This window comes from Pelagicoccus sp. SDUM812002 (assembly GCF_031127835.1).
Classification (GTDB): domain Bacteria; phylum Verrucomicrobiota; class Verrucomicrobiia; order Opitutales; family Opitutaceae; genus Pelagicoccus.
The window spans coordinates 1-57671 of the sequence record NZ_JARXHX010000005.1 but is presented as its reverse complement, the minus strand read 5'-3'; the positions used below and the strand labels follow the sequence as shown (position 1 = coordinate 57671).

The 57671-nt window shown below is 53.6% G+C and carries 50 protein-coding genes and 1 pseudogene (1 of these 51 running past the window's edge); 26 read left to right on the top strand and 25 right to left on the bottom strand.

Going from position 1 to position 57671, the window contains the following annotated elements; translation table 11 throughout:
* Positions 1-464, top strand: the final stretch of a protein-coding gene (locus QEH53_RS09345) for a hypothetical protein (protein ID WP_309022911.1). Its footprint begins 1699 nt before the window's first position; only the last 464 of its 2163 coding nucleotides appear in the window; its start codon lies off the left edge, out of view; the stop codon is at positions 462-464.
* A gap of 106 nt (positions 465-570) precedes the next feature.
* Here QEH53_RS09345 and QEH53_RS09340 read toward each other — a convergent pair whose 3' ends face one another.
* Together QEH53_RS09340 and QEH53_RS09335 are read right to left on the bottom strand one after the other, a co-directional pair.
* Complete coding sequence (locus QEH53_RS09340) at positions 571-921, bottom strand: hypothetical protein (RefSeq protein ID WP_309022910.1); 351 nt, start codon at positions 919-921, stop codon at positions 571-573.
* A gap of 410 nt (positions 922-1331) precedes the next feature.
* Positions 1332-2012: a DUF4336 domain-containing protein gene (locus tag QEH53_RS09335; protein ID WP_309022909.1), complete on the bottom strand. Its 681-nt coding sequence runs from the start codon at positions 2010-2012 to the stop codon at positions 1332-1334.
* A 346-nt stretch (positions 2013-2358) separates the two neighbouring features.
* Between QEH53_RS09335 and QEH53_RS09330 the strand changes: the two genes are divergently transcribed.
* The 12 genes from QEH53_RS09330 to QEH53_RS09275 all read left to right on the top strand — a co-directional run bounded on the left by QEH53_RS09330 (position 2359) and on the right by QEH53_RS09275 (position 12238).
* Complete coding sequence (locus tag QEH53_RS09330; RefSeq protein WP_309022908.1) at positions 2359-4158, top strand: SLC13 family permease; 1800 nt, start codon at positions 2359-2361, stop codon at positions 4156-4158.
* Between the two features lie 92 nt (positions 4159-4250).
* A complete protein-coding gene (locus QEH53_RS09325) occupies positions 4251-4910 on the top strand; it encodes a hypothetical protein (RefSeq protein WP_309022907.1) in 660 nt (219 codons plus the stop codon).
* 261 nt (positions 4911-5171) lie between these two features.
* On the top strand, positions 5172-5993 hold the full coding sequence (locus QEH53_RS09320; RefSeq protein ID WP_309022906.1) for a CIA30 family protein: 822 nt from the start codon (positions 5172-5174) through the stop codon (positions 5991-5993).
* 295 nt (positions 5994-6288) lie between these two features.
* Entirely contained in the window at positions 6289-6540 is a 252-nt protein-coding gene (locus tag QEH53_RS09315; RefSeq protein WP_309022905.1) for a hypothetical protein, read from the top strand.
* A gap of 22 nt (positions 6541-6562) precedes the next feature.
* Complete coding sequence (locus QEH53_RS09310; protein ID WP_309022904.1) at positions 6563-6694, top strand: hypothetical protein; 132 nt, start codon at positions 6563-6565, stop codon at positions 6692-6694.
* Between the two features lie 126 nt (positions 6695-6820).
* Positions 6821-8104 carry an Nramp family divalent metal transporter gene (locus QEH53_RS09305; protein WP_309022903.1) on the top strand — a complete coding sequence of 428 codons (1284 nt, stop codon included), beginning with the start codon at positions 6821-6823 and terminating at the stop codon, positions 8102-8104.
* Positions 8105-8337: 233 nt separating this feature from the next.
* Positions 8338-8676 carry a hypothetical protein gene (locus tag QEH53_RS09300; protein WP_309022902.1) on the top strand — a complete coding sequence of 113 codons (339 nt, stop codon included), beginning with the start codon at positions 8338-8340 and terminating at the stop codon, positions 8674-8676.
* Positions 8677-8794: 118 nt separating this feature from the next.
* The gene (locus QEH53_RS09295; RefSeq protein ID WP_309022901.1) at positions 8795-9055 is read left to right on the top strand and encodes a hypothetical protein; all 261 of its coding nucleotides are present in this window, start codon (positions 8795-8797) and stop codon (positions 9053-9055) included.
* Positions 9056-9391: 336 nt separating this feature from the next.
* Complete coding sequence (locus QEH53_RS09290; RefSeq protein ID WP_309022900.1) at positions 9392-10204, top strand: hypothetical protein; 813 nt, start codon at positions 9392-9394, stop codon at positions 10202-10204.
* A gap of 63 nt (positions 10205-10267) precedes the next feature.
* Positions 10268-10951 carry a spermine synthase gene (locus QEH53_RS09285; protein ID WP_309022899.1) on the top strand — a complete coding sequence of 228 codons (684 nt, stop codon included), beginning with the start codon at positions 10268-10270 and terminating at the stop codon, positions 10949-10951.
* A gap of 112 nt (positions 10952-11063) precedes the next feature.
* Positions 11064-11612: a hypothetical protein gene (locus QEH53_RS09280; protein WP_309022898.1), complete on the top strand. Its 549-nt coding sequence runs from the start codon at positions 11064-11066 to the stop codon at positions 11610-11612.
* 182 nt (positions 11613-11794) lie between these two features.
* Complete coding sequence (locus QEH53_RS09275; RefSeq protein ID WP_309022897.1) at positions 11795-12238, top strand: hypothetical protein; 444 nt, start codon at positions 11795-11797, stop codon at positions 12236-12238.
* Positions 12239-12320: 82 nt separating this feature from the next.
* Here the strand turns inward: QEH53_RS09275 and QEH53_RS09270 are convergent, their stop codons facing one another.
* Complete coding sequence (locus QEH53_RS09270; RefSeq protein WP_309022896.1) at positions 12321-13175, bottom strand: mechanosensitive ion channel family protein; 855 nt, start codon at positions 13173-13175, stop codon at positions 12321-12323.
* Between the two features lie 238 nt (positions 13176-13413).
* Here QEH53_RS09270 and QEH53_RS09265 point away from each other — a divergent pair, with 238 nt between their 5' ends.
* Positions 13414-15042 carry a glycoside hydrolase family 43 protein gene (locus QEH53_RS09265; RefSeq protein ID WP_309022895.1) on the top strand — a complete coding sequence of 543 codons (1629 nt, stop codon included), beginning with the start codon at positions 13414-13416 and terminating at the stop codon, positions 15040-15042.
* A 38-nt stretch (positions 15043-15080) separates the two neighbouring features.
* Here the strand turns inward: QEH53_RS09265 and QEH53_RS09260 are convergent, their stop codons facing one another.
* On the bottom strand, positions 15081-16481 hold the full coding sequence (locus tag QEH53_RS09260) for an MFS transporter (RefSeq protein WP_309022894.1): 1401 nt from the start codon (positions 16479-16481) through the stop codon (positions 15081-15083).
* Positions 16482-16681: 200 nt separating this feature from the next.
* Here QEH53_RS09260 and QEH53_RS09255 point away from each other — a divergent pair, with 200 nt between their 5' ends.
* Complete coding sequence (locus QEH53_RS09255; RefSeq protein WP_309022893.1) at positions 16682-17224, top strand: hypothetical protein; 543 nt, start codon at positions 16682-16684, stop codon at positions 17222-17224.
* Here the strand turns inward: QEH53_RS09255 and QEH53_RS09250 are convergent.
* The 5 genes from QEH53_RS09250 to QEH53_RS09230 form a co-directional block, all read right to left on the bottom strand.
* The gene (locus tag QEH53_RS09250) at positions 17202-17933 is read right to left on the bottom strand and encodes a matrixin family metalloprotease (protein WP_309022892.1); all 732 of its coding nucleotides are present in this window, start codon (positions 17931-17933) and stop codon (positions 17202-17204) included. The two genes, QEH53_RS09255 and QEH53_RS09250, sit on opposite strands and share 23 nt — an antisense overlap.
* Positions 17934-18095: 162 nt before the next feature.
* The gene (locus QEH53_RS09245) at positions 18096-18446 is read right to left on the bottom strand and encodes a hypothetical protein (RefSeq protein WP_309022891.1); all 351 of its coding nucleotides are present in this window, start codon (positions 18444-18446) and stop codon (positions 18096-18098) included.
* 101 nt (positions 18447-18547) lie between these two features.
* A complete protein-coding gene (locus QEH53_RS09240) occupies positions 18548-19837 on the bottom strand; it encodes an aminotransferase class V-fold PLP-dependent enzyme (protein ID WP_309022890.1) in 1290 nt (429 codons plus the stop codon).
* A gap of 89 nt (positions 19838-19926) precedes the next feature.
* Complete coding sequence (locus QEH53_RS09235; protein WP_309022889.1) at positions 19927-20886, bottom strand: ADP-ribosylglycohydrolase family protein; 960 nt, start codon at positions 20884-20886, stop codon at positions 19927-19929.
* A 9-nt stretch (positions 20887-20895) separates the two neighbouring features.
* Positions 20896-21645 carry a hypothetical protein gene (locus QEH53_RS09230; RefSeq protein WP_309022888.1) on the bottom strand — a complete coding sequence of 250 codons (750 nt, stop codon included), beginning with the start codon at positions 21643-21645 and terminating at the stop codon, positions 20896-20898.
* Positions 21646-22395: 750 nt separating this feature from the next.
* On the opposite strand from QEH53_RS09230, the gene katG reads away from it, so the two are divergent.
* The 4 genes from katG to QEH53_RS09210 all read left to right on the top strand — a co-directional run bounded on the left by katG (position 22396) and on the right by QEH53_RS09210 (position 26856).
* On the top strand, positions 22396-24630 hold the full coding sequence (gene katG, locus QEH53_RS09225; protein WP_309022887.1) for a catalase/peroxidase HPI: 2235 nt from the start codon (positions 22396-22398) through the stop codon (positions 24628-24630).
* Between the two features lie 223 nt (positions 24631-24853).
* Positions 24854-25282 (top strand): hypothetical protein, encoded by a 429-nt coding sequence (locus tag QEH53_RS09220; protein WP_309022886.1) that lies wholly within the window; start codon positions 24854-24856, stop codon positions 25280-25282.
* Between the two features lie 245 nt (positions 25283-25527).
* A complete protein-coding gene (locus QEH53_RS09215) occupies positions 25528-25836 on the top strand; it encodes a cupin domain-containing protein (RefSeq protein ID WP_309022885.1) in 309 nt (102 codons plus the stop codon).
* Positions 25837-25881: 45 nt separating this feature from the next.
* The gene (locus QEH53_RS09210; RefSeq protein ID WP_309022884.1) at positions 25882-26856 is read left to right on the top strand and encodes an NAD(P)-dependent alcohol dehydrogenase; all 975 of its coding nucleotides are present in this window, start codon (positions 25882-25884) and stop codon (positions 26854-26856) included.
* Positions 26857-26913: 57 nt separating this feature from the next.
* On the opposite strand, the gene QEH53_RS09205 is transcribed toward QEH53_RS09210, so the two are convergent.
* Together QEH53_RS09205 and QEH53_RS09200 are read right to left on the bottom strand one after the other, a co-directional pair.
* Entirely contained in the window at positions 26914-28629 is a 1716-nt protein-coding gene (locus QEH53_RS09205) for a M56 family metallopeptidase (protein WP_309022883.1), read from the bottom strand.
* Positions 28583-28987 (bottom strand): BlaI/MecI/CopY family transcriptional regulator, encoded by a 405-nt coding sequence (locus tag QEH53_RS09200; protein ID WP_309022882.1) that lies wholly within the window; start codon positions 28985-28987, stop codon positions 28583-28585. The genes QEH53_RS09205 and QEH53_RS09200 overlap by 47 nt, the downstream gene beginning before the upstream one ends.
* 195 nt (positions 28988-29182) lie before the next feature.
* On the opposite strand from QEH53_RS09200, the gene dcm reads away from it, so the two are divergent.
* Both dcm and QEH53_RS09190 read left to right on the top strand, forming a co-directional pair.
* Positions 29183-30202, top strand: coding sequence for a DNA (cytosine-5-)-methyltransferase (gene dcm, locus QEH53_RS09195; protein ID WP_309022881.1), 1020 nt, complete (start codon positions 29183-29185; stop codon positions 30200-30202).
* A gap of 111 nt (positions 30203-30313) precedes the next feature.
* On the top strand, positions 30314-30982 hold the full coding sequence (locus QEH53_RS09190) for an RluA family pseudouridine synthase (protein ID WP_309022880.1): 669 nt from the start codon (positions 30314-30316) through the stop codon (positions 30980-30982).
* A 35-nt stretch (positions 30983-31017) separates the two neighbouring features.
* Here the strand turns inward: QEH53_RS09190 and QEH53_RS09185 are convergent, their stop codons facing one another.
* The 3 genes from QEH53_RS09185 to QEH53_RS09175 form a co-directional block, all read right to left on the bottom strand.
* A complete protein-coding gene (locus tag QEH53_RS09185) occupies positions 31018-31488 on the bottom strand; it encodes an FKBP-type peptidyl-prolyl cis-trans isomerase (protein ID WP_309022879.1) in 471 nt (156 codons plus the stop codon).
* Positions 31489-31539: 51 nt separating this feature from the next.
* The gene (locus QEH53_RS09180) at positions 31540-32088 is read right to left on the bottom strand and encodes an NUDIX hydrolase (protein ID WP_309022878.1); all 549 of its coding nucleotides are present in this window, start codon (positions 32086-32088) and stop codon (positions 31540-31542) included.
* Between the two features lie 65 nt (positions 32089-32153).
* On the bottom strand, positions 32154-34883 hold the full coding sequence (locus QEH53_RS09175) for a glycoside hydrolase family 43 protein (protein ID WP_309022877.1): 2730 nt from the start codon (positions 34881-34883) through the stop codon (positions 32154-32156).
* Positions 34884-35171: 288 nt separating this feature from the next.
* On the opposite strand from QEH53_RS09175, the gene QEH53_RS09170 reads away from it, so the two are divergent.
* Entirely contained in the window at positions 35172-35954 is a 783-nt protein-coding gene (locus QEH53_RS09170) for a DUF1080 domain-containing protein (protein WP_309022876.1), read from the top strand.
* 322 nt (positions 35955-36276) lie between these two features.
* Here QEH53_RS09170 and QEH53_RS24165 read toward each other — a convergent pair.
* The 5 genes and pseudogenes from QEH53_RS24165 to QEH53_RS09155 form a co-directional block, all read right to left on the bottom strand.
* A pseudogene (locus QEH53_RS24165) lies at positions 36277-36393 on the bottom strand (GTP-binding protein); the annotation flags it as partial.
* A 24-nt stretch (positions 36394-36417) separates the two neighbouring features.
* Entirely contained in the window at positions 36418-38601 is a 2184-nt protein-coding gene (locus QEH53_RS09165; RefSeq protein ID WP_309022875.1) for a TonB-dependent receptor, read from the bottom strand.
* 93 nt (positions 38602-38694) lie between these two features.
* On the bottom strand, positions 38695-38892 hold the full coding sequence (locus tag QEH53_RS24430) for a hypothetical protein (protein ID WP_369426432.1): 198 nt from the start codon (positions 38890-38892) through the stop codon (positions 38695-38697).
* Positions 38893-39263: 371 nt separating this feature from the next.
* The gene (locus QEH53_RS09160; RefSeq protein ID WP_309022874.1) at positions 39264-39959 is read right to left on the bottom strand and encodes a DUF1853 family protein; all 696 of its coding nucleotides are present in this window, start codon (positions 39957-39959) and stop codon (positions 39264-39266) included.
* Between the two features lie 128 nt (positions 39960-40087).
* The gene (locus QEH53_RS09155; RefSeq protein ID WP_309022873.1) at positions 40088-41557 is read right to left on the bottom strand and encodes an MBL fold metallo-hydrolase; all 1470 of its coding nucleotides are present in this window, start codon (positions 41555-41557) and stop codon (positions 40088-40090) included.
* Positions 41558-41714: 157 nt separating this feature from the next.
* Here QEH53_RS09155 and QEH53_RS09150 point away from each other — a divergent pair, with 157 nt between their 5' ends.
* A complete protein-coding gene (locus QEH53_RS09150) occupies positions 41715-41879 on the top strand; it encodes a DUF4250 domain-containing protein (RefSeq protein WP_309022872.1) in 165 nt (54 codons plus the stop codon).
* A gap of 13 nt (positions 41880-41892) precedes the next feature.
* On the top strand, positions 41893-42615 hold the full coding sequence (locus tag QEH53_RS09145; RefSeq protein WP_309022871.1) for an SDR family oxidoreductase: 723 nt from the start codon (positions 41893-41895) through the stop codon (positions 42613-42615).
* A gap of 28 nt (positions 42616-42643) precedes the next feature.
* On the opposite strand, the gene QEH53_RS09140 is transcribed toward QEH53_RS09145, so the two are convergent.
* Entirely contained in the window at positions 42644-43642 is a 999-nt protein-coding gene (locus tag QEH53_RS09140) for an aldo/keto reductase (protein ID WP_309022870.1), read from the bottom strand.
* 81 nt (positions 43643-43723) lie between these two features.
* Positions 43724-47527, bottom strand: coding sequence for a two-component regulator propeller domain-containing protein (locus QEH53_RS09135; protein WP_309022869.1), 3804 nt, complete (start codon positions 47525-47527; stop codon positions 43724-43726).
* A 280-nt stretch (positions 47528-47807) separates the two neighbouring features.
* Between QEH53_RS09135 and QEH53_RS09130 the strand changes: the two genes are divergently transcribed.
* Both QEH53_RS09130 and QEH53_RS09125 read left to right on the top strand, forming a co-directional pair.
* Positions 47808-49592, top strand: a complete 1785-nt coding sequence (locus QEH53_RS09130; protein ID WP_309022868.1) for an HDOD domain-containing protein — start codon at positions 47808-47810, stop codon at positions 49590-49592.
* Between the two features lie 65 nt (positions 49593-49657).
* On the top strand, positions 49658-51973 hold the full coding sequence (locus QEH53_RS09125) for a glycoside hydrolase family 95 protein (RefSeq protein ID WP_309022867.1): 2316 nt from the start codon (positions 49658-49660) through the stop codon (positions 51971-51973).
* Between the two features lie 20 nt (positions 51974-51993).
* Here the strand turns inward: QEH53_RS09125 and QEH53_RS09120 are convergent, their stop codons facing one another.
* From QEH53_RS09120 to QEH53_RS09105, 4 genes are all read right to left on the bottom strand, one after another.
* A complete protein-coding gene (locus tag QEH53_RS09120; RefSeq protein ID WP_309022866.1) occupies positions 51994-53316 on the bottom strand; it encodes an ankyrin repeat domain-containing protein in 1323 nt (440 codons plus the stop codon).
* Positions 53317-53447: 131 nt separating this feature from the next.
* Positions 53448-55154: an HDOD domain-containing protein gene (locus QEH53_RS09115; RefSeq protein ID WP_309022865.1), complete on the bottom strand. Its 1707-nt coding sequence runs from the start codon at positions 55152-55154 to the stop codon at positions 53448-53450.
* Between the two features lie 379 nt (positions 55155-55533).
* Positions 55534-57234, bottom strand: a complete 1701-nt coding sequence (locus QEH53_RS09110; RefSeq protein WP_309022864.1) for an alpha/beta hydrolase — start codon at positions 57232-57234, stop codon at positions 55534-55536.
* 173 nt (positions 57235-57407) lie between these two features.
* Positions 57408-57671: hypothetical protein (locus QEH53_RS09105; protein WP_309022863.1), on the bottom strand; the 264-nt coding region annotated here is incomplete at its 5' end.

Below are 57671 nucleotides of genomic sequence, written 5' to 3'. Positions count from 1 at the left end.
CCGAATACGTCGCCACCCGCATAAACGGAGGATCCTTCGCCGTTGATCGCGTCACCCCCCTCGCTCTCGCTAGCACTCTCGAACGCGACAACTTAGAAGCGCTCTCGCTCGTCTCTCAAATCAACACATCCGATAGCGCTTCGCTCATGTACGAAGTCGCCGACATCAAGGCGTGGGCCTACATCGGCCTGCACCTCGCCGAGAAGCTTCGCGGAGGTGTTGCGTTACAAACCTATCGTTTGAATGGCGACCTCGGCCACAGACAAGCTGCTATCGAACACCTCACGAAAGCTTTAGCCCATTGGGACAGCCTGGTCGAAATCACCCGCCCTATCTACAAGGATATGCGTCTGACGCACTACAATCACAACTCCTTCGACGCGAATCCAGACAACCTCTTCCATTGGGCACTCATCCGCGACGAAGTCGCCCAAGATGTCGAGGTCGCCAAGGGCGAGGAATAGATTACCCGAGCGCTGCTCCCAAAATGAAGTCGGCACCGCCACAGGACCGCTCACGCAGCCGCTTAATACCAATGCGGCGCCAACAACGGCGGCCACACGAAGAACGCTAATTTTCTTCATCTAAAATGATCTCGATTTGATCCACAAACGCCTGCGGCAAAGGCTTGCCGCGCCTGAAATTGCCCGATCCTCCAGTTTGCATCATGCCAGCACCGTAAATGTAGAGAGGTGACGCTTGAGCATCTTGCAAATAAAGATAAGCGGTCAGAGGATCCTCCTTTGTCAGGTACACACCACCGCGGCTTGCACCATTGAATACAGACCCACTACGCTTGGTCGACGGAGCATCGAAATAGTAACCAGCATCATCCGAATAGGTGCAGCGATAGGTTCCACGGTGCAGCACCGTCACCCGATCTCCAGAACGGTTTCGGCTGTATTCAAAATCTTCGAGCAAATCAAAAGAGAGTCGCTCACTGCTTAGTTGATATTTGCCAGTGCTCGTGCAAGCAGACAGCAAAAGCCCAAAACATGTACAGCACCCTAAGGCGAAAGATCGCTTTAATCGTAGGCCTCCAACATGGGTCGGAGATGTGCTCGGGGATGACACATCTTTTTGGTGGGGTAAGAAAACGAGGCTGCTCCTCATTGGGTAGATTTGAGTAGGTGTTCATATCGATGCAATGAAACAAAAAACAGCACGCTATTTTCAGAGGACACAAAGAAAACGAGACGCCGTGGCACGCAAAAGAGAGAACCGATCAGGGACCGGCAAGAATCCTCGTTACCTGCCGATTACGAGCGACCAATACGACAAAATGTCTGAATCAAAATTCGCACTGTTTTAGAGCAAAAGTAAACTGGCGACTACCCTTTAACCCACCCGGCAGCTACCCAAGCGGCCTTGCTTCTCTCGTACGCATTATCGCAAAGCGGTTCTCCATGCCCCACCACCACTCTCTCAAACGGCCAATCCATCACTTGCTGCATCGACTCCTGAAAACGCTTCATATCTTTGACCGCCAATTTCAAACGTCGTGACGTTCCAGGGGCACGCCTTGGCCCCAGGCCAACGCGCAGCAGCGCTCTTTCCCACAGTGAGTTCACCTCAGGAAAGTGCATGAGCAGATCACAGACGATAAGGGTACGGCTTGGTACATGAAAGAAAACGTGTTCGTTAAATCCCTGGGCACCTTCGAGTTTTACCACCTCCACTTCCTGTCCCCAACCTACGGGTACAGGTAATAAAGGCTGAGTCTTCAGTCCGCCGTCGGATGGAAACCCTTCTGGAGCCAGAAAGCTCGCTTCGGAAAACGCCTCCTGGCCTTGCCGAGAAAAGGTGTCGTGGTCTACCATCGGATCAGTGATCCAACGCACCTCGCCTAAGGATCGTATTTGCTCTACATGCTCCGCTTCGAAAGGAGCCGTCGAGTGCACGATAAGCCCGCCGGATTCCAACCGGATCACTGTAACATTTCTGCCAATGTTCGCCCCGAGCGCTTTCAGCTCGAAAGGCAAAACCCATATGTTTTCTGCCAAATTCTTCATACTCCTTTTCCTCAATTGTTGGTTCTCTACTAGCGACAACGAACCAGCCCCGCTATACAAAGCGCCTAAAAACGATCAGCCGGAAGCGCCGAGCACATCGGAGACTCAATCTTCGATTTGCCACCAAAAGGATCTCGGGAAGGTGCTTTTAGCCGTCCTCACATTACGGAAAGCAGGACCGCGGTTTACCGAAGAACCAAATCGGAGTTACCGAATGCTATTTTGATTGGCGAAAGCGAAATGGCATGACAAACGCATTGGCTGCGTTTCAGCGACTCCAACACTCCGCTGCCTATGGTAGGTATCGATGCCGTTGGATGTCTCTACTTCATTCGAGGATACACACATGACCTGGCAAATCGCCTGCGTTTTTCTACTGCTCATCGTGATGCTCGCGAGCTTCGCTTGGGAAAAGATCCCAAACGAACTCACAGCCATGATCGCCCTTTCTTTGCTATTAGTGTTGGGGATTCTACCGACCCACGAAGCGCTCGCGGTTTTCGCAAATCCGGCTCCTATTACCGTTGGAGCCATGTTTATAATAAGCGCTGCTCTTGAACGATGCGGTGCCATGCAATACATTGGAGCCTGGCTTCAGTCGATTCCCAACCTGACACCAGGCAAGGCACTGCTGCTCCTAATCCTCATCGTTGCCGCGGCGTCCGCGTTCATCAATAACACGCCTGTCGTCATCGTCTTTCTTCCGATTGCCCTGAGCTTAGCAAAACAAGCGAGTATTTCTGCATCCAAACTTTTAATACCACTTTCTTACGCCTCAATTTTTGGGGGCTCCTGCACCCTGATCGGAACCAGTACCAATATCGTCGTGAGCTCAATCGCGGTGCAGCGGGGACTATCTCCCATATCTATGTTCGAGCTCGCCTGGGTAGGACTTCCTCTGCTAATTGCGGGTACTCTCTACCTACTCACGGTGGGATACCGAATCATTCCCACTCGAGAAACTACCTCCGACATCCTCTCGCAAACGGACTCCCGCGAATATATACTCGAAGCTTTCGTGGAAACAGGGTCTCCATTGGAAGGCAGACAGCTTTTCGAGCTCGAATCCTATCGCTCCAGCCACGTGCGGGCTCTGGAAATATTCCGAGAGGGAGTGACGCCGTTAGCGGAAGCGGAACGCGTCACCCTCCAGCTCGGCGACCGTGTCCTCCTAGCCGCCTCTGTCCCCACATTAGACAAAGCCAAGGAGGGTGCTCTTGCAGAGACACAGCTCCTCTCAGATCTTGGCCTTGCCTACATAACGACCCGCCATGGAAAATTCGTCGAAGTTGCCCTCAGGGAAAATACCCCGTTTTCTGGATACACCTTAGCGGAACTCAACTTCCAGAACCGCTTCGCTCTTACCCCAGTGGCCCTACACCGGCGCGGGCACATTGTACGGTCTAGCCTTCGGACGACGCCGATTCGCGAGGGAGATATACTCCTACTTCGCGGCAGCCAAGAAGCCATAGAAAACCTCGGAAAACAACCCGAATTTGTGGTTCTCGACGAACCCCTCAACCTACCCGATAAAAACCGTATCAACCTATTCATTACGCTCGCTACCATAGCAGGCGTCATCGGAGCCTCATCTTTAAACCTCATGCCGATCGCGGGTGCAGCCATCATCGGCTCTACGTTTCTTATGGCCACCGGCTGCCTACAAATTAGAGACGCCTATCGCTCCATAAATTGGCCCATCCTTTTTCTTATTTTCGCGATGCTTGGCGTCGGTCGCGCAGTGGAAGTCAGCGGTGCTTCCGATCTCATCGCCGGCACCTTAGTGAGAGGAATCGCCACACTTTCTAACGAGGCCTGGCAGCCGATACTCCTACTAGCAGGGGTCTACCTTCTGACTACGGTGCTCACGGAAATTCTCTCGAACAACGCAGTAGCGGTCCTTTTGACAACGCTTGCTATCGGAGCGGCCGAGACGCTCGGTGTCGACGCTCGTCCTTACATCATTGCCGTGGCCATGGGAGCTTCGGCCAGCTTCGCTACACCGATCGGATACCAAACAAACACTTACGTGCACGGCGTTGGCGGCTACCGCTTCGCCGACTTCCTCAAGGTCGGCATTCCTCTCAACCTGATTGCGTTCGTCGTCACCATCGTAATCGTGCCCTTCATTTGGCCCCTTCGTTGAAAGTGCGCGGCACTCCAGCTTCACCCCCCCACAGCATCCACTCCTGCCTTTTATTTCTTGGCCAGAAGCCGATAGCGCCTAGTCATATACCCATGACAGGCCGAATCCCAATCAAGCAACGGACCTACTACGTCCTCAGCCTCGGCACTCTCATCGCCTCAGTAGCAATCGCCAGCAATCTGTATCCAACTTTCTACGACTGGCAGTACACCGTTGTTTCCGCTCTCGCCTCCTCCAAGCACAACCCACAAGGTTATGCTTACCTTTCGGCCGGCATTTCCATTTCCATGGCGTTCCTCTTTCCCTACGCAGCGGGTCTAACCGTTTTGAAACCCGGAGAAAAGAGGAGTGTACGCGCCTTGAAGACCGGAATCATCTTCGGAATTCTGACTGGCGTCGAATCCCTAGCGACACCCGGTTGGCCCGCTTCTCTCGACAAGGTCCACGAAGCTTTAGCCCTCTTCTGTTTTCTTTTTACTTACGGAGGGATACTCGGCTACGCGATCTCGCGGGCGAAATCGAATCGGAGCTTAATCTGGCCGGCGGCCGTCATCGTCGCACCTATTGCCGCCATAGGCATATGCCAACTTTCGCTGTATCTGGGCCAGAGAGACCTCGGCTGGGTAGACCAAAGCTGGCGAGACATGGGCATACCCCTATGGCAAAGCTTCGCCTTCTGGCAGTGGATAGCACTCTGGAGCCTGTGGGCTGCCGCAGGCATGATCGGCTTTCTGTCGCCACGCACAGACTAGCCTTCACTATTGCGTGCAACTCCTATGAAACAGGACCTTCGATCTCTGCTCCATTTTACGCCTTCGCGTGGCCTCTCGGATCGTTCGGCTAAGAGACTAATCTTAGATCAAACGTTAAACTGATCCTACCCGCCGCGCTAGCAGGCTGGACGGGCCTCCGAGACGGCCATGCAATCGAGCGACACATCCAAACTATTCAGCCAGGCAGGAAAGGTGGTCAAAGTTGGACTGGTCTGGACAGCAGCCCTCTTTCAAAGAGATATGAGCGCCCGCACTATCGCTACCTTTGATAATGCCATCGAGTTCCGCAACTGGACTGTCGTGAACGACACCGTCATGGGAGGCGTATCCCAAAGCATATTTGAGCAAACTAGCTATGGGAACTTACTCTTCTCGGGAGAGCTCTCCCTAGAAAACAATGGTGGCTTTGTATCCATTCGAAACCGACCCCAGCCCCTGGACCTGCGGAAAGGCAGCGAAATCAAACTGCGCGTACGCGGCGACGGACGAACCTACTACTTCGATCTTCGTCCGAGCAATCAACGCATGGCCGGCTCCTTCCGCACCGCCTTCGCGACCAAAGACGACGAATGGCAAGAAATCAGCCTCCCTCTGACATCGTTCGCCGCCCAATCCTTTGGACGTCCCCAGCCGAAGGTGAATCTCGACCCCGAAACGATCACCTCTATCGGATTCACGCTGTCCGACAAAAAGCCGGGCCCATTCCATCTCGAGGTTGACTACGTTGAAAGCGAATCCCCCACAACGAGCACACGGGCCGAGGAGCCTCTCCGAACACCCCGCTCTTCCGATTCGGTTGAACAAAAGCTACAGCTCATATCACTAGCCATCGAACGAGGCGTCCCACTTTTCAACGACGGCAACCCCGCCGCCTGTGCCGCAATCTACGAGGTAGCATGCACCGCACTTATCGCACTTCCAGGCACAAACGATTCCGAGGCAGCAAACCTGCGAGTAGCCCTTCGCGAAACAGAAACGACTGATAATCCAGTCAAAAAAGCATGGATTCTGCGCTACGCCCTTGACGCTAGTCTGGCGCGACTCGTTGACCAGCAGCCTTAGCCTGCTTCGAGCAAAAGCGACACCCATCAAAAGCGTATCCAAAAACCGCTACACGCCTAGACGATCCATCGCTCTTGAATCCACTTCAAGAGCCCTTCCAGCGATTCCCTGTTTAGCTCATGCCGCAAAGGATGCTCGCTAGGGGTTCCTGCCAAAGGGAAAAACGCAGCCGTGCACAATACGAGGTAACGCGCCTCCGCTTCAGGTTTGGAACTGACACGAATTCCAATGCTCCCGGCTGCTACACGACAACCGAGAAGATATCGTAAGCCTGTGGGTACAAATCGTCACAGCAGTGTGCCGAGAGGTCGAAGTGGACTTGGACAGCTACTGGTTCGTCGACGCAAGAAAGGCTCCCCAGTTTACCAGCGAAGTCGACCTCGACGAGCTCGCAAAACACTACCACCGAGCCACCCTCGAAAGCCTGGTTCGGACCCACCTAGAAAACTCCACGGTCTATCGTAGCTACACGAATTCGGTAATCATGAACGCAGGCAAATCGGAGATCCTTCTTTTGCTTCCGCGCTATCGCGCCGGCCAATGGTGAACGCCAGGAGGAATTTGACACGATGGAGAAAGAGGCGGAAGCCGCGTACCGCAATGTGTATCCAAAAGCTTACATACGCTGGATTGACTCCGACCTGATGGCTCTGCGAGGAGGAGCCCTCCACTGTGCAAGCATGACCGTTCCGCTGCCCTAAGGAATAGAATTTGCTTACGGTTACCGCCGGCAGGCCGAGAATCCAGCCGAACTCGTATCGGACACCTCTCGGAAAATGCTCTCGCACTTCGAGAACTCCCTGCTAACCCATTCGCCATTCCTCCCTATGTCTATTAACGATTCCAAAGCTCCCCCTCCTGCCACCCATCGTGCTCACCTAATCAAGAAAATCGGCCCCGGCATCCTGATGGCCGGCGCCGCCATCGGCGTCTCCCATATCGTTCAATCGACTCGAGCAGGCGCTACCTATGGCATCGGACTCGTGTGGCTGGTGCTCGTGGTCAATCTCCTCAAGTACCCGTTTTTCGAAGCGGGACATCGCTACACCGTCGCCACAGGCGAGACCTTGCTACACGGCTACCGTCGTCTTGGACCAGCTTTTCTCTACGCTTTTCTCGCTCTCAACACCTTTACCGCGATCATCAGCATCGCTGGCACCACCTTTGTCACCGCCATCCTCACACCCAAGATTCCCGGCCTTGAATCCCTTACCCCAACCCAAATCAGTGCCTTGCTGCTCGTAGCAATCTTCCTGTTGGTGAGCATCGGCCAATACAAATGGCTCAGTCGTATCATCAAACTGATGATGACGGTACTCTTCTTCGCAACAGTTGCCGCGTTCCTACGCTCAATCGGAAATGCGAACCAACCTGTACCGGATTCCGTTCCGACCGAATTTTGGGCGGTCGCATCCCTACCGTTCCTGATAGCCCTCATGGGCTGGATGCCCGCGCCAATCGAATTGTCCGTCTGGCAGTCCCTTTGGATACAAGCTTCGGAGAAGGAAAACAAGGAGCGCACCAGCCGCGCCGAGGGTAGCGTCGATTTCCACGTCGGCTACATCATGACAGCCTTGCTCGCGGCCATGTTCGTCGCCCTAGGGGCCTGGGTCATGTACGGCAGCGGTGAATCCTACGCGAGCTCCAGCGTTGGCTTCACCCAGCAATTCGTCTCCCTCTACACCTCGAAACTCGGAGCGTGGACTGCTCCCATTATTTCCGCAGCCGCATTCACGACCTTGCTCTCGACAACTATCACCGTGGTCGATGCCTACCCGCGCTCGTTGGCCGCCGCCCTTCGAGTAGCCCAACCGCAGCTGGGTGGAACGGAACGAAAAACGCACATGCTAATGATCCTCGCCACTAGCATGGCAGGCTGGCTGATCATCGCCTATTCCGCCCAAAATCTCACCACACTGATCGACCTTATCACCACCGCCGCATTCCTTACGGCTCCCGTTTTCGCCTACCTCAATCTCCGCCTCGCACTCTCTGAACATCTACCAGAGGAATACCGACCGGGACTCCTCTACAAGGCGATCAGTTGGACTGGCTTTGCTTACCTCGTCGGCTTCTCGCTCCTCTTCCTCTGGCAACGCTTCCTCACCTAAGAGTGTTTTACACTCTCCCCTAGACCCACAAATCCGTCTACTGGATACCTTTCTCGTACTCAGCGAGCTACGAGTGACCCTAGGATTCGACGGCCCTTGAACGAAGGGTCCCGTCCGAAAAAATACCCCTGCAGCTGGGCTGAAGCCACCGACTACCGTAGTCTTGGCTGCGCTCTACCGTATTTCGCCGCGTTACGAAGTAAGCGAAAATCCGCTAGTATTTGCCGCCTGAAGTGAACGGAACCTCTGTGCGTCGAAACCCAGCAAGAGGCCGTCCAACTAATCCAACCCACCATACACATAAAACTTGTCTCCCTACCATTCGATCGCCGAAGTATCGCGGCGACTCTGCTCTTCCTGCTAGCGGGGTTGTTCTCCAACACATTCGCCGCCACCCCACCTTCACAAATGTATCCGGGATTTGGCGACTACGTTCGCCCTACCTCTACGAATTCCCCCCCGAAGCCCAGAAGCTCTTCGACCAAGGTATCCAGCCGACCAACTTTCACGTCTTGATTCGCTTCGGAAATTGGGAAGACATCCTAGAGGAACCTGCCTATCCAGAAGGTTGATTCACTAGCAATGCGGTTCGCCACTACGCCCGCTCCGTTTCCTACTCCGCAACCGGACGAACAGCCCTCGCTCGCTTCGAGATGAAAGCATTCGATAGAGCCGTTAAACTCATTCCAGATGACTGCTACATACCAAAAGCTAAACCAACCTAATAATGAAAACCTGTTCACAATAATCGCGTTCGCATCCATACTATCACTACAAGCCAGCGCTTCCCAAGACTCTTCAGAGTTGGAAAACGGCCCGAAGCAGCGCCGCATCGAAACATCCATAACAGTTTCCCATCAAGAACCAGCCAATGTCCGAGTTCGCCAAGGCAGTACGGTACTGAAACATGAAAACGAGCTCGATCCCCGAGGTCATCCAACCTCGCCATGAGCACGGAAAGCGACAGACGCTTTACCCTCTCGAGGCAATATTCGAGCGGACTCCCGCATCCAAAAGGATAATCATTCTCGGCCGGCGAACCCTGTTCGTCCGCCTCTTCTATTTCGCACAGCGAATCGTACTCGAAACTGGGAGTATACACGTAGTTGTAAAAAAGACGGCATGCCAAGATTGAGGTTAAAGGCTCTTGTTTTGCAATACATTGATTATTAATGGATTAAAGATCTAAAAACTCATCATAAGACCTCACTCGAGCTGATGTTTCTCGAGCCCACCGAATTGGGCTTTAGGCGTGCGCTAGAGCAGCTCGCCTGCTAGAGATTTAGCATGACCGACCACACCTATTCACTACCCCTCAAGCGAATTCTTGTAGCGTTTTCGCTCCTACTAACCTCTTCCGCGTTCGGCGGTTACGTCTACGAATTCCAAGAATCCGAAAGCGGGACTAGTACTAGCCTGATGGTAGAGGGCAGCAAGTTGCGAGTCACGACCGGCGCCGACCAAAACTCAGACATGATCTATGACACTTCCACCTCCACCATGATCATACTCGAACACGACCGTAAGCGCTACATGGAACTGGACAAGGCCACCCTCGACGACCTTAGCCGACAGATCGAGGACGCCATGGCGGAAATGGAAAAACAGCTCGCCAGCATGCCTCCCGCTCAACGCAAAATGATGGAAGGCTTGATGAAGGGAAAAATGGGAGGCGCGGAACAAACCTTGCCCGAACTCTCGTTCGATCGTACTGGCGATACGAATACAATATCGGGTTACGACGTTGAGAAGGTGGTCGTCCTTGAAGACGGATCCCCTGCTCGCGAGCTTTGGGTCGCTGATTGGGACGATGTCGAAGGAAGCGAAGAACTGATAACTGCTCTCACGTCGATGGGCGAAATGCTCAACAACATGACCAAAGCCTTTTCTAAGGGCCCTTTGGCAGGCATGATGAAAAACCGGGCAAATAACAATTGGTACGGACGTATTGAAGATATTGGGGGCATACCTGTCGCCTACTCCGAACTGGGTGGAAAGGCTAAGCAAAGCCAGACGACACTCTCAAGAGTCGAAGAACGTGACTTCGAAGCTAACTTTTTCGAAATACCCAAAGGTTACAAAAAACAGAAAATGAAGTAGGAGAAGCAAGCACCTCAAGCCAGCGCTTGCCACCAAGCATTGGCTAGTCTGTGTTGCCGGGCTATGAAGCCCAACATCACGCTCGCTGAGACCATTACGCCCAACGGCGGCCGCATGACACTCGTCGAGCACGACGGGAGCTTTTGTATCCGGGTAAACGGACAGCAACTCATGCACTCTATGGTTGCGACCTCCGAGATCCTTCTCGGCACCTTAGGCTGCGAGCGACACGCTACGGAGGGACTAGAAGCAAAAGTTCTGATCGGAGGACTCGGACTCGGCTTCACTCTCAAAAGCGTGCTTCAAGCTACCCCATCCCAAGCGAGAGTGCACGTTGCGGAGCTATTTCCCGAAATCGTAGATTGGAACCGGACCTTTATGAAAGGTCTAAATGGCGATGCCCTCGACGACATGCGAGTCGAAGTCCTGATCGAAGACGTTCGAGCTGTGATCGCTCGGGCAGCAAGCGACCCGTACGACGTGATCGCCCTCGATATCGACAACGACACGACTGCCATGGTCGACAATAAGAACAACAAACTCTACGAGGTCGGAGGAATGCGGGAGATCTGGAGAGCCATGGCGCCTGACGGACGCGCTGCGATTTGGTCTGCCTGCCCAGATGCCGTGATCGAGCGCCGCCTCAAGAAAGTCGGATTCAAGGTACAAGCAGTCCCAGCCAAGGTCAGTGCTTCGTCCAAGCGAGAGGCCTACATGATCTATGTGGCGGACAAGCCAGCGCGGTAGCAAATCATTATAGAATGTTAGCTGCATTATACAAAGAACATGCCCATCGGCACTCCCCGATTCATGACCTCTGGCACATGACAGACGGAGGCTGGTTTGGTAAAACTAGCCTATGATTCGCCTAACCAAATTCCTCCACACGATCCTCCTCCTAGGAGCCGTCGCATTCGCAGTCACTGCTCAGGCCCAGATGCCTGACGTTAAAGAGCCAGTTCAATCCGCGATGCAAAGCGTTTCCGTAATGGCAGGGGATTGGACCGGCTCTAGTTGGACCGTGTCTCCGGACGGCTCGCGCAAGAACGCCCAAATGCATGAGACTATCCAATGGAAACTAGAGAATACCGTCCTGCTCATCGAAGGCGTCGGGAAAAACGAGCAAGGTGATAACGCACACCACGCGCTTGGCATTTTAAGCTTCGAGCCCTTTTCCAAAACCTACCAACTCAACTCCCACATTGCTGAAGGCTTAAGCACCACCGCGAGCTTCGAGGTGGTTCTACCCAACGAGAAGTTCTTATGGGGATACGAAGTACCCGGCGGAGAGATTCGCTTCACGATCACGTTGTCGCAGAACGGAACCCACTGGCACGAAAAAGGTGAGTTCTCACCCGACGGCACGAACTGGTATCCGACTATGGAAATGAACCTGGACAAAGAGTAGAGCTCTCGCTGCTCTCTTCGGGAAGATCCAAGTGCATATCTCGACGCTACCGAGGTGCAACTTGACGATCGTGCGGAGACATGCTGGTTAGAAATCGTTTAGATCCGGGACTGCTTACTCGAACCGCGACTATAGTGGATTCGCTTAACCGACTTTCTCCAACTCGACTCAACCGCGCTGCCATGCCTACCCAACCCTGCCCTGATTGCTCGCAACCGCTATCCGAAAAGGCGAGGTCTTGCCCCAACTGTGGTTACCCGCAAATCGAAGCGTCCCCTTCCTCGGCCAGCGCAAGCGGGTGGAAAGCGGTCATGAAAGCTCGCACCCCAATAAACGTCTTCGCCTTGGCAATGATGGCCTGTTCCTCGATCTTCGGCGCCTGCGCCACCCAGCTCGGAGAAGATGCCCTAACCGCCTTCACTTACGCTCTCCATATTTTTCTCGCCGTCTCCGGCATGTTCTTCGTCTGCCTGATCTTCTGCCGATCCAGCATTTACCATCCAGACGAGCTCGCAAACGCCCAAAAGAACGGCCTGTCGATTCCTCCCGACCGTCCTGTCGTCGCTGCAATACTGATCGGTGTAATGATTACTGGATACGCGACTTACCAAATCCTCAGCGAGTAGCCAGTGGTGAACCTAGCCGATATCCGGTAACGAGAAACGGCCCCATCTCAGCGCAGACCTTCTAGAAGTCGAATGACGGGCGTTACGGCATTATCGCTTCAGATCGATAGTTTACTTGGGAAGGCCGGCCAAGGTGGATGCCCTCATCCTGAAACCGGAGCTTGATTCCGCGTTGCACATCCCACGTCATGCGCATGGCCGTGGGAAGATCCTTCGCCCAGAGCGGTACGCGAAAGTTGACCATGCTGTTGTTGAAGTCGAGCAGTTGAACATCCACCAATGGCTGCCCACCCGCCTTCTCCTCCTCTGTTCGAAAGTCTAGCAGGTCCTTGTGAGCGGCGGCGACCTCCAGAATGATACTCTCCGCTCTTTTCAAATCCGACTCGAAGTCGATACTGATAAACATGAATTTCTGAGCCGTTTCATCGCGAATCGACCAGTTGATTATCGGTTCCGTATCGATCACCGAGTTAGGATAGATCAGCCGCTTGTTCTCCAAAGCACGGATAACCGTGTGCCGCAATGTGATGTCCTCGATCGTCCCAATTTCCCCCTGTATCTTGATGATGTCATCAACTCGAAAAGGCTTAAAAAGAACGATGAAGATACCACTGACGATATTGGAAAACGCTTTCTGCGAAGCGAAACCGATAATCGCTGCTAGGATACTCGCTCCCGCGAAAAAACCGACCGCTAAAGATCGGAGCGGCGGAATGCTGTAGACGATTACCACCGATCCGAGAACGAATATCGTGGCAGAAACCGCATTCCTTAAAAAAGCGATTCCCGTTCGGCGCTCACTGTTCATCGCCTTGCGAAGATTTCGCTCGAAAAGTCGTCGAGCAGTGAAGTTCGTCGCGATCGCAACCAGTAGCACCACCAAGATGTTTACCGCAATGTTGTAAGGAATCCTATCCAGCCATGCCTGCCAATCCATGCCCTTCTAAAGCCAAATCCGCGCCACCTCCAGAATCCCCTCCAGCCGACTTTCTTCCTACATTCTATTTACCTAAATTCACCGACTTTCTCTCCAATTCAGCGATAGCCTTCTAAAAAGAGAACGCCTCTAAACTTGTGAGCTCGGACGGCTCTGCCTAGCGTTCCAGCCTAATGTCCACCTTTTACCGGACACCGCTGATTTCTAGGCCTTCGTCTACCCTCTTAACACTTTAGCTATGATCCAAAACCCTATCCTTCCTGGCTTCAATCCTGACCCCTCCATCGTTCGTGTCGGCGACGACTACTACATCGCCACCTCCACATTCGAATGGTTTCCGGGCGTGCAAATCCACCACTCTCGAGACCTGGCAAACTGGGAGCTGATCACTCGGCCGCTCGACCGCTCTAACCAGCTGGACATGATCGGTAACCCAGACTCCGGCGGCGTTTGGGCTCCATGCCTCAGCCACTGCGACGGCATCTTCTACCTCATCTACACGGATGTGAAACAATGGACAGGGACCCGCCACAAGATCACTCACAATTACCTCGTCACCGCCATCGATATCCGGGGGCCTTGGTCGGACCCCATCTACCTCGACTCCAGCGGATTCGACGCCTCCTTGTTTCACGACTCGGATGGTCACAAATGGTATCTGAGCATGATCTGGGACCATCGCCTCGATCGTAACCAATTCGCCGGCACCCTCTTGCAAGAGTTCGATCCGGAAACAAAAAAACTAGTCGGTCCACAAAGAAACATTTTTAAAGGTAGTGACCTCAAGCTAACCGAAGGCCCTCACTTGTACCAAAAGGATGGATACTACTATCTACTAACCGCAGAAGGCGGAACTAGTTACGAACATGCCGTCACCATGGCTCGCTCGAAGGGCATTTACGGCCCCTACGAAATCGATCCAGACAACCCTTTTATCACCTCCCGATACGATCCAGAAGCAAAACTGCAAAAAGCAGGGCATTCTTCCCTCGTCGACACACCCGCCGGCGAATGGTACGCCGTGCATTTGTGCGGACGCCCTATCCACGTAGATTCTGGCTCGTCACGGGAAAACAAAGACAGTATCTCTCAACGAACGATCAAGCCCGAACAGGCCCGGCGCTGTATCCTAGGCAGAGAGACCGCCATCCAAAAAGTAGATTGGCCCGAAGGGGGATGGCCCAAACTGGCACACGGCACATGCGTCCCTGCAGAGACTATCGAGTCACTATCTACCTCGTATGGAACGAACCGCTCCCTAAGAGACGATTTCGAGGACGATAAACTCAATATCCATTTCCAAAGCCTAAGACGTCCTATCGAGCCTAGCTGGCTCGATCTCAAAGCAAGACCCGGCTGGCTGCGCCTGCGCGGAGAAGAGCCGACCACCAGCAACTTTCGCCAAAGCCTCGTCGCTCGCCGTATCCAGTCGCTTAACACGCAAACGACCACATCGGTCGAATTCTACCCGAAGAATTTCAAACACGCAGCAGGCCTCATCGCATACTACGACACAGGCAATCACTACTACCTGCATATTTCTAGCGACGAAGAGCGCGGCCGCCACCTAGCGATCATCCGCTACGACGCCGGGGTATACAGCGAGTTCCCAGAATCTGCAGTACCCCTCTTCCAAGAAACAGAGATCTACCTGCGTGTATCCATAAAATCCGGGCAACTCCAGTTTTCGTATTCCTACAACCAAGGCGAGTGGACAAACATCGGTCCCACCTTCGACAGCACGATCCTCTCCGACGACTACCACACCCTCGGCTTCACCGGAGCGTTCGTCGGAGTTTGCGCACAGGACTTAAGCGGACAGCGACTGCACGCAGATTTCGACTGGTTCGACTATCAGGAGCTTTAGCAGAAGCGCATCCAGCATCTTGATACTAAGCGACCCTTTTAGGCCAATGTCTTGCGTTCGGCCAAGGCTATTTCGATCTCAGCAACCTTTGCTCGATTTAACGGATAGCAAACCAACGCGATTCCCTTGCCTACGGCGAAAAGCGCTGGGATGACCGAGAACATCAAGCTGATTCCAAGCAATGAAGATTCGCTCTGCTGCTCGTTCGCGACGAATCCAAATGAGCCCAGCACCCAGCCTGCCAAAGTTCCCGCAATCATAGAGCCGGTCTTAAGAGCGAAGAGCGTAGCCGAGTGGATCAGCCCCGTCGAACGCCGACCAAAAGTATACTCCCCATAATCAGCCACGTCGCCATACATCGCCCAAACCAATGCTGATGTCGGCCCCATCGTGAAAGCTGCCAAAGCGTTTACTGCGAGCATCAGACCATAGTTGCTGGCTGGGATAAAATAGAACGCCACCAAACAAGCCGCAGTCGTAAAGGTCAGCACAATGGAAAGGGTGCGTTTGTCGAAGCGGCGAACGACGAAGCCCATCGCCAAAACGCCCATCATCATCATGAACATGCTAGAGCTGAGGAAAAAAGTAGACTTGTCGAAAATCCAGATAAACAAGTCATCACCAGTGCCAGCCACATACTTGAAGTAATGAATCGTCACCGAATTTCGCATGATGATGAAGGTCGTCGAGAACATGGCTGCCACGAACAAAATGATCCAGGGCTTGTTTCGAAACAGCTCTCCAATCTCACCCCGGATGTTGTTGACCTGACCCTTTGGAGGCTGAACGCGCTCCTTCGTTGTGGCAAAGGTGGTCCAAAAGAGCAGAATCGAAAGGCCAGCGAAAATCGCCATGGTATATTGAAATCCTGCAACCTCATCATCTCCTCCTAGCTCCTTGACCAAGGGACGTACCAACAGCGAGATCAGCAAGCCGCCTCCGAACGCGCAAACGAAACGATAGGTCGATGCCAAAGTACGGGCTTGAGAAGACGGGCTGATCACTCCCATCAATGACGAATACGGTACGTTAATTGCAGTATACGCCACTAACATCAGAACATAGGTTGCGGTGGCGTAGACGATTTTCCCGGTAGGGCCCAAGTCGGGATTCGCAAAAATCAGGTAACCACAAAACCCATACGGTATCGCCATCCACAAAAGGTAAGGACGATATTTGCCCCATCTCGTTTGGGTCCGGTCAGCAATCACACCCATGATCGGGTCATTCGCAGCATCGAAGAATCGTACGACGAAAAACATAGTCCCAACCACAGCTGGAGCGATACCAAACACATCCGTATAATAGTAGAAGAGGAATATGCTAAACGTCTGGAAGAACAGGTTGGAAGCCATGTCTCCCAATCCGAATCCGAGGTTTTCGAGGAAGGACAACTTATCGCCGTTTTCTCGACGGCGCGGGGAAGTTTCTTGGGGCATCTCGCGACCCTAAGTAGTAGGATCAATCAATCAAGTTCAGTAATTACTCTAAATAAAGAGTATTAGATGAGCGAATGAGAAATCGCCTCACTAGAACCCTCCGATATTTCCCTAGCCAAAGCCCCCCCCCAGTCCACCTGTCTCCACTACCTAGGTGCCTGAGAAAGAAGGTTTGCACCGCGAAGGAACCCTCTACGGCCTTGCTCACCTCTCAATTTCACAGTAACTTAGTTGACCTCGAAAACTGCGGTTGCGGAGATGTCGCCACCTACGAGCGGAAGGCCCTCAAAGCAAAGTACAACCCCAAAGCATCAAAACGAATCCGTATTGCGAACCAAAAGCGCTCTTTGCCAGTCCTGCGCGATAGCCTACTGCTCCCACTTTGCATCACTAAGAAAGACCTCTTCACCAACAACAAAGAGCTGCAAGCGTTCGCCCAGAAACTACATGTTGACACTGAAGAATACGAGGATCGCAGAGACTTCGAAAAGGAGGTCCACAAACACTTCGATCTCTTCAAGTACCTCCGACGCAACCGCGCCCTATTCCGAACCCTCGGCTGCTACATGGTCCGAAGAGCCTCAATTTTCCCCACACCATCAGACGAAATCTTCTCCTCGCCACCTTCCAGGTCATTGAAAAATATCCAGGAAGCGAAGAGAAAAGATCATCACCTTCGCCCCAAACGGCTCTGCTGTAGGCTAGCCAGGTTAGAAGGCGTCACCGCCTTGCTAGGCGCCTAACGACGAACAACAAACCGAGAACCACAGGTGCAAATCCTCGCAATGAGGCATCCGAGACGGCTTGTGGAGACCGTCGCTTCCCGTAGATCGCCTGGATGCCAGCGATGTCATCTTGCAAAAGGTAACCTGTGTCGCTTCCCGAGAACCTATTCCCTATTGTGGGATTCATGATGGCGTCAGCTTCGAACTCGTGCCCCAAGCCCAACGAGTGGCCAATCTCGTGAACGAGTACCTCCAATACGTCCAATTCGAATGGATCATCGCCAACTCCCGTATTCTTCCCCCACACGTACGGATCGTTGATGTTGTTGGCAAAAAAGATGTCTCCGGATAAAGCGTCGTCAATCGAAGCCGGGTAAAAAGCGATGGCGCTAGCGTACAAGGGATCGAAAGTTCGGTATCCGATCTCGATGTTGGAATAATGGTGCGAAACCGGGGAATCGACCTCGACGAAAGCCAAGGGGGCCACTCCACTCCAAAGTCCAAACGCTTCGACAACGATCTCCTTCAACTCTGAATTCGGAAGCACCGTATTAAAGCCACCGTCCAACAAGTTCGAGAAACTGTAGGAAACCTCAATCTCCGTGCCTAACCCATCCGGTTGGGGCCATTTGTATCCTGACAGTGTGTAGGATGACGATAACTGGCATCCAGCTAGAAAAACGTAGCAAAGCAGGCAGTTAAAAAAGAATCGTGGAGTCGGAAGCATTAGAGAGATACCTATCACGATTACCTATCGACTTCTAACATGAAAGCAAATTCTCGAAGCGATTTCCCGAGGCTTTGTATTTGAAATAAAAAGACAAAACGGACGCTGCCCTAGGTCTCGAGTCGCTAGACACCTACGTGGAACGTTAGAAAGAAGCGAGGCTCAATCGATATCGATACTAAGCAGACGCCAACGCTGCTCACGATAGACTAAGCGCGCAGAAAACTCCGCGGTAAATCCGCTCGTCGTCTCCAATCTTCCTTCGAGCGAGAGATTCGGACCTCGGTATCCGTTTTCCTTGAGCTCGTATCCATAAATATCTTTCGAGATAGAGACATATTCAGAGAAGTGAGGCCGCTTCTGCTCAAAGTAGCTTTCGATCTCCCGTTCAGCCTTGCGTGGACTGGTCTCGTACATGTCGAGCAATTGAGCGCCCCTGCGTGCGTCATCCTCTTTACCTGCCAACATGAAACGATCAAGGGTTTCGACCGCGCCCGCCAGCTCCTCAGGCAAGACTTGACCCCGTAGAGCAGAACATCCTAGGACAACTCCCACCACTAGCCATAGTATCGAAAAGGAATCATGTCTTGAGAAACGCCTTACCTTCCCCTTCTTCACAAAACTTTGGCGGCAGCATCGATGGCTTCGACCAACCGATCGAGATGACGCAGTGGCGTGGGTAATCCTGGTGTGATGCGAACGCCACTGGCGACGGGATGACTTTGAATGGGAGCCGTCAGAATGGAATAACGATCATACAAAAACTCGCCGAGACTCTTCGCGTCCGAGCCGCGGATTCCCACATTTGCAATTGCCCCGTGACGAGCCGGATCCTCAGGCGTCTTCAGCACCACGCGATCGTGATCGCGAAAATGGCTCGTCCAATAAGTATTGAGAAAGCGGAGACGCTCGTATTTCTCTGCAGATCCGATCGCGTCGTGGTAGCGAATCGCCTCGCGGAGACCACGATGGTGATTGTAAGGACGGGTTCCGAGACGTTCCAGCTTACGGATATCGTCATCGTCGCGAGCCGTGTCCCCCATCAGACCCCAGAGTTTCGCGATCTTGTCCTTTTTGACATAAAGCATGCCGAGTCCCACCGGCGAGCACAGCCATTTGTGCAGACTCGTCCCGAGATAGTCGCAATTTAGATCCGAAACCTTGTAATCCACATGGGCGAAGGCATGTGCCGAATCCACAATCACCTCCACCCCTTTCGCGTGGGCCATGTCGCAAATCTTGCGTACAGGTAAGATATGCCCGGTCAGGTTGACCATATGGGTTACATGCAGAGCCTTCGTGCGAGGCGAAATCCCGGCCTCGAAAGCCGCCACCACGTCATCATCGCTCTTCGGATGCAGGGGAATCGAGACCTGCTTCAACACAACGCCAAAACGTTCCTGCTTCTGCCGCAATGCCTCCACCATACTTCCGTAGTCTTGGTCCGAATACACGATTTCATCCCCTTCCTCGAGATCGAGACCTTGAATAATGATGTTCATCGATTCCGTGGTGTTTCGAGTAATACAAATCTCGTCAGGACTCACCCCAGCGAACTCAGCGAGGTCAGATCGGGTCGCCTCAAGCTCATCCCGCATCTCGCGACGCATGAAATACGACGCTCGAGCATTGATCTCGCTCGATCCCTTTTGCTCGGCCTGTAGCACCGGTAGCGGAGCGGGACAAAAGTACCCGTACTCGAGGTTTATGAAATCTGGAGCGGGAGCAAACTCGCGCCGACGGTCTCGCCAAAAGGTTTCGTCCTTGGACAAATCCGCCGCTAGCTCGACACCTCTCTCGAAGCGTGTTGGTATGTCCGCCGCCCTGGCTGGATGGGCCAACAATCCAGTCCCCATCACAGCGCTTCCCAATACTCCCGTACGCAAAAAATCTCTCCGTTCCATAAGCCGCAGGGAAGCAAGACTCGCACCAGTAAATGCCAGTGATGAGAATCGATCAGAATCGAGCCGCGGCTTCGGAAAATCTAGCTCATTTAGCCTTGGTTAGCGACGATCGACTGCAGGGCATCACCTATTCGCTCGATCCCGTTCAACTCGGTAGTCCAGGAAACAGGCAGACGGCCGTACCCTCCCTCAGCAGCGATCAATATTGCCAACAACATCCCCCGCGCTGCGCTATCTCCCCCCACTAACGCGTTTTGCTCGAGCATTTTCACAGGATCATCTTGATACTTCAATGCAAGCCAGACCGTTAATGGCAGCGCATTCGACACGTCACAATTTTGACCGAAACGAAACGCCATATCGAGCGCTCCCTCCTCAGGTTCCCAAAGCCCCTGACGGAAAAGTGCCTCGATGGCTTCACTGGTTTCCACAGCAGCCAAAGAAAATGCGCTCTTCAGCTTGTGCCCTTCTCTCTGGTAGAAGCTGGCACGGGTGAAAAACTCGGCAGCATCGACCACCAACGAATCTCCGTGCGTCGAAGCCGTGTAATCGCGAGCCGCTTGCACGACCCGATCAACGGGCTCTTCCGCCAAGAGCGAAAGCAACGGAGCGATACGCGATGCGCCCGCGAGGTCGTGGCTATGGGACGGAATAAATCTCTGTTCACTCGCCCAAGCTTCCAACACGTTTCGCGTCGCGCCATCCAAGTAGCTCTGCGGGTCGTTCTGCCAAAACGAAAGCCAATCCTGCATCCACTTGCCCGTGTCCGGCTCTCCGCTATCGGCCAACGATTCCAGCAAAATCAGCGTCTGGTCTCCATAATGCGTCAAGTCGCCCTTACCTTTTCCAGGATGGTATTCAGAACGTGGATCATCGAGTCTATCGATTCCCTCCGGATAGATTTCTTCAAGCTTATCCGTGTCGTACACCCAATGTGGACCCAAACAATACGAATCCACTGCGAATGCAGCTAACACCACATCTCTCGAGAACGAACGAGGCAATTCAACGGGCTCTTCGATCACAACGGGATCTGGTGGTAGGTCCATACTCATAAATCAAAAGTCTTTAACAATTGGGATGCGGTAAGTTTTTCTCAGCCAAGCCACGGACGGCTCTCCATCCAGCATTGGCCTCTCAAACGCGGAGTGCTTCAGAGCGGAAACCACGAATTCATCCAACCGAGGTTCGGATGAGAATTCCACTACAGGAAGGCCCACCGACCCATCCGTATCCACAAAAAAGCTACAAGTTGCCTGGACAAAATCATCCACATCTGAACTGCTACCCTCAAGCACGATAGGCGGAAACGCCACCATCGACACACTCCTGTCCAGTCCGCCCTCGTCGCTTAGCGAAACTGACTGCGAGGCCAAACCGCTCGAATTCGAGAAGTGGAATTCCGACCCAGTAGCCAGTATCTTTTGCACAGGCCGATCCGGCAAGAACTCCCAATGCGCTCGGCAAACGCTTTTGATTGGGCGACCCTCGAAATAGGCTGGTTCGAACTTCCATTTCCGAACCACGCGAAGCAGCTCGTCAGAAAAGGCACTGTGCGTGAATTCTAGCGGCATGAACTCCGAGGCGTGTCCCTCCTCGTCTACATAGAATGCAACCCTCGCAAATCCACGGCTCACTCCATTCGAATACGCCCAGCGAGGGAAGTTCGGCTCCACTTGGCGCTTCACCGACACCGGTTCATATCGCTCGGACGCTGACTCGGCAACGACTTCAAGAGGAGCGAGCAGGAGAATAAATGAGAATCCAAAAACGGGCAGAGAAAAGTCCTTTGATTTCGGAATAGACATGGCAGCGAGCTGAGGGGCAGCAAAGCGTGAGGATAAAGGTTTCGTTAAGTTCACTGTACTCATGAAACCACATCCACGTTACGCAAAAGTTACCAAACGGAAACGATTCGAAAGTAGCAGAGGCTATACCAGTCACCTCGAAACCCGGCGAATGCCAGAGTCGATCATCCCTCGATACCATCCTATCGTACCTTAAAATGCATAATATTTAGTGACAGTCGGCATTACACCACCTCTGCTCATTGCACTCATTCGGCTGCTGCTCGCCGAGTCACTGGAACGAAAGCATTTGATACGGAGTCACTTGCTCGCCCGAGTGAGATCTATAACTCTCGACAATCAAGCAAGCGGTGCATAACTATCTGCCTCCCGGGTCAACGCTTCGTCCAAGCCAAACCAAATACGTAAACAAATTATCTGCAACCCTACCCGGCGATGCTCTTTTGACGAGAGCAGGCGCTGAAATTGAGCAGTAGCACTTCTATTCTCTAAAACATCTCCTCTTTTTGTGAGGACTGACCTTCCAAAACGCCACCACTTCGTAGCTATTTTTTGAATACATCCGAACAGGTTAACAGAACTGATCCATTTAGCTTCAACGAATGAACTAATTCATCCCACGACGCCTGCCGCGCAAATCCGACTTTCTTATTCCAACCCTGAATTTGACACACCCCTTTACTCGTTTTAAAAAGCACAGGACTCAATCCTCTCGTCCGAACGCAAACCTCAGCACCCCCATTCAATCTTATGAGTACCCAAAGCAAATGTCCCTTCAACCATTCAGCAGGCGGCGGAACGGCTAACCACGATTGGTGGCCGAACCAGCTCAAACTGGATATACTACGCCAACATTCCTCTCTCTCCGATCCAATGGGCGAGGAATTCGACTACGCCAAGGAGTTCGAAAGCCTCGACCTAGAAGCGGTCAAAAAAGACCTACACGCCTTGATGACCGATTCGCAAGATTGGTGGCCCGCCGACTTCGGACACTACGGTCCCTTCTTTATCCGCATGGCCTGGCACAGCGCCGGTACTTACCGCACCGGCGACGGACGTGGCGGAGGCGGCACTGGCAGCCAACGTTTCGCCCCGCTCAACAGCTGGCCGGACAACGTCAACCTCGACAAGGCCCGACGCTTACTCTGGCCCATCAAGCAAAAGTACGGACGCAAGATCTCATGGGCTGACCTCATGATCCTTACCGGCAATATCTCGCTCGAATCCATGGGCTTCAAAACGTTTGGCTTCGCCGGCGGACGAGCCGACATTTGGGAGCCGGAAAAAGATATCTACTGGGGAAACGAAAAGACCTGGCTCGGCGGGGAAGAACGCTACTCGCACGGCTCGGAAGGAACCGACAAGGAACACGGAGCTTTAGTCTCCGACGACGACGCAGACGGCGACATCCATTCACGAGACCTAGAGAACCCGCTCGCTGCTGTGCAGATGGGGCTCATCTACGTCAATCCGGAAGGCCCCGACGGCAACCCAGACCCCGTTGCCTCCGCGATAGACATTCGCGAAACATTCGCCCGCATGGCTATGAACGACGAAGAAACCGTCGCTCTCATCGCCGGCGGTCACACCTTCGGGAAGACCCATGGTGCCGGTGATGCCGGGGCAGTTGGTCCTGAACCTGAGGCAGCGCCTCTGCACGAGCAAGGCCTCGGCTGGACTAGTAGCCATGGATCCGGAAAAGCTGGCGATACCATAACCAGCGGACTTGAAGTCACATGGACCCAAACGCCTACCCAATGGAGTAACTACTACTTCGAGAACCTCTTCGAATACGAATGGGAACTCACAAAAAGCCCTGCCGGTGCCCACCAATGGACGCCTAAGGACGGAGCCGCCGCAGGCACCGTTCCCCACGCCCACGACGCATCGCAGAAGATCGCCCCTTCCATGCTCACGACGGATATTGCGCTGCGATACGATCCGGAGTACGAGAAGATCTCCCGCCGCTTTTACGAGAACCCCGACCAATTCGCCGACGCCTTTGCCCGTGCTTGGTTCAAGCTCACCCATCGCGACATGGGACCGAGAGCACGCTACCTCGGACCCGACGTCCCCGCAGAAGAACTGATTTGGCAGGATCCCATCCCTGCCGTCGACCACGAACTAATCGGCGAGGCAGATATCGCTGCCCTTAAGATCAAGGTACTCGACTCCGGTCTCTCCGTATCCGAGCTTGTATCCACAGCTTGGGCATCCGCCTCCACCTACCGCGGTTCAGACATGCGCGGCGGAGCAAATGGCGCCCGTATCCGTCTCGCCCCTCAAAAGGACTGGGAGGTTAACCAGCCCACCCAACTCGACAAGGTGCTCCCTACCCTCGAATCCATAAAAGACGATTACGGAAAACCCGTTTCACTGGCTGACATCATCGTTCTCGCTGGGTGTGCTGGCGTAGAAAAGGCTGCGAAAGACGCTGGCTTCGAGATCACGGTCCCCTTCAGCCCCGGGCGAGCAGACGCCTCCCAAGAACAGACCGATGTCGAAGCCTTCGAACCGCTCGAGCCTATGGCCGACGGATTCCGCAACTACCTCAAAGCACGCTACACGGTATCCGCTGAGGAACTACTCGTAGACAAGGCGCAGCTACTTGGCCTGACTGCTCCAGAACTGACTGTCCTCGTCGGAGGTATGCGCGTACTGGATACTAATTGGGACGGCTCCAAACATGGAGTTTTCACCGACAAGCCAGGCACCCTCAGTAACGACTTCTTCGTCAACCTGCTAGACATGAGCGTCGCTTGGTTCCCGCAATCGAAGGACGAGGAGTTCTTCGACGGTCGCGACCGTAAAACAGGAGAGATCAAACGCACCGCCACCCGGGTCGATCTCACCTTTGGCTCAAACTCCGAACTGCGCGCCCTCGCGGAAGTCTACGCCTGCAACGACTCGCAAGAAAAGTTCGTCAAGGACTTCGTCGCTGCTTGGACCAAGGTCATGAACGCGGACCGGTTCGATCTCAAATAGCCCTGTTCCCACCACCTACGATTCTACAAGGCGGTTTTCCTCATTGGCGAAAACCGCCTTTTCTTCGTGAACTTTATCGAAGGCCGACCCAGTCTTATCTCAAAATTAGTCGTCGGGCCGGTTTCGAAATCGCAAGATTCCATCCGCGCGAGAGTCCGTCCTAAATTGACTAAATCGAATCTTACGCTGTATTCGAAAGCAGACACATGCGAGGACCGATCAAATGAGTTGCCGTACTTACTTTTCTAAAAGACTAAATCTAGTTCTTGAAATCATCGAGGATCGGATCGACGTCAATAGCTTGATTGAACTCAAAGCCGTGCATGTGAAGAACGGAAACGTGGACGAAAAAACCAAGGTGCTCGCCTTCTCCGACGCAGATGTTCCCTTGAAGTCAGCCGAAATCAGCCAATTGGGAGAGCGTCTCACACGCGAGCTTCCTCAGTATGCTAAAGCTCCTACTGTCATCGTGACACGGCAAATCGGCGCTACAGCCAGCACCATGAAGCTGGCCAAGGACGTGAGTAAGAAACAACGAATGGGCGTCTTCGCTACTGTGGAACCTGCCCTCGCCTTTCTAGACATCCACTACGAAGACCTCGTCGAGGAATTCCCCGAGGCTGTCCCGACTATCCTGAGATACGACGACTAGTTCGTACCGCTAACCTGGATACATTTTGCGGTGCAGAAAGAATCAAGGCTCTCCTCGCCCACCGACTTAGACCTGCCCCGCCGCATCGCTACTCTGGGTCGATTGCTAATTGCGCTATACCGAAATTTGTATTTTCATTTTTCACTCAGCCCCATTTGCCATGAAATTCGACATTGCCTGCATTGTTCCCTCTTCCCAAACCGCCGGCCGAACCGCTGTCTTTCGCGAAATCGTTCCTCCCCAGGTTGCCCCCCCCTCTCCACACTCATACGAAGCAGTACGAGATTTTTCACATCATTGAAGGCACCTTCCTTTTCCAGAAAGACGGCGAGCAGGTCACCCTCAAGAACGGCGACAGCATTAGCATTCCACCCGGCGCCGTTCACACCTTCAAGAACGTCGGCGACGAGCCGGGGACCCTTCACTACGAACTACTGGATGCTGGCAAGTCGGAGGAGTTCTTCCAACGCCTGGTCGCGGAGATCGCAACCATTGAGGATATCGGGGCCTTCTTCGCCGCCTACGACATCGAGCTCGAAGGTCCACCGCTTTGAGGTCACTATCGAGAAGAAGCGACCTACGGTGCAATTAGCATCTAGATGAGAGCAGTCACATTCCGTAGATACGGACCGCCCGAAGTCCTTCAAATCGAAGAACTCCCCGCTCCCGCGGCCAAGGAGAAGCAGCTTCTGATCCGGGTCAGAGCCGCCGAAGTCACCAAATCAGACTGCGAATTCCGCGGTTTCCGCTTCGCCGTCAAATGGTTCTGGCTACCGCTTCGGATCGCATACGGCATACGGTCCCCTCGCAACCCGATCCTCGGAGGATACTTCGCTGGGGAAGTCGCATCTGATCCACCTCCCAGTTCTCCATTGCGAAAAGGCGACGCCGTTTTTGGCTGCGCCAAAATGCAACTTGGAGCTTACGCCCAGTACCTGCGATTGCCCGAGCACTATACGGTAGTGAAAACACCATCGGGTACAAGCTTCGCGCAAGCAGCAGCCATCCCCCTCGGTGGACTGAACGCACTGCATTTTCTAAATAAGCTAAACCCCACGGAGGCAGAACACCTTCTCATCAACGGCGGTGGCGGCAGCATAGGCCTCTTCGCCATCCAAATCGCGAAAGCTCGCGGAGCGATTGTCACCGTGGTGGACAAGGCTAGCAAACGGGCCATCACTGAAAGAGCCGGAGCCGACCACTTCATCGATTACACCCAACAGGACTTCACCCAGGAAGCAATCAGGTACGATATGATCTTCGACATGGTCGTCAGCAGCAACCTGCGGGACTGCTTGAACACACTCAAACCAAACGGACGCTACGCCTCCGGAAACCCACGTTTCGCCGACCTCATGAAGTCTCTCTTCAATCGGTTCTACTCGAACCACCCCATCTACACCGCCTTCGCCGCCGAATCTCCTGCTGAACTCGCAGAACTAAAAGCCCTCGTGGAAACCGGAAAACTCAACCCACTCGTCGATAGTATTTACCCGATGGAGCAAGCCGCCGAAGCCCATCGACGAGTAGAAACCGAAGAGCGAAACGGGGCCATCGTTCTCGAGATCGACTGACCTAAAAAGCAGCCCGAGCCACGAGGGCCCGGACTGCTCGCACGGTGTGGTAATTCTCTATTGCGTCCGGTCTTTAAAATCCAGATCCCCCATCCCAGGCTCAGGCAAGTCCTCTAACAAGGACTCCGCTCTATCCAACTCGCCCGCTTCTACAAGTCTCTCCGCCAAGGCGACAACAACAGCATTCCCCTCTTCCTTTTGCCCTTGGCTATATAGAACTTTCGCTAGCCCTATCTGCCAATCATCGACTTCTGGATCCTGCTCAATCGCGAGGCGGTAGTAGTGCTCTGCCGACGCTGCGTCCTCTGTATTCAAATAACAAAGACCGAGTAAACCGTTGCTTGTCGTATCATCTGCGCCCAAACGTTTGGCGCGCAAAAAATTCTCTTTCGCATCCTCATAGTGCCCTTCCATGACCTGCATGATCGCGCCGTTTCTTATAGCCCGTAAGAAGTTCGGATACTTTCCCGCCGCGAGCTGATAATACTCGATCGCCTTCTCTAGCTCATCTTTCTCAGCATAAAAATTGCCTGCGATGAATTCGAAGGCCGCAGATGAATCTTCGGTAATCGCAGCTAAAACGGTTTGCAAAGCACGCTCCTTGTCGCCGGTCTCTTTCATTTCCTCGAGTATTCCTTTCACAACGACTCGCTCCGTGTCGCTCAGACTCGGTTCGACAACGGGATTCTCTGCTGCAGTTCCCCCCTCCGGAGTCTCAGCTCTCAACTCGCTCAACGACAAGGAAGCCGACAAGAAAAGGCTTAGGGCCACTACCGCCAATACGCTTCCGACGGCTGAGACGACGTCTCCCACTCGGGACTTCCCCAAGCGAGAGATCGACTTGATACGGTTTTGGAAGGGAGCCCCCATAATTCCCACACTGGTGGCATAGCTGCTAGGCAGCTTGATCTTAGATACTTTCATAAGACAGTTTAGATATGATGTTACGTTTTCGGTTTTTCGGATAACCTCTTCGTCCCTCAAAATCTCGCGCTCCGCGCTAATCTGACGATCCAGCCACCACACCAAGGGATGCATCCAGAACAGATTTCGAATGAACTTTTGGACGAAGAGCCAAAGTGTATCACGCTTGTAGACGTGTTGAAATTCGTGTCGCAAAAATGCCTCGCGCTCTGCTTCTGAAAAAGCCCGATCCAAGGACGCGGGAACAATCACCGACGGACGAAAGAGTCCAAACACTCCCGCAGCCAAACGCTCGTCTCGGCAAATGACAACCTGCGGCATATTTTGTATTCTCTTTTCCCATACTTTCCTCGCTAAGCATTGCCAGTCATCGTTGACCGGCTCCCCCGTCAACCGCAGGTCTTTCGACACACGAAAGTACTGCCGCAGCCAAACGGCACCCAAAACGAAAACCCCGATAGCCCAAACGCAGGCTGCCACGATCTCCCATGGGATCACCGCATCCGCAGGGGCCGTTTCTCCCCCGAGCTCCACCCACGTATCAATTTTCAAAGTTTGAGCCGTCAGGTTTAAATAACCAAGGCCCGGCGCCCCGATTTTTTCGCTCGAGGACAGAATTCCTTTGGCGAAGGAAAACAAGGGTGCCAAAGCAGCGAAAGGAATTAGCAACTTCAACAAACTTGCCCACGCCAAGAAATGACGGCTAAAGCTCCATGAGTGTCCCAGTGCCAGTATCAGCAGAACGCATACAAGACCAAAGAGCGACGATTCCCAAAGATGGGAAACTACGAAATAAGATAGCTCACTCAACTTCGCCCCCTTTCTTATCCTGAGATTGCTTGATCGCATCCTCGATGGATTTCAGATCCTTCAAAGACAGTTTACCCGACTCCGCCATGTGCAGCATCACCGGCTCAGCCGAGCCACCGAATAGCGAAAGAAAATCGTCCACGATCGAGCCAATCGCCGATTTCTTAGTCACCATCGGTTCGAAGATATGAGCGTTTCCGATCTTCTTGGCCCGACGCACCGCTCCCTTCTTTTCGAGCCGATAAACGATGGTCTGTACGGTCGTGTACTCGACCTTCCGCTTCTCGGGCAACGCTTCCTGCACCTCGCGTATAGACGCCGCTTTCAAATTCCACAGCGTCTGCATGATTTCCAGCTCCATAGGGCTGAGCTTCTCACTCGTAGATTCATTCTTCATCGGCATCGTGTAGTAGATACTACTACACGAGTAGTAGCGTCAACCAAAAATCCTGGTTTTCTCAGTTCCACGCTTGTCTCGAAGTAAGCGAAAAACTGGCACTTTGCTTTTTGACGTTTCTCTGTTCGTCCTTACAGCTCTTCGGTTTCACTGAGGCAACATCCTCCTGCTTCGCCTCTCTAGACCGATTTCGACATGCACGCCGACAACCCCACTTTCCGATTCCTCGACTTCTGCGCTGGCATTGGCGCTGGCCATGCCGCCGCCGTAAAACTGGGTGGAGGCTGCGTCGGCTACTCGGAAATCGATCCAAAGGCCAAGCGGACCTACCGAATGCTGCACGATTTGGAAACCCTCTGGGAACCACTCATCGACCTCGGCGACCTCACTAAGATGGATCCAAACGAAGTCCCCGACTTCGATGTCATGCTTGGCGGTTTCCCCTGCCAGACTTTCTCTATCGTGGGACGGCGCGAAGGCTTCAAGGATCCGCGTGGCCAAATCATCTTCGCCCTCAGCGACATCCTCGCCGCCAAGAAGCCCAACTACTTCCTGCTTGAGAATGTAAAGGGTCTGATGAGCCACAACAAAGGCGAGACCCTAAAGCAAATCCTGATCGAGCTCCGTTCAGCTGGTTACAAGGTCACCTGGAAACTCGTATCCTCCCAAGACTACGGCATCCCCCAGATGCGCGAACGTGTCTACTTCGTTGGCATCCGCGAAGAACTCGTCAGCGACACCTTCGAGTTTCAATTCCCTGAGAAGAAAAAGAAGCAAAAGCAGCTCCGCCACATCCTCACCTCCAAGGATCCAAAGTTCGCGGTCACAGCCGAAGGCTACGCTTACTTGGAAAAGTATTTGAACAACAAATACAACAAACCTTCTGGCACGACCGTCGAAGTTCTCAAAGAGCTACCGAACTGCACCATCATCGACACCCGCCAGTCAGACTTGCGCCTTTTTGAAAAAGTAGCGCCTACCCTTCGTTCCGGACGCCATGGCCTGCTCTACGCCCGCGACGGCGAACTGCGCAAAATCTCCGGACTCGAAGGACTCGGCCTACAAGGCTTCGACAAGTCTTACCAAAAACGCGTTTACGGCGTCGCCGAGACCGACCTCCTCCATCAAGTTGGCAACGCCTTCACCGTCGACGTCGTACACACCCTCCTCGAAAGCCTGTTCGAGCAAGTCAAGGCCCCGACTCCAGCACAGTAGACCGAACGCTGCTACTCGTATTAATTCCCGCTCGATTCGTTGTTAGAAACAGATGAGCCTTACCGGGCAGGTGCATCGGCAATGCGGGACTCTCCCCAATCGCGACGCTAGATGCGCACTCTCGACATAGCCCCTTTTATCCTTGCTCAACATGGCGATCTGATCGTGCTGAACAAACCCTTCGACTGGCCAACCACCGGTCGCTCGCTGGACGACGACGACTGTGTGCAGTACCATTTGATCAATCACTTTGGACAAATGGTATGGGCCGTACATCAACTCGATGCCGACACCAGTGGCGTCTGCCTCTTCTCCCTGGACAAGCAACTGGTCACCGACCTGCAAGCGCTCTGGCGAGATCCCGCAATGCTCAAAGATTACCTCTGTATCGTGAAAGGGGAACCGGCCTGGGACATCATTGACGAACGATCACCAATCGGAAAAGTTGACGAACGTAGCCTTGGCGTCACGCCCATCGGCAAGACCGCTCACACTAGCTTCCTAGTCCTAGACCGGCGCAACGGCTTCTCATTAATACAAGCAAAACTCTACACTGGGCGCACCCACCAAATCCGTATCCACCTTTCCCATCTTGGTCACCCGCTTATCGGCGAAGAGTGGTATACAGATCTCCCTTGCACCGTACACCTTCGTCAAGCATTGCACGCCGCTCGCATCCAATTTCCCGATGCGGCTCCTATCCCTGAAAAGGAGTTCTCCGCACCCCTCGCAGACGATTTGCAGGATCTCGCTCGACGACTCGACCTCCAGCTACCATAGCCAGCACGCCCGGCTCTGGTTCGAAACGTTGCCTCTCAGTTCACGCCCAAGATCTCGATCTCGAAAGTCACCGTTGCATAAGGCGGCACCTGACCGTGGCGCCCCTTGTCCTTGTAAGCAAACTGCGACGGGATCGCCACCATGTACTTTCCGCCGTTTTGCATGTACGGCATAGCAATTTCCCAGCCTTGGATAATTTGACGTGGATCCGCCCCCACCTCGAAACGGTAGGTATGCCATTGGCCTGTCTTTTGATTAAAAATGCTCCCATCCAAAAGCCGCCCAGTGTAAATCGCCTCAATCCGGTCCCCCTCCCCGATCTTGGGCCCCTCACCGGCGCTCAGCTCCAAAAAGCGCACGCCCCCACCGATTTCCGCCGCTCCCGGCATGATGGTTTCCAATTGCTCCACGTGATCCGGTGGCATGTAATCAAGGGCGAGGTTTTCGGCCTGAGCAAATGCCCAAGAATAAGCGGAAAGCGCTAGAATAAAAGACAGGGTTTTCATTCGTGCATCCTAGCAAGCCTCATACCAGCGAACACCCCAAGGCGCGAAGCTTCAGCCCCACTGCAACTCCCGCCACTTCCTCGCCATACGCAACATGGACTCCTCGGTCGTGTACTCCGTGAGATTCGCGAGCTCCACCCAAGCCAGATTGAGGGACTCCTCGCTCACCGTGTACGCATCGGATACCATCGACTGCAATGCAAAGCGCACATCGTAGTGGTAATGTTCCGGATCCGATTTCCTCGCAGGGATAAGGTGGATATCGATGTCGAAAATCTCGTCGCTCACGAATTGCAGCCCCGCCAATCCCGACTCTTCCCGAGCCTCCAGCATCGCCACCTTCGCCACATCTGATTCACCATCCGCATGCCCACCGAGCTGGAACCACTGGCCAAGCTTGCGATGATGCGTCAGCAGCACATGCGTCCCCGCGGTATTCACGATCCAGGCCGACCCAGTCACATGTCCTTCTCGCAGGCTGCGCTCGAAGCAGTCTGGATTTCTGGATACAAATTCCAGATAACGATCACAGGCTTCGCTCTCATCAGCCCAGAGGGAACGATAAGTTTCTAGCAATGCGATCAAGGGTTGCCTCTTCATAAGGCAACTCTAGTCGCGAAAGCTCGCCGCGCAGTCAATACACGAAATCGACGTTCCCTAAACTGCTACTCCACAGTATCGACCTCGAGCTGGAGAAACACTTTTCCGCCCGTCTCTGCAGGAATTTCCGCTTTCACTTCCACAGGGCCAGCCTGGTTCGTACCCACAGAACTGCTCCAAATAGCAGCTGCTACGCTATCGCCAGGTGTCACACTAGAACGGACCTCGTAGCTCAGGGCTGGATCTGCCAATTGGGTAAAGGTCCAAACAAGCTTACCGTCGACGACCTCGATTTTTCCATTCGGATCTGCATCACCCACCCTCGGATCGGTCCCAATCGCGTATTCCACGAGGTTTGAGCGACCGTCCTTGTCTGGGTCGTCGTCATTTCCAGTAATCCCCTCTGCTGGACTTTCGCCGAAATGCTTTGTCTTCCATTTTTGGATACGCGTTTGCCGGAGCTGAGCTGAAAGAACGGCAACCTGCAATGAATCGATCCCGACCGTCTTGCGAACCGTGTTGAGCGGATTGATCGCAAACACGCCCACCGTCAAGTCGCTTAAACCGTCGAGAAAAGTCGCGTTGGCCACCTGGGGGCTAACGGACACTCCATCTATCAGATAGCTCCAATCTCCCGACTCTCTTGCGATCAAAACCGTCAAACCATCGCTCACATCGTAGCCAGATTGGTCAAAAGTCGCACCCGCGTCTGAACCCGATTGTGTATGCACGGCCAGACCTTGCGGAGACGTACTTTGGAAAACGCCTGCTCGCGTCAACGTCGTTGCCGAGGACCCGACAAATACTCCGACTTGATCAATATCTCCCAGTCCCTCGATGGGAGCGAATCGAGCTGTCACTGAAAAGTCCTCCGTGCCCTCGAAACCGAGTTCAGAGAGCTTGAGTCCGACCGCTGAGGCAAGCGCCACACCGGTCTGGCCATTAAAGTCGCTTTGAGTCGAGCTGAGCAGCAGCTGGCCTCCGGCTTCGTCGAGCTCAAGATTCGGATCGCTACCCGTGTAGCTAGCGCCTGTACCACTGAGTCGAGCAGTAAGACCTGTCCTCCTTCCGACGCTATCGAGAATACCGGTGGACGCTGCGCCATTGAAGTCGAGCGACGTCTCCTGTAATTCGTATCCACCTGCCGCATACACCGAAAAAAGAACGTCATCCGCAATGCTAGGATCGAACAGGTCTTGGAGTCTAACACGCACCTGATGAATCGATCCCATCTGAGCGGCCAACGGCGTCCAGCTAGTCGCGCCGGTAAGCGAATCGACAAGCAAACCTTCCGGCCCTTCTAGGATTTTGAATACGAGCGTAAGATCGGGATTGGGAGCGTTGTTGACGAGCGTCAGATCAAGGGAATTGCCCATCGGGAGCGCAATGTCCGCGATCTGCTCGAGCTCCGGCGGATCCAGTTCTCCCGAGCGATCCGCGATCGCAAGCTCGCTTCCCCACAAGGCCCGACCTTCCGGTCCAATCGCGGTAAAGCCCATCACCCAAATACGGTTTTCGTTGTCCCACTGTTCGCAAACCACGCCTTTATAAAGTAAGCCATCCATGGTGATGCGAATGTTCTGCCCGTCTACCATACTCCACGTGTCGCCTTCGGAGCTAGATACCGTGCCGTCTTCGCTTAGGGCGACAACAGTGGAGAAAGTCGGATTAGGATCACCTCCGGGAATCCAATCGGAGTGATTGATTTCTTTTGGATGGAGGATCGTTTTATAGGAGCCAGCCACCTGCTCTCCGGTATAGCTGCCCTGAGTTTCGCCAGCGTAGCGGTGAGGAGCCATGACCGGCCAACCATCCTCATTGTAGAAGAACTGATGGACACGGATCTGATGTCCTTCCCCTTGGCCTAAAAAGCGAGTGTGGAAGATGTTGAACCATTTGCCGCTATCCGGATCTTTGATCACGGAATTGTGTCCGGGAGAAAGGTAGCCCGCGGGGGATTGGCTGAGCTCGCCCGGAACCGGAAGAAACTGCCAGCCTCCTGCGAAGGTTAAACCGTAGTCCTGCCAGTTAGAGACCGGAGCAGTGGCAGGATCGTTGCCAGCTGGATCTAGGAAAGGGCCATCTGGGTTACGCGAGCGGAACACACGCATGTTGTAGTCGTCGTTCGAATTCAGTCCGCCATAGGAAAGGAAGAGGTAGAAGTACTCCGTCTCAGCATTGTAATCTATGAACGGCCCCTCAATCAAAGCCCCTCGCCCATTCAGGATCTTTGTGCCCCACTCCCGACCGGGTTTTTGAAAACCAGTCGCGTCATCCATTTCGAGAGTAAATATTCCTCCTGAATACGATCCGTAGACCATCCATAGCGTGTCGTCGGCGTCGCGATAAAGCGTAGGGTCGATCGTGTTGGGATCAAACGCAGGATCGAATCCCGATACGCCCGTGCCACCTCTCAAAATCTCCCCAACATTTGTATACGGCCCTTCTACCGTGTCGGAAACCGCCAGGCCCATGTAGCTCCGGTAGTTCAAATGATTCGTCCAAACGTTATAGTAGTAGTAGTACTTCCCGTCGTCTAACTGATAGACGTCTGCGGCCCACAGCGTACTCACCTGCGCCCAGGTTACGAGTTCCGAAAGGTCGCTATTGAAATTGGCGAAATGCCGCGGGCTTCCGGAAAACACGGTCGAAGCCACCTGCGTCCAGTTCATCAGGTCATCCGTCCAAGCCGACGCCCCATGCGAGCCGTAAACATAGAACCTATCTCCCACTTTGATCACCGAAGGATCGTGCACGGAGGCGTTCCGCGTAAATGAAGGCGTTTGAGCGTGCATAGTAACGACAGAGCCGCCTAGGCACAAAATGAAAAGAATCGCTCTGCTGAGTAGCCTCATGAGATAAGTATCAGGTTAGGAGTAAGATGGGGTTATAATCTGGCGATCGAAAGGGCGTCGTTACTGGACTTCAGCAATACCGTGGCACACTGCCGCCAACCGTCTTGAAATGCGCCAAACCCTCTTAAGATCCGCCAAAATTCTAGAGCTCCATCGACTCACTCGACTATCGACAGTCAAGCCACCAGCTCTCAGCTTTCGCTAAAGCAAAAATCTACCGCCCCCACAATGACGTTCAAAACCCTCGCCTTTTGTACCCTACTTTCCCTTTGCACCTCGCTCGTCTACGCTTACGAACCGGAATGGATCCCCCTCTTCGACGGGAAAACGCTTGATGGTTGGACGCCCAAATTAGCTGGACACGAAACCGGAAAAAATCCGTACCGCACTTTCCGCGTCGAAGACGGCGTCCTCAAAGTCTCCTACGATGAGTACGACAAGTTTTCCGGCCAATACGGTCACCTCTACAGCAACCACGCCTACTCCCGCTACATCCTGCGCATGGAGTACCGTTTCGAGGGCGGAATGATGCCCGACGCGCCGCGCTTTGTTAATCTTAACAGCGGGGTCATGATCCACTCCCAGTCGCCGCTCAGCATGGGCCTCGACCAGTCCTTTCCCGTCAGCCTAGAATTCCAATTCCTCGCCGACGAAGGAAAAGGACCGCGCTCCACCGGAAACGTCTGCACTCCGGGAACCAATCTCGAGATAGACGGCGAGCTTGTCACCCAACATATTATCAAATCGTCCGCTCCCACCTTCCCTGCTGACGAATGGGTCGCCATCGAAATCGAAGTCCGTGGTAACGAGGAAGTCATCCACCGCGTCAACGGCCAGGAAGTGGTCCGCTACCAAAAGCCGCAACTCGATCCTGCCGACGGCGTCGAAGCCGCTGCCCCATTACTTGCTGCAGGAGTTCCCCTGCAACTCTCCTCCGGTCACATAGCCCTGCAAGCCGAAGGCCAAGGCGTCTGGTTCCGCAACATCGAGCTCCTACCCCTAGAAGACTAACGCTTCCAGCCCTAACACATCTCCAGACTCGCGCCTCGCCCAGCCAAGGCATCCCACTCGAATTCTCGTTCGGGCACCTGTTCTTAACCCGCTTCCCCGTCGGAATCCTCCTCTCGGTCGCAATCACTCTGTCCGCGCAAAACGGATACATAGCCAATCCGCTGGGCTTCTTGAACCAGACCCTACTCGACTCGCGAACAGAACAAGAAGACTCGCTCTCTACTTCTATCAAAACGGGGATCCTAGCGATTGTCGTGCTTTCCCTGATTGCGGCTATTATTCGCTCCTCCCCTATTCCCTCGCAAAGCCCGCCAGCCTGCTGAAGCCACCTGTTTAATAGCGTCGTCTTGCCAGCTCCCAAGAAGCCGCTCAAAACGACGAGAGGGATACGCCCATCGGACGCATCCCTTTCGCTACTAGAATTCCTGGATCCTTCGATTTTGATGAGCCGCTCCGAGACTTGCTAAAAACTCGTCCTCACGCCCAGCTTAAGGCTTCGGCCTGGCATCGGGGCGAGATCTTTCAAAAACGAAGTGTGCGGACGCGCTTCCTCGTCGCTGAGATTCGTCCCAACCACAAACAGATCTACTGTAGCCATATCGGTAACATACATACGGTACCGAGCATCCGCCCCCCAGAGCGTGTAGCTGTCGGTGGGCAACTGGTTCGGCCCGATGTGCGACGCCTCATCATGCCAACGGCCTTCCGCCCCTAGCACCCACGGGCCAAAAGCGTACTCGTAGCGCAAGCCAAGACGCCGAGCAGGAATACGAGGCAAATTCGTGTTGAAGCTCTCGTTGGTCGCCCTCGTCTGGTCGTAAAGCAGGTCGACGTGCATCGCGCGGTCTGCTTCATCGATCAAATGATACCGCAGGTCCACCTCGAACCCGTAGAACTTCGCATCAACCGCCGTTGCCTGGAAAACGTCGAGCCCGACTGTATCCAATTCTCCATACAGGTCCTCGAGCTCCTCATGATCCAGGAAACGCATGTAAACGTAATCGCTGAAGTTCGAGTAGAAGCCTGTTATCTCTCCCGTGACCCTACCGGCGGTCAGACGATAGGCGAGATCTAGGCTGGTGGATGACTCCTTGCCAAGCGAGACGTCGCCTATCTCGAAACTTCGGGTGCCGATATGAGGACCGAAGGCGTACAACTCGCTGGCGTTGGGCGCTCGCTCCGCGTAAACAAGGTTCGCCGAGACCACCGAGTTTTCACTCAGGCGACGCACCGCACCTGCGGAAGCGTTAACGGTGTCGAAACTACTGTCAGCTAGCGACGCGTCGATAGGGTCGATCTCGACGCTTTCCAAGCGAGCTCCAAATTCCCAAGCGCCCCAGTCTTGATTGAGACGCTCCATTGCGAAGATGCCGTACTGGGACGTCTCGGAGCTTGGAATAAACGCCTCCTCCCCTACAGCCGAAAAGTCGTCAACCTTCGCTTGAAACCCAAACGCTCCCGTCAAGTCACCGACAGGGCTGTGCACCCCGGTAAGGCGCAGCTCGTATCCATCGCGCTCGAACACAGTACCGACCGCTTCGCCTTCCAGCTCGCGGTGGCGATAGTCGCCAAATGTAAGGTCCAATTCGAGACTCTGCAAGAAATCCACCGGATCGATCAACTCTCCTCGCAAGGTGAAGCGCGACTGGTCGAGATCGATCGTTACGGCTTCCTCACCGTGTCCATGCTCTTCCTCATGCTCATCTTCTTCGTGCTCCTCCCCTTCTTCGTGCTCATGTTCCTCTTCGTGACCATGCTCATGCGAGTGACCCGGCACACCGTAGTCTGAATCGTATTCAGAATAGGATACAGCCAAACTGCTGCGATCGCCAAACCAAGCCAAACCAAGGTAGCCGGAGCGAGTGTCGACGAAGCTGTTCTCTAGAACGCCAAACACTTCCTCCTCTTCACCATGCTCTTCGTCATGATCGTGCTCTACCTCCTCATGTTCATGATCCTCCTCCTCCTCGTGTTCATGCTCTTCTGCTTCCATTTGGTACGCAGATTCAGCGAAACCCGGAATCTCGAAGTCGTTGGACTGGCGATCCAAGAAACCAGCGCTCCATGCGAAATCCCCTTGCCCGCCTTGCAGCGCCAAACCGATCGATTTCTCGTCGGAAACCGATCCATAAAAGGTTTCCGCCTGCCCCGAAAAGGAAGCCAAGGCTCGCTCCCGAGGAAGTTCCTTGCCCATCACATTCACCACGCCGCCAATGGCCGCGTTTCCGTACAACAGCGAAGCTGGACCCCGCACCACCTCAATATCGTCGGCGAACAAGGGCTCGATGCTCACGCCGTGATCAGGGCTCGTTTGCGAAACGTCGAAACTGTCCGTACCCTGATTCAGAATACGAATGCGGTCTCCGTCAAAACCACGAATGACCGGACGCCCCGCTCCTGGACCGTAGTAGGTGGAGTGCACTCCCGGCTCGCCCGATAGCGTCGCGCCGAGCGACGACTCGCCCGCCCGCTTGAGCGGTTCGCCAGTCAGCTCGCTGGCTGGCACCACCAGCTCGTCCTTGTGCTTGACGAAAGGACTTGCGGTGACCACCACCGCATCCAAGTCCACCGTCTCCGTATCGCCGAGAGCCTCTTTCGTTCCGCCCCCCAGCAAGAGCAGAGCAGATGTCGCAAATAGATTAGGCATTGTTCGCATACTGTTTTTATCGCAAGTATGTTTCATTAAGAGCAAGGACTTTTTGCAAACAATTTGCAGTTAATTGCAAAAAGACTCCTCGCCTCAATCAATAGTCAGCAAGCTCATTCGCTCAGCCACCGCTCCCGAGACAATCGTCACCGCAGCGACGCAACGCATAGCCTGGAAGAAAAAGAATGTCGTCGAATCAGGCGAATTCAGATCCGTCTCGAAGAAAAAACGGGATGCATCTATGAGCCCAGAACTTGAAACCAAAACCTGAGAGCGAATCCAAAAGCCCAATACACTAAAACTGAAATGCCAAATTCAGTCAGGTTCTTAACAGCAAAGTTGATGCTGTTCCTTGTCCTCGTTCAGCCACTCTCCAGACACAGAAATTCCGCCTGTATCAGCATTACCAAGGCCGCGCAAACGACGACCCCGAGTAAGCCTAATGATGATTCGCCCATAACGTCAGTCCTCTAATCGGAAGGAACAGCGTTGCTTCATTCGCTCCCAACCGTTCCTCATTCTGGATTCAAAAAAAGCGATTCCGCAGTACTTAGTATGCCATATAATGATTTCGTATTATAAGAGTTTACCAATAAACGGCAACAGGCCCTGATTCGCAAATTACCTACAAGCGTTTTTAAGCCTCTTCGAGATTACTCGAATTAGTCAGACAACTGCGGCCAATCGTCCGGTACGAGAAAAGCAACGTCACCACTCGCTTGGTCACAAAACAGGATGCAACGCTCCCTTGCTTGCCGTTTCAGCTCTTCGACGGGTACTACCACTAGGCTGCCCATCAGCTCGTCTGACATCTCAACTGGCCAAAGGCACTTGGGAACGATACGCACCGCTTCGAGCGACGGGTAAAACGACTCCCATTGCTTCAGATACAACCACTTCGCTCGTCGGCAAGAGCGACACACCGCAGGCGGACGCGACTCCCGCGAACTCCCTATCTGGTCGAAGAGGATTCCATAAACGCGCTGCGCGGTCATCACGTTTCGAATACCAAATCTACCTTCGAGCAATTCACGTGTTTCTGGCTGTTCGCTCAGGCGCAACTGTCGCTCCTGCAGGTGTTTCAGCTTATTGATCCAGTTATCCCTCGGATCTGGACCCGGGTATCGCTCCGTTCCTTTGCCATCCAAAAACGCGAGGTAGAACTTCACTGCCAGCTCCAGGTGCCATACTATTCCGCTTCGCGAATCGCCCACGAGGAAATCGATTTCACCGATTGTGCGGCCACTCGCATCCGACACTTGCAAGTTTTTCGCAACCAATTCGTAACGATCGCTCGCCCTAATCAGAATCTCCAAAGCGTCTTCGTACAAGTGACCCAGCTTTTGCTCGAAGTTCAATTTGGGTACAACACTCGGGACAACTAGATCAGCATCCCACGCCGGAACTCCCACCAAGTCCGCTACCAGCAGAGGAGCAGAGCATAAGCTCCGCAATAGATGTGTCGTATACAAATCCTCGATACACATTACCCTTTTTTAACGTTTTCGAAGGTGATTTTATGGGAAGCATCTACAGAAAATCGATACGCTTCCTTCATATTCTCCTTTCCGCTGTGGGTAAACACTAACACGCGTTCGCCATCGGTACGAATTTGGATAATGCCAAAGCTGGTTCTCTCGAAACCAAAGTAACGCTTTCCGTCATCCGATCGCGACATGCCACGCATCTCGAAAAACGCAGCTAGCTCGGTGCAGAGAATTATCGGTGTCTTACCACGCGACACATTACCTAAGGCACCGACCAACGTAGCTCTAGGATGTATGTGCTCCTTGCGAGCGCTTTCGTCCCCTGAGGAAATGAGCGACACGACTGGTGCCATCGCCTTCAATGCCCGAAAATCGAAATCCGCAGAACCATGGTGCGGCGCCTTGATGATTTCCGATTCCAACTCCTTGTTTGTAGTCTTATCTCGCAGAATCTTCATCGACTCCTGGTTCAAGTCTCCCGTCAGAAAGAAGCGCACATTTCCGACCTGCAGCTGCATGGCAAGCGAGTGCCCGTTGATCGTATGGGAAGCCGAAAACCGACGTGTCTCGTCCATCTCGTTTTCAAGGTGCAACTCTACCGTTTTCTTAGGAGTCCGTAAAAGTGGAAGGCCCTTTACATATTTGCCGTCTACGGTGATTCGCTTTCGAAAAGGACCCATCATCTTCACAGAGATTCCTTCGTCGTTCAAAAAACCGAAGGCTTCGTCGTCGCCAAATCCAATACTCTTGAACTCGATCGGCCCGCGGGCCAACCAATGCCGCAGGGTGTTGACCCAGCCTTTAAACGGACGATTGAGACGTGCCTCCGGAAGCGATAACAGGTCGTCTTCCAAATCGGTGACATAGGACTGCGTCCCCTTCACGACCGTGCGGCCGAATATCTTCTCAGGAGGCAAGCTACTCGGTCCCTTGACGAGCCCATTATGGATTACCCTCTTGGGGTGCAGGAACAGGCGCTTGCGCACTGTTCGATGTGTCTCCGATTTAACGATCTCGCTCAACCCCGCATAGTGATCGGCGTCACCGTGGGTTACGACCATGGCCTCGACTTCAAGGGGATTCGACCTCGATGTACCCCGATAACGCGCCGCTAGGTAGCGTGCAAAGAGTTTGTTGTCGCCACCATCAATGAGAACAATTTTTCCTTCCGGAGTTTCCAAAACCATCCCATCTCCTTGCTGAACATCGACCATGGAGAACTTGAGCACACTCTTAGAGCGAGTCTTCAGCTTGCCTCTCGCTTCCGCCAGCCAAGGAGTTCCGCCCCTGCCATGCACCCTCACGCGGGTGCGATGAATACGATCGTCCGTCTTGATATATTCGAGGACCTCCACTGGGTCGCCCCAAGCTAATACGCTTCGCTTTAAGCCCGGTACCCAAACCCCATTTAGCAGCGATAGATGGGTTACAGACACGAGGTCATCTTCGATATAGACAATTTCAGACATGGCGGGATTCCCCAGAACAGGTTGGATAGAACAAGAGAGACCCAGTCTCTAGTCGTTGAAGACCAAAGGGTCCAGACCGCATTGACAAAAGGCACCAGCCACTAACAACCTAAGGACGTATCCCAAAAACCATATGGACTGGAGCAACATCGAAAAAATGGACACTAATCTCCTGGTCGGAGTGGTCAACACGGCCCTGCGCAACCATTTTTCATCGCTAGAAGACCTCTGCCGATCGAACGACATCGACCAAGACTGGCTCTGCAAACGGCTTGCGGAGGAAGACTACGAATACCTCGTAGCCGCCAACCAATTTCGCTAATCTGAGCAGCAACATGGACACTAAAAAACAAGCAATTGTAACCGGTGGCGAACGTGGTATCGGTAAGGCGATCGTCAATACGCTCCTTAGAGACGAGTTTAGCGTCGCTGTGATCGGGTTCGACACGGTTGCAGCGAAAAACCTCCCGGACTCTGTCACCTTTTTCCGATGCGACATGGCTAACCCTGAAGCAGTCTCAGAGTCCATCCGCAATGTGTGCGCATCCACAGGGAAACTACATGCACTCGTCTGCAACGCTGGCATTGCGAGCCCCGAACGCCTAAACCTCGAAACTCTCAGTGTGAGCGATTGGCAACGCGTACTCGACGTAAACCTGAGCGGCCCGTTCTATTGTGCCAAGGCTGCTGCGCCTTACTTGAGAGCAGCAGAAGGGAGTATCGTCACCATCGCCTCTACTCGGGCCCTTCAGTCGGAGGCCAACACCTTCGCGTATTCTGCATCTAAGGGCGGGCTCGTATCTTTGACCCATAGTCTAGCAGTGAGCCTTGGACCAGAGGTCCGTGCAAATTGCGTATCGCCAGGCTGGATACTTACTGATTCAGAGGAATCGACGACTCCCCGAGACAGCACTCAACATCCTGTCGGCCGCATAGGGACTTCGCAAGACATCGCCGATATAGTCTCCTACCTAGTCGGCTCCAAATCGAAGTTTATAAGTGGTCAAAACTTCGTAGTCGATGGCGGCATGACCAAGAAGATGATATACGCCGATTAAGGGCTGCGGCGAAGGCGAAACCTTTCGCCTACACCGAACCTAAAATTGACTCTATTTTTCCCAGTTCCTCAGAAGACAAATCTGCGTTTTCCAAGGCATTTAGGTTGTCCTCAATCTGGCTGAGCTTGCTCGCTCCTATCAATGCGGATGTCACCACTGGGTTTCTCAAAATCCAAATTAATGCCAACTGGGCGAGCGATTGCCCGCGTGCAGCCGCAACATCGTTCAGCTGCTTGAGTACCGCGACCCGTTCCTCCGTTACGGCGTCCGATTTCAAGAAAGCAGATCCCTTCGCAATCCGAGAGTCGCTTGGAATTTCCTTCAAGTAGCGATCCGTCAATAACCCCTGGGCCAATGGGCAAAAAGGGATGCACCCTACGCCACTTTTCTCGAGGACATCCAACAGACCATCCTCTACCCAGCGGTCGAACATGTTGTAACGTGGCTGGTGGATAAGACACGGCGTGCCCAAAGACTCCAATACCTCGAACGCCTCACTCGCCTGCTCTGCGTTGTAATTGGAAATCCCTACATAGAGAGCCTTTCCCGAGCGAACAATATGATCGAGCGCACCCATCGTTTCTTTGATCGGAGTGTCCGGGTCTGGACGGTGATGGTAGAAAACATCCACATACTCGAGTCCCATGCGCTTCAAACTCTGGTCCAAACTCGAGACGAGGTATTTGCGAGAGCCCCAGTCACCGTAAGGGCCTTCCCACATGTGGTAGCCCGCTTTTGTCGAGATTACCAACTCGTCCCTGTGGCTAGCTAAATCGGAGGCCAACATCCGACCGAAGCCGGATTCGGCAGAGCCAGGAGGCGGGCCATAATTGTTCGCTAGGTCGAAATGCGTGATCCCTCTGTCGAAAGATCCCAGCACCAGAGTGCGTTGCAATTCGAAATCTCGGTCGTATCCGAAATTCTGCCACAGCCCTAAGGAAAGTCGTGACAGCTTAAGCCCGCTTCGCCCGCAACGGCGATATAGGTCTGCTTTGGAGTAGCGGTTTTCGGACGGGGAATATTTCATAACATATCCCCTTAGATCGAATAGTGACCCCAATCAATTGCAGAAAAACTCAATCATTCTGACAGACCGAAAACCAAGCTATCACTCGTCCGGAAGAAGCTCCGCGATGATGAGCAAGAGCTCCTTCGCGTTGATCGGTTTGGAAATGTAGCGACTGAAACCCGCCTCTAAAACGCGGATCTTGTCATCCACCATCGCGTAAGCGGTTTGTGCGACTACGAGCACATTCTGATTCACTGCTTTTAAGCGGCGAATCGTCTCGAAGCCGTCAATTCCCGGCATTTTGATATCCAGCAAGACCAAGTCGAATGGTCCTTCGTTTTGATAGATCCGCACGCCTTCTTCGCCACTCTCTGCCCAAACGACCTCGAAGCGGGTCGGCTTTAAAATAGCATTTAGAAGAAGGAAATTGTTTTTCTCGTCTTCAATCACCAGCACCCGGCCCGCTTGGGCATTGAAGATCCTTTCCGGCAATGAGCCTTCGCTAGGGCCCGAGATAGCTGACTGATCCGGGTTTCTCAAAGCCGACAAAGGGAAACGAACGCTGAACTTCGACCCTTTCCCGTATTCAGACTTAACTGCCAGTTCACCTCCGAGGAGGTCAACAAGTCGCTTGGAGATCGCCAAGCCCAGCCCCACACCCCGCCGAGCCTGAACATCGTCTTCCTTGAGTTTGTAGAACTGGTCAAAAATCGCTTTTTGAAACTCTGGCTGAATTCCTTTGCCTGTATCCTTTACATAAATACAGAGCAAACTGCCTTCGACCCGGGCGCCCAGTATTATCTTTCCCGAACTGGTAAATTTCGAGGCATTAGTGAGCAAATTATCCAATACCTGTCTCAAGCGCTGAGAATCAGATACCATCGTGTATCCTTGTCCGCTCAAGTCATTCTCGCAAACCAGAGCCACTCCCTCTTGTCGTGGTAGTACGCTATGACTAGCATAAACCCGATTGATAAATTCATCCCATCCGAACTCACTATCCTCAGTCTTAATCTGATTCGCTTCGATCAGAGAATAGTCCAGAATGTCGTCTATTAAACGCAGTAGAGAATCGGAGTTTTCAATGATCAGCGATACGTACTCTTCGATTTCGTTTTCATCAGGGTCAGTCTCTTTCAACAGAGTTGAAAATCCAACGACAGCATTGAGCGGAGTGCGAATTTCGTGGGAAAGATTTGCGAGAAAAGAGGACTTTAGCCTATCCGATTCCTCCGCCTTCTCCTTTGCTTTGACCAACTCCGAGGTACGTTCCTCCACCTTTTGCTCCAGAAATTCCCTACCCTCTTCCAACTCGTCACGCTGCTTCTCCAATTGGCTACGCTGTCCCTCCAGGGCAACGTTCTGCTCGTTGATTTTCTTAGTTCGATTTTGAACCTCATCTTCTAGCAGGCGTTGCGTATTCTTGAGGTTTCGCTCTCTGTATCGAATAAACATATACACGCTCGAAAAGAGCACCAACAATAACAAGGTATAAAACCAGGGAGTCAGCCAAAACGGCGGCAAGATCTTCAACTGCAACGAAGCGCCCTCTTCGTTCCAGACACCGTCATTGTTCGATGCCTTAACTCTGAAGACATAGGTTCCCGGATTCAAGTTCGTGTAGTTTGCCTCGCGACGCGTCCCCACCTCGTTCCAACCGGAATCAAATCCCTCTAAGAAATAGGCATACTGGTTCTCTTGTGGCTGTATGTAGTTTTGCGCTACAAAGCTTATTGAGATGACTTTCTGGTCGTGACTGAGCACCAGCTCGTCCAATTCCGATATTCGCTTTTGCAAGGACTTGGGATCGCTGGGATCCACCTCTAGCGACTTAAAAAAGACTTGTACGTCCGTTATGAATACTGGCGGCGGGATTTTGTTGTCCTGAATTTCCGCTGGATCGAAAAAGGTGAGCCCTCCCGTTTGCCCGAAATAAATGTCTCCGTCGGGTGACAAAGCCACGGAGTTCCTGAAGAAGGAGTTGTTCATCAAACCGTCCAAAACCCCATAGCTCGTGATCTCACCCGTCTGAAGTTCGATTCGAGCAAGCCCACTATCCGTGCCGACCCATATATTACCTTCGCGATCTTGCATGACACAGAGTGCCTGAAGACTCGGCATCCCTTCCTCCAGCGAATAGGTTTTGAAGGTCTTATTCACCGGATCGAAGCGGTTAAGCCCATTACCAGTTCCCACCCAGATCATTCCATCCCTATCTCTGAACAGGGTATGACAGGTCGCATTAGAGAGACTATCGGGATCAGAATCTTCAGGAGTGTAATTCGTGAATACCTTTTCTTCCGTATCCAAAACTGAAAGACCGATCGGAGTGGCTACGTAAACAAGGCCGGAAGGGTCGTAAAGGATGTCAGAAGGCCAATCGTCCAAGAGGCTCGACTTCGAGTTGTACGGATCCGAGCGATAGGTTTCAAACGAGTCCGTCTGACGGTCATACATCGCTATGCCAGCACCCTTCAATGCGATCCATAGATCTCCGTCCGTGCCCTCCGAAATCGCACGTGGATCTCCGCCGGGCATCGAACCTGGGACATTCCGGTCTCGTTCGAATTTCCGAAAGGCGCGCGTATCACGGTCGAAATGCATCAACCCGCCGTGGAAGGTTCCTACCCATATGTCGCCTCTCGAGTCTTCCATCAAGGAATAGACCGCCCCTCTCTCGAGCGATTGTGGATCACCCGCATTGTGCCGCAACTCAAACTCATGCGTCCCATCCGGAGCGAAAACATCGATTCCTCCATTGTAATAGCCCAGCCAAAGCCTCCCGTCTCGGGTCCACAAGATACGGGAGACCACGGGCGTCACGCCAGGACTTTGCTTCGTGTCCTCCAGGTAGTTGCGATCGAACATTTTGTTGTTGGTGGATACGTGCACCCCATACTTGGCTGAACCCACCCAAATGTTCGACTGGCTGTCCACCGTGAGACAACGTATGCTACCCGAAGGCAAGGAGTCCACGCGCTCTGACGTAACGTAGTCTCGGATCCTCTCCCCATCTCGCTGCATCAAGGTGAGACCGCGCCCATGACAAACCCAAACCCTTCCATCGTCAGTCGCTTGCAGGTAATGGACACGGCGCTCGTTCGCGTGCCTTACCGGAAGCGTCCGGATAGCTCCCGTCTCTGGGTTTAAAAGCAATACACCCTGATAGGCTGTTCCTAGCCAAATCTGCTCTGAATCACCCGCGTCTATCGCATAGACGAAATTGCGGAGGGATTCGCTCTCGGTCTCGAAGCCAGAGAGATAAGCGCGTGTCTCGCGCGTCTTCGTGTCAAAACGGTAGACCGCGCTCGTCGAGCCAATCCAAATTCGATCGAATGCGTCGCACGCCATCGACTTGATCACTCCGAAACTGGCCGAGTTCATGGCCTCGAAGCTATTCTCAACCTCATCGAAGCGATACAGGATTCCACTCTCTGCAGAGGCGTAAATGTTGCCCTCGCTGTCCTGTACGATCGCGTTGCAGCGATTGTTCAGGTTGTTGTTCATGTCCACCGGATTGAGAATGTAGTTCTCGAAGGAATCCAACTCGGGAACGAACCTGCTAATCCCCATTTGCGTGCCAATCCAGAAACGGTTATCCGCATCCACCAGGAATGACCAAACCGAGTCATTGATCAAAGAGGCCGGCTCACCATCCTCATTGCGATAAGCTTGAATCTCGTAGCCGTCGTAACGCAAAGCCCCCCGGTTCGTGCCAAACCAGATGAAACCCGAGGGTCCTTCTACGATTCGATGGATCTCACCTCCCGAGCTCTCGAATCGCTCTGTGAGGGCTTCGAAACGCAAACGCGTAAGGTCACGTTGCCCTCGAACGCTGGCGGTCAAAGACAGAAAGAGAGTAAGCCCTAAGAGGAGGTAACGGGCACGCTTAGATGTTTCCATTTCTAAGATTAGGCTGCCATTTCGATGGAGACGTAAAGATTAACCCCTAATTCTAAGTGGGAGCGGGGTCTTTGCAACCCGACTCTCGCGGTTTACTTCCTCGATTGCTACACCAACCGACGGATTACCTAAGGTAGGGAAAGAAAAAGTACGCAATCCACCTGGCTAATTGCTCTGTCAGGGCTGCAAGTCTCCCTATTCGAGTCTTTTACCCCGAGCCCGCCCACCGTCTCTCAAGAGAGCTTCGCAAAGTCCGTAGATACTAAAGGTAACTCACTAAATGAGCGCGAACATTCTCATCGTCGATCCTGATCCAGGTGCCGTCGAAGCGTATCAAAAAGCGCTGGCGGCGAAGGCCTCATCGTGGACGGTTCACTACGCCTCAGCTCCCGAGGTTGCTCTGACCCTCGCCTCGGAAGTGTCTCCTGACATCATTGTAACAGCTCTTTGCATCGACGAGGGAAGAGGACTCAAGCTGCTCTCCAGAACGATCGACGCCGCCCCGCTCGCACATGCTTTCATCGCCGCAGAAGAAGCGGACCGACCTCAACTCGCCGCAGCATTTGAAGGTGGATGTCGTTACCTGCCGCGCCCCTGCCCGCCCGATCGCATCCTCCTCGAGTTCCATCGCTGCCTCGCCGTCGACTCCTGGCTCGACAACCCTATCGTCAAGGAGATCGTTGCCAACCGCCCTGAATTCGAGAGCCTTCCCAGACACCACAACCAGATCGTCTCTGCATTGAATTCCGATGACTGCTCGATCGACGATGTCGCAGAAGCGATAGCCAACGATCTCGCACTCTCGGCAAAGCTTCTCGAAACCGTAAACTCCTCATTCTACGGACTCGATCAAAACGTCTCCGACATCAAGCACGCCGTCTCCCAGCTCGGGCTCTCCAATACTCGCAATATCGTTCTCGCGGCCCACATTTTTTCCCAAGTTGGAAAAGATCCGGAGCATCTCTCCCTCGTCAAAGAGATCTGGCATCATAGCATTTCCGTAGCAGGCGCCGCCCGCCGCATCAGCCTACACGAAACGCGGGGCCCGAAAGCTGCAGAAGAGGCATACTCTGCTGGATTGCTGCACGACATCGGCAAGCTCGTCCTTATCGGTGTAGTGCCAGAACAATACATCGAAGCCCAACGCCTCGCTCGCGATGAATCCCACTCGCCTTGGCAAGCCGAGTTCAAACACATCGGCTGCGACCATGCCGAAGTCGGTGGCTATCTCCTCTCGCGCTGGGGGTTGCCAGGGGCTATAAATGAAACCGTCGCCCTCCACCACAGACCTGCCAATAGCTGCCACGGAACCTTCACCACCCTCGCCGCCGTACACGCAGCGAATGCGATTGTGCGCAAACGCCGAAATCCCCTGCACGCCGACGCTACCCCGATCACCAACTTCTTCATCGAAATCGGGAAAAACGAGCAATGGGCAGACTGGGAAGCTGTCGTAAAAGGAGACACTCCGCCTTCTCAGCTGAAACCAAAGCTGAAGCCGAAGCTCGCCCGCGATGAGGACAAGGCCCCCGCTCCCCAAATCACCACCACCGCCCTCGCCCACAAAGCTCTTTCCAAACGGATTGAAGAGGACGAACAAAGGCAACACCCGCCAAGCTCGCCCCAACGAAGCCAAAGCGTCACACTCGCCTTCGCTGCCGGCATAATCTTCTGCCTCGGCTGCCTCTACTTCCTTTCCTCGATCAAAGAAGCACCCGCTCAATCAAGTCCGCCTGAGCCCAAGAACTCTCCTGTCATCGAATCGAGAGAGGATATTCTCAAAGAAATCTTAGCGTCTGAAACCCAGCCTACGGAGCCGACTCTGGCCACCCCCGTGTCGCAGCCCGAAAGCGAGCAACCTCCGCCACCACCTCCACCACCTCCTCCCTTTCCAGAAATCCAACTCGGGGCAATATTCCAACGAAGTTCCGGCCCGAAAGCGCAGGTTAACGGGCGGATCCTCGGCATCGGCGATACCATAGATGGAGCTACGGTCACCGCCATTCACCGCATCAGTATTGAGGTCGAGCACTACGATCGGACCCGCACCTTCACGCTGGACTAACACATAGCGGAAGTCGCTCCTATCCGAGACCTTGCAAAAGTTGAATTTCTTTGTGGAATGGATCGATGCGAACGTTCCCTTTCCTCCGAGTCGCCTTAGTCCTAAGCTTGGTTTGTAGCTATTTCGCAGATGCAACGAATCTCATTCATGACAACAAAGCAGCCGTAGACTGGACCGACGCTTACCCCGTCGGCAACGGACGCCTCGGAGCCATGCCTTTCGGGGAGTTCCCCAACGAAAAGATCTTACTCAACGAAGAAACCATCTGGACGCGCGGCGACGATCTTGTGACACCGGAGGACAGTTTCGAGCACCTCGAGACCATCCGCCGGCTGGAAGCCGATGGTCGCTACAAGGAGGCAGACCAACATTTCGAAAGACACCTCCAAGCGAGCGTCGACCCAAACAGCTACCAGTACCTCGGGTGGCTCACCATCAACTATAGAGAACTAAGCCCCCTCGCCCGTACCGCCCGCAGTCTCGATCTCTCGACTGGGATCGCCCGCTCTGAGCACTACCTCCAAGACGGCACCCAAATAATCCAAGAAACTTGGGCCAGTTCCCCCGACGATGTCATTGCGATCCAGATACAATCTTCTCGTCCCATCGACTTCGACGTCACTCTCGACGGGGCCGAAGCAGAAAGAGGAGACCTAGTCAAAAACGGACAAGGTTCCGGAGACCGTCCAGATGTATTGAAATACCAGGGACGGGTCCGAGCAATCGGCGAAGCCGACATAGAACGCGATCGCCTCGAAATCAAAAAACAAAACACCATCACCCTCCTCGTCTCCGCAACCACGAATTTCGACTACTCCAACAGCAGTCGACTCCTACCTCCGGGATGGCAAGACAACGCGATCGCTACACTCGACCGCCTTCAGGACCGAACTAGCGAAAGCATCCAACAAGCTGCCGTAGCCGATCACCAAAGTTACTTCGAACGCACACGTATCGAACTCGGAACTACGGACTCATCCACTCGCCAACTGCCAACCCCACAGAGAATAGAACGACTACAAGCCGGAGCGACGCATGACCCCGACCTCATCGAAGACTACTTCCAGTTCGGTCGCTACCTGCTCATCGCCTCCTCTCGTCCTGGCACCCTTCCAGCCAATCTCCAAGGCATTTGGAATCCGCACGAATGGGCCCCTTGGAGCAGCGACTTCCACCTCAACATCAACCTTCAAATGAACTACTGGCTCGCAGAGACCACCAACCTCTCCGAGCTGCACACGCCTTTCATAGACCTCATTCGTTACTACCAACCCAAAGGCAAGGAAATGGCTCGCCGCCTCGGTATGCAAGGCTGGTGTATGGGCCACGCTTCCGATCTCTGGGGAAACGCGCGCATGATGTCCAGCCGCGCTCACTGGGGCGGCTCCTTCTTTGGTGGACAATGGATGACACTGCACATCCTCGAGCACTACCGCTTTTCCAAAGACGTATCCATCCTCTCTGACAACTGGGATATCCTTACCGGTTCCGTCCAGTTCGTAGATTCTTGGCTTATCGAAAACCCTAGCGGTGATGGACTCGTTGCTCGCCCCGCGTGCTCGCCCGAAAATTCGTTTCTCTACGCCGACGAGAATGGGGAAGAACACAGCGCGGCCTTTTCCTCGGGAAATAGCTTCGACCAATTCATGGTACTGCAAGTCTTCAACGACTACCTCGAAGCTGCCAAGGCTCTCGGCAAGGAAGACGAGCCGCTCGTTCAGTCCATTTCCCAAAAACTACCGCAGGTATATCATCCAAAAATCGCCAACGACGGAAGACTCATGGAATGGCGTCTACAATTCGCGGAAAATGAGCCCGGCCATCGCCACATCTCGCAGGTCCTCGGAGCCTACCCCGGCAACCAAATCGACCTCGACGGAGATGCCACTATGCGAAGCGCCGTCGAGAAAGTCATCGAAGAGCGCCTCGCCCAAGGCGGGGCTGCGACCGGGTGGAGCCGCGCATGGACCATTGGCATGTTTGCCCGCCTATCCAAGGCAGAAGAAGCGTACGGAAACCTCATCGCCATTCTCCGAAAGTCCACCCTCGGTAACCTCTGGGACAACCATCCGCCCTTCCAGATCGACGGCAATTTCGGCTCTACCGCGGCCATCGCCGAAATGCTCCTGCATAGTCACAACGACGTAATTAAGCTTCTCCCTGCTCTACCAGCAGCGTGGCCGACCGGATCGATCGAGGGGCTCCGAGCCCGGGGCGACTTCACCATATCCATCGAGTGGAACAAAGGCGAATTAACACAGGCAACCATCGCATTCGGCCCGAATAGTCCCAGCGCCACTACAGTCTCCTACCACGGCAAGCAGATTACGCTCAGCGGCAATCCCAGCACCATTCAAAAGCTGGATTTAGACTCTTTTTAGCAGAACGAGGCTACCGACAGTCACCGTAGCAGCTTAACTGCAGCCTCGTTGCCATACTCAATTGCAAGATCTAGAGCAGTGACTCCGTGTGACGAAACCACGCTCACATCTACACCCGCATCTAGCAAAAGCCTCACCACATCCCCGCTCGCGCTAGCAGCGGCTTCGTGAAGCGGTGTTCCTCCCGCGTCGCTCAACGCATTCACATCCGCGCCCATCTCAAGCAAGACCTTCACGCTCGCCGCTTGATTCTTCGCGGCCGCGAGATGCAACGCCGTCCAGCCCTGCTTGTCCCGAGCTCCGAGTTCGACACCCGCTACCGCGAGGGCCCGGCAAAGCTCCGGCATCCCCCGAGCCACCGCCAGATGAGCAGTGGTCTGACCACTGCCTGTCCTCACGTTTGGATCCGATCCTCGACCCAAAAGATACAAAGCGATTTCGCTCTTCTTACGCGTCACAGCTTGCTGTAGTGGTGTCATATTTCCTCGACCAGGCGTATTCAGAAGCTGGGGATCGTTCGCAAGATGTACTTTCACATCGTTCAACTCGTCACGCGCTATAGCCTCATCTATCGTCTTGTAAGTAACGATGTTCGGGAAATCGGATACAAAGCCTGACTCAGGTAGCTGCACTCCCGCAGTCCAAGCAATCCCGTTTAGGACGAGCTTTCGAAAGTCATCATCGTTCCAATTTTGATGAAAGTGACCACCTGTAAAACCAAAGCCACGCTGACCGTCCTCGCCGACGCGACTCCAAGCGAGATGCTGGAACTCGCCTGCTTCGAGGGCAGACCGCACCGACGCATTTCCTGAGCGCGACCCATTCTCTCCCAAGGAACCCAATGGCGGCAATCCTGACAAGATTGGCTCGAACCCGCCATCTTCGCGAAAACGCATATGGTAATACCACTCGTCTTTAATCTCCAGGCGCGACACTCCAGAGGTGAGCTTGCCTCGCGCCAGCTGCGAATCCTTAAGCTCCCAAACCGGATTGACCGACCAACCCACATCGAAATAACCCCCGATCGCTTCACTCATGAAAGCTGCTAAACCCTCCGAATCTGGCTCAAGCGCATAGTGCAAGAAAGCAAAACCAACTCCGCTCGCGTAAAGAGCCTCCAACTCAGCAACCCGTCCCTCTGCGATATGGCCAGATCCACCATCACAATAGATCACCACCGCGTCGACCCGATCAAAAGCTCCTTCCCACTCCGGCCAACCACGATAAAGCGCCGCCTTCACTCCCAGTCCACTTGCGTTCAAGGCATCTGAGAGGACTTCGCATCCAGCTGGGAACTCATGCTCGTTCCAACCATGGCTGGACTCGCCCGAAAGAAAGAGCACTCTGCGGTCCCCATCTGACGAAAATGCAAAGTTCGCTAAACAGGCAGCGGCTAAGATAACGATACACCTTTTCACGGCACAACCGTGCCTAAGCACAACTCGCAGGTCCAATTCTAATATTCCGTAGAGAACTAAGCGACGCTGCGCTTCGGGAGTTTTCCCGCCAGCTCGCGCTTCAAGGCGAGGCACTCCGCGTATGCCATCCGCTCGAACTTGCTCATGTCGAAGTTCAAGTAGACACGCTTGCTGAGTACTTTCCATTCAGGAGTCGACTCTAGGGACTCCGTCTCGTCGAAGGTAGTATCGCCATTGCAACCCACACGCTTGCGGCGGCAGAGTTCACGGGCCAGCGAGACAGCTGCCACCAGATCTTCATCTTTCAAAGCCGCCTCGGGATTGTTAACCCAGCGAAACACCGACTGGAAACGCGAGGGTAGCCCTTGTTTTTCCGCATATGCCAGAGCAATATCGTGTGTCGTGCAGCCAAGAAACAAACGCTCGGCTGACGCCAAAGCCACGCCCGTCTGCGCCGCATGGTCCTTGATCACCGGCAAGGCAAAGGGGTGCAATCGGGTAAGCAACATCTTGCCCAAGTCCTGCATTAACCCCGCCGTGTAAGCAATAGGGGCCAAGTTTGGCATCTCTAAATACTCGCAAACGAACTCTGCCATGCGGCCCGTTGCTACTTGGAACATGCGGAAGGCGGGCCAGTCCATGTGCGGACCGGACTCGAAGAAACGCTCCGCCACCGTTTCGAAATTCAAACCAAGGCTCGCCAGCCTCATTTCCCCTAGAAGGCCAACTGCCATGCGCGTGCTCTCGATCGCGAAGGTCTTGTCTTCTTTATCCTTTTTCAATCGATTTGCCGCTATAAAAATTTCCGCGCTCAAACTCGGATCCCGGTGGACCAAGTCAAGCAATGGGGCGAGCGATGTCGGACGACCGTTGGCCGCCATCTGGAATGACGCCGCGATAGATTCCACGATCGGGCAGGAAGTGATCTTGTCGAACTCCCGCTTGATCTGATCGATACCGATCAGGGGACAACGCTCCTCAACAAACGCGGTTTCCCAATAACCTCGTTCACGAGCCTCCTCGTCAGACTTCATCTCCTCCTCGCTCATGAAATCCTCCGGCACAGTGTCCGGGTTAAGATAAGCTTCGATCAAGCGCGAAGCCAATCCGAGGGGGTCGTTGTTCTCGTCACCCGTGGGCCATTTACCTGCCGAGGCTCGGAGAGCAAGGTCGTCTAGGCAATAGACGACCCCTTCCGCCCCCGTTTTGTCTGCAACCGCCGAAAGTTTCTTCAACCAATCTACGATCGGCTTCTGAGCCTTTCCCTCGACTGCTTTCCGCTTGGCGAGCGAATCCTGCCCTTCGTTCAAAGCGCCGCTGAGCTTCTCCAGCATGGCATTGAGCCGCTCTGGTTCCCACTCTGGATTACCCGCCTCGAAGTAGTGTTCGAGCCAAGGCTCCGAACGAGCCTTAGAGATTTCCGCAAAAACCAACTCTTCCCGATAAGGCTTCACCAAAAAGTTCTGCACTCGCAATTCCAACACCTTCTTAACGCTGTCGCGATCCGGGTGCGCGGTGTAGACGACCAACGGAATGGTCCGTAACAAACAATCCGCCTTCAAATCCTGCACCAAAGCTAAGCCGTTCTCACCCTTGAGCTTAAGCTCTATGAAAACGATATCTACTTTGACATTCCGTCGGATAAATTTCCACGCTGCCGCCACGGAGTCGACTGCCGCGAAGCGATTACCACCTCGAGCGACGATTCCGCCCATGGCCATACGGGCCACTTCGTCAGGGTCTACTAATAGGACGTTTGCCATAAATCAAATAACAGGGTTCGAGCGCTCTGAGTAATGCTCTGAGCGACCCTAGATTTCCATCGTCAGAAAAGCCCCTGGTCTTTACCCTAGAACCGCATTAATAAGGTGCTGCGCTATAGCGCATTAGAAACTATTAGCGGCATACCCAAGCACAACCTAAACCCTTTCGCCCGCTTCCAATCCTTTCGTCATAAAGCTCGCAAAGACGAGAATGGTTCCAACGGGTTCGACTGCGGCCATCATTCGAGCATACCCGCTAGCTTCAGGAAATCTGTATTCGCTTCACAACGACAGCAGGCGGGGGCTCGCCGACTTGAGCTGGAGGCGCTCTCCTTTTTGAGAAAAAAGCCCGAACGGACTTTCTAAATAGGCTTCAATCTCACATACCCCGATTCAAGATCCAGTCGCCAATTAACTGCAATGTGGCTTCATCGAAGGTTTCCTCGATCCGCCCATACTCCTCGATAGACCCGGTATCACAATTCTGGAAAAGATGGTTCAATCTCGGTAATACGTGAACCATGGCGGCCCTGTTGCCCGCCTTTTCGAATGACGCGCGTAGAATGTCTGCATTCACGCCAGCGGCCACCTGAACGTCCCTCTCACCGAAGAGGGCAAGAGTCGGGATAGTGACCCGGTCCAGATATTCGCTCGGGTCGATCTGCATGAGAGAGCGAAACCACTTTGTGGATACGGATTTTAGAGAGTTTTCGAAAGCCGCATCAGTGAAGCCCAGTTCTTCCAAAACGCGTTCATCATAGTTCTCACGGATTTCTTCGCTACGCGTTCGAAGACCAGCGACTAGATCGTCGCGCGACAAGCTTAAGTCCTTGATCAATTCGATATCTCCCCTGGTGTCTCTAACAATTCTCTGCACCAGCGTCTCATCCACGCCTTTCAATCGCAGGCCGTCAGCCGATTGTCTCAGGATCAGCTCGTCAAGAGGTTCACCCGGAGGCGCCAATAGCACCAGGAAATCAAGTTGCTCATCCTGAACTGCGACCATCGGGCCTACTAACCCGCCTTCGCTATGTCCGATCAAGCCCAAGGCATCGAGATCGACCTCCTCCTGCTTTTCCAAAAAACGTATCGCTGCGATCGCGTCGTTTGCGAAACTGGTCGTTTCGGAATCCATCACACTTCCCTCCGAACCGCCCACTCCTCGATCGTCAAACCTCAAGGATGCGACGCCACGTCTCGCCAAACGATCGGCTATCACCGCAAACGGCTTATGTCCCATTAAGCTCTCGTCTCGGTCCTGCGGTCCCGATCCGCTGATAAACAGGACAGTCGAAAAGGGGCCTCTTCCCTCTGGCACGACAAAAGTGCCGGCGAAAGAAAGCCCGTCCAGCTCGTTGCGAAACGTCACTGCCCGCTGTTCGTAAGGGAACGGTCCAGACAAATCCTGGGTGCGTTTTTGAACCAGAGGCTCCGCTATACGACGATAACTCAAAGGCATCTCCTGTCCTCCTTGCATCCAAACCCCTTCGAGCCTGCTTCCATCTTCGTTTAATATCCCCTCGAAGGATCCGCCGATCCTGTCGATACGATAGGTGAGCTTGCCGTCGTCAAAAGTGATCGAGTCCATCTTCAATCCGTTCGCGCCTTGATCCAGACTATCCATTGTCCCAGTAAAACTATCTCCTCCATCGGGAAAGATATGTAGAGCCAGTCGCAAGGAGCTTGGCCCCACTGCGAGCTCGCCGAACCACTCACCCACTGCTCCTTCTCCCTGTATTCCCTTCTCGGATACGTGTGTATCGGCAGCATTATCATCCTTTAGGAAATACAGCTCGAAATTTAGTTGCTGACCTCCTTGGTAAAAATCTCCACTGATGCACTGTTCTTCCTCTTCGTATACGCCTTCAAACGTGGGCGTTCCCGGAATCCCTTGCAGGATAAACCCGACCGCAGACCCGCTTACTTCAACTTCAGCTAGAGCGAACCCTCGCAAACCCTGAGCCGGAATATCAATGGCACCGGACCAAACACCTTCCTCGGCTCGATCCAGTGAAACGTGGATAGCGAGTGAGCTACCGGGGACTTTGAGCTCCCCTTTCCATACTCCAGCAGGAGGCATCGAAACTGCGAGAGCGGCGATGGATACTGCAGCTAATAATAGGCTGCATCTAAAAAAGATTGGTAACACTTTCACGCTCCCACCTTAGCACCCTCATGTTACCCTCATGTTACCGAACAAATAAAGAGGAGGTAAAGACAGGCCTGATCCTCGCCTCAAAAAACGAAACCCAGTTAATAGTAGTTAACTAACACATCACGTGCCTGCCCCGCCAAGGTTTCAGCAAGCTGCTGCATGAGCTCAGCGTGTTCAGGGTCTGGGGGTTCGCTCAGCTGCAGCTCACGCCCCGCCACTGCGCGACGATTTCCTTGCAATACATCCCATTGTGTAACCCATACGCTCTGAACCTGCCTCGATAAATTGGACAGTGTGTCGGCTCTTGGGATAAAACTAGAAACCCAATGAGAACTTATACATCTGAATTTAAGCGAGACGCC

Coding starts and splice junctions, on each gene's coding strand:
- QEH53_RS09265 (WP_309022895.1), top strand. CDS start 13,414: ATGATCCAAAACCCTATCCTTCCTGGCTTCAATCCTGACCCCTCCATC.
- katG (WP_309022887.1), top strand. CDS start 22,396: ATGAGTACCCAAAGCAAATGTCCCTTCAACCATTCAGCAGGCGGCGGA.
- QEH53_RS09335 (WP_309022909.1), bottom strand. CDS start 2,012: ATGAAGAATTTGGCAGAAAACATATGGGTTTTGCCTTTCGAGCTGAAA.
- QEH53_RS09140 (WP_309022870.1), bottom strand. CDS start 43,642: ATGAAATATTCCCCGTCCGAAAACCGCTACTCCAAAGCAGACCTATAT.
- QEH53_RS09210 (WP_309022884.1), top strand. CDS start 25,882: ATGAGAGCAGTCACATTCCGTAGATACGGACCGCCCGAAGTCCTTCAA.
- QEH53_RS09320 (WP_309022906.1), top strand. CDS start 5,172: ATGAGCGCCCGCACTATCGCTACCTTTGATAATGCCATCGAGTTCCGC.
- QEH53_RS09330 (WP_309022908.1), top strand. CDS start 2,359: ATGACCTGGCAAATCGCCTGCGTTTTTCTACTGCTCATCGTGATGCTC.
- QEH53_RS09205 (WP_309022883.1), bottom strand. CDS start 28,629: ATGCGATCAAGCAATCTCAGGATAAGAAAGGGGGCGAAGTTGAGTGAG.
- QEH53_RS09220 (WP_309022886.1), top strand. CDS start 24,854: ATGAGTTGCCGTACTTACTTTTCTAAAAGACTAAATCTAGTTCTTGAA.
- QEH53_RS09185 (WP_309022879.1), bottom strand. CDS start 31,488: ATGAAAACCCTGTCTTTTATTCTAGCGCTTTCCGCTTATTCTTGGGCA.
- QEH53_RS09150 (WP_309022872.1), top strand. CDS start 41,715: ATGGACACTAATCTCCTGGTCGGAGTGGTCAACACGGCCCTGCGCAAC.
- QEH53_RS09175 (WP_309022877.1), bottom strand. CDS start 34,883: ATGCACGCTCAAACGCCTTCATTTACGCGGAACGCCTCCGTGCACGAT.
- QEH53_RS09270 (WP_309022896.1), bottom strand. CDS start 13,175: ATGGATTGGCAGGCATGGCTGGATAGGATTCCTTACAACATTGCGGTA.
- QEH53_RS09145 (WP_309022871.1), top strand. CDS start 41,893: ATGGACACTAAAAAACAAGCAATTGTAACCGGTGGCGAACGTGGTATC.
- QEH53_RS09285 (WP_309022899.1), top strand. CDS start 10,268: ATGAAGCCCAACATCACGCTCGCTGAGACCATTACGCCCAACGGCGGC.
- QEH53_RS09250 (WP_309022892.1), bottom strand. CDS start 17,933: ATGCTTCCGACTCCACGATTCTTTTTTAACTGCCTGCTTTGCTACGTT.
- QEH53_RS09180 (WP_309022878.1), bottom strand. CDS start 32,088: ATGAAGAGGCAACCCTTGATCGCATTGCTAGAAACTTATCGTTCCCTC.
- QEH53_RS09230 (WP_309022888.1), bottom strand. CDS start 21,645: ATGTCTATTCCGAAATCAAAGGACTTTTCTCTGCCCGTTTTTGGATTC.
- QEH53_RS09275 (WP_309022897.1), top strand. CDS start 11,795: ATGCCTACCCAACCCTGCCCTGATTGCTCGCAACCGCTATCCGAAAAG.
- QEH53_RS09325 (WP_309022907.1), top strand. CDS start 4,251: ATGACAGGCCGAATCCCAATCAAGCAACGGACCTACTACGTCCTCAGC.
- QEH53_RS09130 (WP_309022868.1), top strand. CDS start 47,808: ATGAGCGCGAACATTCTCATCGTCGATCCTGATCCAGGTGCCGTCGAA.
- QEH53_RS09155 (WP_309022873.1), bottom strand. CDS start 41,557: ATGTCTGAAATTGTCTATATCGAAGATGACCTCGTGTCTGTAACCCAT.
- QEH53_RS09305 (WP_309022903.1), top strand. CDS start 6,821: ATGTCTATTAACGATTCCAAAGCTCCCCCTCCTGCCACCCATCGTGCT.
- QEH53_RS09165 (WP_309022875.1), bottom strand. CDS start 38,601: ATGCCTAATCTATTTGCGACATCTGCTCTGCTCTTGCTGGGGGGCGGA.
- QEH53_RS09310 (WP_309022904.1), top strand. CDS start 6,563: ATGGAGAAAGAGGCGGAAGCCGCGTACCGCAATGTGTATCCAAAAGCT.
- QEH53_RS09125 (WP_309022867.1), top strand. CDS start 49,658: ATGCGAACGTTCCCTTTCCTCCGAGTCGCCTTAGTCCTAAGCTTGGTT.
- QEH53_RS09200 (WP_309022882.1), bottom strand. CDS start 28,987: ATGAAGAATGAATCTACGAGTGAGAAGCTCAGCCCTATGGAGCTGGAA.
- QEH53_RS09290 (WP_309022900.1), top strand. CDS start 9,392: ATGACCGACCACACCTATTCACTACCCCTCAAGCGAATTCTTGTAGCG.
- QEH53_RS09135 (WP_309022869.1), bottom strand. CDS start 47,527: ATGGAAACATCTAAGCGTGCCCGTTACCTCCTCTTAGGGCTTACTCTC.
- QEH53_RS09115 (WP_309022865.1), bottom strand. CDS start 55,154: ATGGCAAACGTCCTATTAGTAGACCCTGACGAAGTGGCCCGTATGGCC.
- QEH53_RS09110 (WP_309022864.1), bottom strand. CDS start 57,234: ATGCCTCCTGCTGGAGTATGGAAAGGGGAGCTCAAAGTCCCCGGTAGC.
- QEH53_RS09280 (WP_309022898.1), top strand. CDS start 11,064: ATGATTCGCCTAACCAAATTCCTCCACACGATCCTCCTCCTAGGAGCC.
- QEH53_RS09260 (WP_309022894.1), bottom strand. CDS start 16,481: ATGCCCCAAGAAACTTCCCCGCGCCGTCGAGAAAACGGCGATAAGTTG.
- QEH53_RS09170 (WP_309022876.1), top strand. CDS start 35,172: ATGACGTTCAAAACCCTCGCCTTTTGTACCCTACTTTCCCTTTGCACC.
- QEH53_RS09240 (WP_309022890.1), bottom strand. CDS start 19,837: ATGGAACGGAGAGATTTTTTGCGTACGGGAGTATTGGGAAGCGCTGTG.
- QEH53_RS09235 (WP_309022889.1), bottom strand. CDS start 20,886: ATGGACCTACCACCAGATCCCGTTGTGATCGAAGAGCCCGTTGAATTG.
- QEH53_RS09190 (WP_309022880.1), top strand. CDS start 30,314: ATGCGCACTCTCGACATAGCCCCTTTTATCCTTGCTCAACATGGCGAT.
- dcm (WP_309022881.1), top strand. CDS start 29,183: ATGCACGCCGACAACCCCACTTTCCGATTCCTCGACTTCTGCGCTGGC.
- QEH53_RS09295 (WP_309022901.1), top strand. CDS start 8,795: ATGACTGCTACATACCAAAAGCTAAACCAACCTAATAATGAAAACCTG.